At 69.4% G+C, this 56535-nt stretch carries 52 protein-coding genes and 1 tRNA gene (1 of these 53 only partly in view); 22 read left to right on the top strand and 31 right to left on the bottom strand.

Annotation, left to right across the window (positions count from 1 at the left end; all coding sequences use genetic code 11):
- From PUT80_RS03800 to PUT80_RS03770, 7 genes are all read right to left on the bottom strand, one after another.
- Positions 1-69: the 5' end (the start) of a hypothetical protein gene (locus tag PUT80_RS03800; protein ID WP_037806959.1), read on the bottom strand. The gene continues 441 nt to the left of window position 1, outside the view; 69 of the gene's 510 nt are visible here — the first part of the coding sequence; it begins with the start codon at positions 67-69; its stop codon lies beyond the left edge, outside the window.
- A 6-nt stretch (positions 70-75) separates the two neighbouring features.
- Positions 76-909, bottom strand: a complete 834-nt coding sequence (locus PUT80_RS03795) for a LytTR family DNA-binding domain-containing protein (RefSeq protein WP_037807605.1) — start codon at positions 907-909, stop codon at positions 76-78.
- Positions 910-994: 85 nt separating this feature from the next.
- A complete protein-coding gene (locus PUT80_RS03790; RefSeq protein ID WP_275291119.1) occupies positions 995-1840 on the bottom strand; it encodes a S49 family peptidase in 846 nt (281 codons plus the stop codon).
- Between the two features lie 18 nt (positions 1841-1858).
- Positions 1859-3163 (bottom strand): histidine kinase, encoded by a 1305-nt coding sequence (locus PUT80_RS03785; protein WP_275291118.1) that lies wholly within the window; start codon positions 3161-3163, stop codon positions 1859-1861.
- Between the two features lie 1051 nt (positions 3164-4214).
- Positions 4215-5075 carry a DNA-formamidopyrimidine glycosylase family protein gene (locus PUT80_RS03780; RefSeq protein ID WP_037806953.1) on the bottom strand — a complete coding sequence of 287 codons (861 nt, stop codon included), beginning with the start codon at positions 5073-5075 and terminating at the stop codon, positions 4215-4217.
- Between the two features lie 38 nt (positions 5076-5113).
- On the bottom strand, positions 5114-5554 hold the full coding sequence (locus PUT80_RS03775) for a DUF983 domain-containing protein (protein WP_009085725.1): 441 nt from the start codon (positions 5552-5554) through the stop codon (positions 5114-5116).
- A 69-nt stretch (positions 5555-5623) separates the two neighbouring features.
- Positions 5624-7297: a sigma-70 family RNA polymerase sigma factor gene (locus PUT80_RS03770; protein WP_275291117.1), complete on the bottom strand. Its 1674-nt coding sequence runs from the start codon at positions 7295-7297 to the stop codon at positions 5624-5626.
- A gap of 210 nt (positions 7298-7507) precedes the next feature.
- On the opposite strand from PUT80_RS03770, the gene PUT80_RS03765 reads away from it, so the two are divergent.
- Positions 7508-7580: transfer RNA gene (locus PUT80_RS03765), tRNA-Gly, on the top strand.
- Positions 7581-7758: 178 nt separating this feature from the next.
- On the opposite strand, the gene PUT80_RS03760 is transcribed toward PUT80_RS03765, so the two are convergent.
- The 4 genes from PUT80_RS03760 to PUT80_RS03745 all read right to left on the bottom strand — a co-directional run bounded on the left by PUT80_RS03760 (position 7759) and on the right by PUT80_RS03745 (position 10108).
- A complete protein-coding gene (locus PUT80_RS03760; RefSeq protein WP_275291116.1) occupies positions 7759-8160 on the bottom strand; it encodes an Imm7 family immunity protein in 402 nt (133 codons plus the stop codon).
- A 26-nt stretch (positions 8161-8186) separates the two neighbouring features.
- Entirely contained in the window at positions 8187-8696 is a 510-nt protein-coding gene (locus PUT80_RS03755) for a DUF2716 domain-containing protein (RefSeq protein WP_078870229.1), read from the bottom strand.
- A gap of 223 nt (positions 8697-8919) precedes the next feature.
- Entirely contained in the window at positions 8920-9540 is a 621-nt protein-coding gene (locus PUT80_RS03750; protein WP_037806945.1) for a hypothetical protein, read from the bottom strand.
- A gap of 76 nt (positions 9541-9616) precedes the next feature.
- On the bottom strand, positions 9617-10108 hold the full coding sequence (locus PUT80_RS03745; RefSeq protein WP_275291115.1) for a hypothetical protein: 492 nt from the start codon (positions 10106-10108) through the stop codon (positions 9617-9619).
- A 143-nt stretch (positions 10109-10251) separates the two neighbouring features.
- Here PUT80_RS03745 and PUT80_RS03740 point away from each other — a divergent pair, with 143 nt between their 5' ends.
- The 3 genes from PUT80_RS03740 (at position 10252) to PUT80_RS03730 (ending at position 16842) form a co-directional block, all read left to right on the top strand.
- A complete protein-coding gene (locus tag PUT80_RS03740; RefSeq protein ID WP_275291114.1) occupies positions 10252-11862 on the top strand; it encodes a hypothetical protein in 1611 nt (536 codons plus the stop codon).
- Positions 11863-11996: 134 nt separating this feature from the next.
- Positions 11997-13175 carry a hypothetical protein gene (locus PUT80_RS03735; RefSeq protein ID WP_275291113.1) on the top strand — a complete coding sequence of 393 codons (1179 nt, stop codon included), beginning with the start codon at positions 11997-11999 and terminating at the stop codon, positions 13173-13175.
- A complete protein-coding gene (locus tag PUT80_RS03730) occupies positions 13168-16842 on the top strand; it encodes an FkbM family methyltransferase (protein ID WP_275291112.1) in 3675 nt (1224 codons plus the stop codon). The genes PUT80_RS03735 and PUT80_RS03730 overlap by 8 nt, the downstream gene beginning before the upstream one ends.
- 21 nt (positions 16843-16863) lie before the next feature.
- Here the strand turns inward: PUT80_RS03730 and PUT80_RS03725 are convergent, their stop codons facing one another.
- On the bottom strand, positions 16864-18015 hold the full coding sequence (locus tag PUT80_RS03725; protein WP_037806931.1) for a hypothetical protein: 1152 nt from the start codon (positions 18013-18015) through the stop codon (positions 16864-16866).
- Between the two features lie 194 nt (positions 18016-18209).
- Here PUT80_RS03725 and PUT80_RS03720 point away from each other — a divergent pair, with 194 nt between their 5' ends.
- Positions 18210-19772: an acyltransferase gene (locus PUT80_RS03720; RefSeq protein WP_037806927.1), complete on the top strand. Its 1563-nt coding sequence runs from the start codon at positions 18210-18212 to the stop codon at positions 19770-19772.
- An 80-nt stretch (positions 19773-19852) separates the two neighbouring features.
- Here PUT80_RS03720 and PUT80_RS03715 read toward each other — a convergent pair whose 3' ends face one another.
- Positions 19853-20530, bottom strand: a complete 678-nt coding sequence (locus tag PUT80_RS03715) for a response regulator transcription factor (protein WP_037806926.1) — start codon at positions 20528-20530, stop codon at positions 19853-19855.
- On the bottom strand, positions 20527-21648 hold the full coding sequence (locus PUT80_RS03710) for a sensor histidine kinase (RefSeq protein WP_134728001.1): 1122 nt from the start codon (positions 21646-21648) through the stop codon (positions 20527-20529). The genes PUT80_RS03715 and PUT80_RS03710 overlap by 4 nt, the downstream gene beginning before the upstream one ends.
- A 135-nt stretch (positions 21649-21783) precedes the next feature.
- On the opposite strand from PUT80_RS03710, the gene PUT80_RS03705 reads away from it, so the two are divergent.
- The gene (locus PUT80_RS03705; protein WP_037806923.1) at positions 21784-22392 is read left to right on the top strand and encodes a dihydrofolate reductase family protein; all 609 of its coding nucleotides are present in this window, start codon (positions 21784-21786) and stop codon (positions 22390-22392) included.
- Here PUT80_RS03705 and PUT80_RS03700 read toward each other — a convergent pair.
- Positions 22353-23198 (bottom strand): helix-turn-helix transcriptional regulator, encoded by an 846-nt coding sequence (locus PUT80_RS03700; RefSeq protein ID WP_037806921.1) that lies wholly within the window; start codon positions 23196-23198, stop codon positions 22353-22355. The two genes, PUT80_RS03705 and PUT80_RS03700, sit on opposite strands and share 40 nt — an antisense overlap.
- Before the next feature lie 103 nt (positions 23199-23301).
- Here PUT80_RS03700 and PUT80_RS03695 point away from each other — a divergent pair, with 103 nt between their 5' ends.
- The 4 genes from PUT80_RS03695 to PUT80_RS03680 are packed head-to-tail and all read left to right on the top strand — an operon-like array spanning position 23302 to position 26636.
- Positions 23302-24744: an MFS transporter gene (locus PUT80_RS03695; protein WP_275291110.1), complete on the top strand. Its 1443-nt coding sequence runs from the start codon at positions 23302-23304 to the stop codon at positions 24742-24744.
- 45 nt (positions 24745-24789) lie between these two features.
- Complete coding sequence (locus tag PUT80_RS03690) at positions 24790-25314, top strand: sigma-70 family RNA polymerase sigma factor (protein ID WP_037806918.1); 525 nt, start codon at positions 24790-24792, stop codon at positions 25312-25314.
- Positions 25307-26200, top strand: a complete 894-nt coding sequence (locus PUT80_RS03685) for a VOC family protein (protein ID WP_275291109.1) — start codon at positions 25307-25309, stop codon at positions 26198-26200. Before PUT80_RS03690 ends, PUT80_RS03685 begins: the two co-directional genes overlap by 8 nt.
- Before the next feature lie 52 nt (positions 26201-26252).
- On the top strand, positions 26253-26636 hold the full coding sequence (locus PUT80_RS03680) for a hypothetical protein (RefSeq protein WP_037806914.1): 384 nt from the start codon (positions 26253-26255) through the stop codon (positions 26634-26636).
- 27 nt (positions 26637-26663) lie between these two features.
- On the opposite strand, the gene PUT80_RS03675 is transcribed toward PUT80_RS03680, so the two are convergent.
- Together PUT80_RS03675 and PUT80_RS03670 are read right to left on the bottom strand one after the other, a co-directional pair.
- On the bottom strand, positions 26664-27044 hold the full coding sequence (locus PUT80_RS03675; RefSeq protein ID WP_037806911.1) for a VOC family protein: 381 nt from the start codon (positions 27042-27044) through the stop codon (positions 26664-26666).
- A gap of 136 nt (positions 27045-27180) precedes the next feature.
- On the bottom strand, positions 27181-28488 hold the full coding sequence (locus PUT80_RS03670; RefSeq protein WP_238603653.1) for a UDP-glucose/GDP-mannose dehydrogenase family protein: 1308 nt from the start codon (positions 28486-28488) through the stop codon (positions 27181-27183).
- Positions 28489-28659: 171 nt separating this feature from the next.
- On the opposite strand from PUT80_RS03670, the gene PUT80_RS03665 reads away from it, so the two are divergent.
- Positions 28660-29418 (top strand): SDR family NAD(P)-dependent oxidoreductase, encoded by a 759-nt coding sequence (locus PUT80_RS03665; RefSeq protein ID WP_134664552.1) that lies wholly within the window; start codon positions 28660-28662, stop codon positions 29416-29418.
- Positions 29419-29472: 54 nt separating this feature from the next.
- Here PUT80_RS03665 and PUT80_RS03660 read toward each other — a convergent pair whose 3' ends face one another.
- Positions 29473-30153: a class I SAM-dependent methyltransferase gene (locus PUT80_RS03660; RefSeq protein WP_275291108.1), complete on the bottom strand. Its 681-nt coding sequence runs from the start codon at positions 30151-30153 to the stop codon at positions 29473-29475.
- Positions 30154-30308: 155 nt separating this feature from the next.
- On the bottom strand, positions 30309-30944 hold the full coding sequence (locus PUT80_RS03655) for a PadR family transcriptional regulator (protein ID WP_037806904.1): 636 nt from the start codon (positions 30942-30944) through the stop codon (positions 30309-30311).
- Between the two features lie 701 nt (positions 30945-31645).
- Between PUT80_RS03655 and PUT80_RS03650 the strand changes: the two genes are divergently transcribed.
- On the top strand, positions 31646-31984 hold the full coding sequence (locus PUT80_RS03650; RefSeq protein WP_037806903.1) for a MerR family transcriptional regulator: 339 nt from the start codon (positions 31646-31648) through the stop codon (positions 31982-31984).
- 185 nt (positions 31985-32169) lie between these two features.
- Here the strand turns inward: PUT80_RS03650 and PUT80_RS03645 are convergent, their stop codons facing one another.
- On the bottom strand, positions 32170-33816 hold the full coding sequence (locus tag PUT80_RS03645; protein WP_037806901.1) for a TM0106 family RecB-like putative nuclease: 1647 nt from the start codon (positions 33814-33816) through the stop codon (positions 32170-32172).
- Between the two features lie 106 nt (positions 33817-33922).
- Between PUT80_RS03645 and PUT80_RS03640 the strand changes: the two genes are divergently transcribed.
- Positions 33923-34402 (top strand): DUF6474 family protein, encoded by a 480-nt coding sequence (locus PUT80_RS03640; protein WP_037806899.1) that lies wholly within the window; start codon positions 33923-33925, stop codon positions 34400-34402.
- 58 nt (positions 34403-34460) lie between these two features.
- On the opposite strand, the gene PUT80_RS03635 is transcribed toward PUT80_RS03640, so the two are convergent.
- From PUT80_RS03635 to PUT80_RS03620, 4 genes are read right to left on the bottom strand one after another with little or no spacing between them, the layout of a single operon-like run.
- Positions 34461-35432, bottom strand: coding sequence for a glycine betaine ABC transporter substrate-binding protein (locus PUT80_RS03635; protein ID WP_051728581.1), 972 nt, complete (start codon positions 35430-35432; stop codon positions 34461-34463).
- Positions 35432-36211 carry an ABC transporter permease gene (locus PUT80_RS03630; protein WP_037806898.1) on the bottom strand — a complete coding sequence of 260 codons (780 nt, stop codon included), beginning with the start codon at positions 36209-36211 and terminating at the stop codon, positions 35432-35434. The genes PUT80_RS03635 and PUT80_RS03630 overlap by 1 nt, the downstream gene beginning before the upstream one ends.
- A complete protein-coding gene (locus tag PUT80_RS03625; RefSeq protein WP_051728580.1) occupies positions 36208-37404 on the bottom strand; it encodes an ABC transporter ATP-binding protein in 1197 nt (398 codons plus the stop codon). Before PUT80_RS03625 ends, PUT80_RS03630 begins: the two co-directional genes overlap by 4 nt.
- Entirely contained in the window at positions 37391-38038 is a 648-nt protein-coding gene (locus PUT80_RS03620) for an ABC transporter permease (RefSeq protein WP_037806896.1), read from the bottom strand. The genes PUT80_RS03625 and PUT80_RS03620 overlap by 14 nt, the downstream gene beginning before the upstream one ends.
- Before the next feature lie 280 nt (positions 38039-38318).
- Here PUT80_RS03620 and PUT80_RS03615 point away from each other — a divergent pair, with 280 nt between their 5' ends.
- The 4 genes from PUT80_RS03615 to PUT80_RS03600 all read left to right on the top strand — a co-directional run bounded on the left by PUT80_RS03615 (position 38319) and on the right by PUT80_RS03600 (position 41274).
- The gene (locus PUT80_RS03615) at positions 38319-38864 is read left to right on the top strand and encodes a hypothetical protein (RefSeq protein WP_275291107.1); all 546 of its coding nucleotides are present in this window, start codon (positions 38319-38321) and stop codon (positions 38862-38864) included.
- Between the two features lie 72 nt (positions 38865-38936).
- Positions 38937-39686 (top strand): YcnI family protein, encoded by a 750-nt coding sequence (locus tag PUT80_RS03610; protein WP_037806894.1) that lies wholly within the window; start codon positions 38937-38939, stop codon positions 39684-39686.
- Positions 39686-40249 (top strand): copper resistance CopC family protein, encoded by a 564-nt coding sequence (locus PUT80_RS03605; RefSeq protein ID WP_037806893.1) that lies wholly within the window; start codon positions 39686-39688, stop codon positions 40247-40249. Before PUT80_RS03610 ends, PUT80_RS03605 begins: the two co-directional genes overlap by 1 nt.
- A complete protein-coding gene (locus tag PUT80_RS03600; RefSeq protein ID WP_037806890.1) occupies positions 40246-41274 on the top strand; it encodes a CopD family protein in 1029 nt (342 codons plus the stop codon). Before PUT80_RS03605 ends, PUT80_RS03600 begins: the two co-directional genes overlap by 4 nt.
- Before the next feature lie 170 nt (positions 41275-41444).
- On the opposite strand, the gene PUT80_RS03595 is transcribed toward PUT80_RS03600, so the two are convergent.
- On the bottom strand, positions 41445-42335 hold the full coding sequence (locus tag PUT80_RS03595) for an aminoglycoside phosphotransferase family protein (protein WP_275291106.1): 891 nt from the start codon (positions 42333-42335) through the stop codon (positions 41445-41447).
- Between the two features lie 16 nt (positions 42336-42351).
- A complete protein-coding gene (locus PUT80_RS03590; RefSeq protein WP_051728579.1) occupies positions 42352-43752 on the bottom strand; it encodes a helix-turn-helix transcriptional regulator in 1401 nt (466 codons plus the stop codon).
- A gap of 328 nt (positions 43753-44080) precedes the next feature.
- Between PUT80_RS03590 and PUT80_RS03585 the strand changes: the two genes are divergently transcribed.
- The 3 genes from PUT80_RS03585 (at position 44081) to PUT80_RS03575 (ending at position 50568) form a co-directional block, all read left to right on the top strand.
- The gene (locus PUT80_RS03585; protein ID WP_037806886.1) at positions 44081-44437 is read left to right on the top strand and encodes a hypothetical protein; all 357 of its coding nucleotides are present in this window, start codon (positions 44081-44083) and stop codon (positions 44435-44437) included.
- Between the two features lie 14 nt (positions 44438-44451).
- Complete coding sequence (locus PUT80_RS03580; protein ID WP_037806884.1) at positions 44452-44874, top strand: hypothetical protein; 423 nt, start codon at positions 44452-44454, stop codon at positions 44872-44874.
- Between the two features lie 537 nt (positions 44875-45411).
- Entirely contained in the window at positions 45412-50568 is a 5157-nt protein-coding gene (locus tag PUT80_RS03575; protein ID WP_275291105.1) for an RHS repeat-associated core domain-containing protein, read from the top strand.
- Positions 50569-50611: 43 nt separating this feature from the next.
- Here the strand turns inward: PUT80_RS03575 and PUT80_RS03570 are convergent, their stop codons facing one another.
- The 4 genes from PUT80_RS03570 to PUT80_RS03555 are packed head-to-tail and all read right to left on the bottom strand — an operon-like array spanning position 50612 to position 54105.
- Complete coding sequence (locus PUT80_RS03570) at positions 50612-51028, bottom strand: carboxymuconolactone decarboxylase family protein (protein WP_037806880.1); 417 nt, start codon at positions 51026-51028, stop codon at positions 50612-50614.
- Positions 51025-51489, bottom strand: a complete 465-nt coding sequence (locus PUT80_RS03565; RefSeq protein WP_275291104.1) for a MerR family transcriptional regulator — start codon at positions 51487-51489, stop codon at positions 51025-51027. The genes PUT80_RS03570 and PUT80_RS03565 overlap by 4 nt, the downstream gene beginning before the upstream one ends.
- 41 nt (positions 51490-51530) lie before the next feature.
- Positions 51531-52790 (bottom strand): MFS transporter, encoded by a 1260-nt coding sequence (locus PUT80_RS03560; RefSeq protein WP_037806877.1) that lies wholly within the window; start codon positions 52788-52790, stop codon positions 51531-51533.
- Complete coding sequence (locus PUT80_RS03555; protein ID WP_275291103.1) at positions 52783-54105, bottom strand: GH1 family beta-glucosidase; 1323 nt, start codon at positions 54103-54105, stop codon at positions 52783-52785. The genes PUT80_RS03560 and PUT80_RS03555 overlap by 8 nt, the downstream gene beginning before the upstream one ends.
- A 114-nt stretch (positions 54106-54219) precedes the next feature.
- On the opposite strand from PUT80_RS03555, the gene PUT80_RS03550 reads away from it, so the two are divergent.
- Complete coding sequence (locus PUT80_RS03550) at positions 54220-54879, top strand: TetR family transcriptional regulator (RefSeq protein WP_037806876.1); 660 nt, start codon at positions 54220-54222, stop codon at positions 54877-54879.
- 4 nt (positions 54880-54883) lie between these two features.
- Here PUT80_RS03550 and PUT80_RS03545 read toward each other — a convergent pair whose 3' ends face one another.
- Entirely contained in the window at positions 54884-56071 is a 1188-nt protein-coding gene (locus PUT80_RS03545; protein WP_037806874.1) for an amino acid deaminase/aldolase, read from the bottom strand.
- A gap of 100 nt (positions 56072-56171) precedes the next feature.
- On the opposite strand from PUT80_RS03545, the gene PUT80_RS03540 reads away from it, so the two are divergent.
- Positions 56172-56535 (top strand): FAD-binding protein (locus PUT80_RS03540; protein WP_275291102.1); only part of this gene is annotated, 364 nt, incomplete at its 3' end.

Here is a 56535-nt window from a genome sequence, read left to right as displayed (position 1 = left end):
GCCCAGCGTCGGGTCCGGTTTGCGGACTCCGTTCTCGAGCCGGTGGTAGGGGTCTTCGGGCGAGGACATCGACGGCTAGCCGCCCCGGCCGGAACCGACGATGCGGTCCTTCAGCGCCCGGGTGTGCCTGCGGCTGACCGGCAGCACTTTCTCCTCGTTGCCGATCACGACCTGGTAGCCGCCCTGACCCATCCGCATTTCGGTGATCAGCGGCAGCGCGACCAGGAACGACCGGTGGATCCGCACGAATCCGGCCTTCTCCCAGCGTTCTTCCAGCTGGGCGAGCGGGATCCGGACCAGGTGGCTGCCCTCGGTGGTGAACAGCCGCGCGTAGTCGCCCTGCGCTTCCACCCAGCGGACCGACGAGCGCGGGATCAGCTTCGTAGTGCCCGCCAGTTCGACCGGGATGACCTCGTCGTCGGTCTTCACCGGCTCGGCCCCACCCTGGCCGGCGGGCGGGCCCGCGACCGTGGCCAGCTTCTCGCGCACGCGCGCGACCGACCGGTCGAGCCGGTCCTGCTGGAACGGCTTGAGGACGTAGTCGACCGCGCCGAGGTCGAACGCGTTCACCGCTTCCTCGGCGTGCCCGGTGACGAACACCAGTACCGGCGACGGGTTCATCGCCGCGATCACGCGCGACATCTCCATGCCGGACAGGCCGGGCATGTCGATGTCGGCGAACACGGCGTCGACCGTCGGCAGGCCGCTTGCCCGCCGGGCAGCCAGTTCCGGGTCGTCGTGCGAGAACAGCCGCAGCGCGTCGGAGGCGTCCGAGGCCTGGAAAACGCGGTGGATGTGCGGGTTGTTCTGGAGTCCGTGGCTGAGTTCGTCCAGCCCGGCCAGCTCGTCGTCCACGGCAAGGACGATGAGTTTCCGGGTGTCGTCGTGAGCACTCACAGTGAGACGCATCCTGCCGATTGCGAGGTGCATTGTCCAGACCCCAGCCGAGAGTACCGCTTGTGAGTGGCGTACCGGAGTCGCCGCTCACCTCGGGTCAGAGCCCGAAACGCGACCAGGCCGCCTTCGTGGTCACCGCGTCCAGCAGCGCGCTCGCCGCCGTGGGCGCCCCGATCCCGAGCCGGGCGAGCAGCGGTTTCTTCGGCTCCGCCACGGAAATCTCGGCGTCCGGGTACCGCTTGCGGACGATCTCGCGCAGCGAACCGAGCCCGTCGACGAGTCCGAGGTCGACGGCTTTTTGTCCGAGCCAGACGTCCCCGGTGAACAGATCGGTGGAATCGGTGAGCCGGTCGCCGCGCCGTTCCTTGACCCATTCGACGAACAGTTCGTGCAGCTGGCTGTGCATGTTTTTCAGCCACTCGACGTCCTCGGGCTTCTCCGGGCTGAACGGGTCGAGCCGTGATTTGTTCGCGCCCGCAGTGTGCAGCCTGCGCTCGATGCCGAAGCGTTCGAGCAGGCCGGTGAACCCGAATCCGCCGCTGATGACGCCGATCGAGCCGACCATGGACGTCCGGTGCGCGTAGATCTCGTCGGCCGCGCAGGCCAGCCAGTACCCGCCGGAGGCGGCGATGTCCTCGGCGAAGGCGAGGACGGGCACGCCTTTCTCGTCGGCCAGCTGCCGGATCCGCTCCGCGACCAGTCCGGACTGCGTCGGCGCGCCGCCGGGCGAGTTGATCTGCAACGCGACGGCCTTGAGCCGGTCGTGCGCGAACGCCCTGGTGAGCGCGGATTCGACGGCACCGAGGTTGATCGCACCGCGAGCCAGCGGCGACGGCGACGGCGTGATCACCCCGTGCAGCTTCACGACGGCGACCACGTCCTTGCGGTCGCCCCGGTCGCCGAGCACGGGAAGGCGGGAAGTCAGCTTGTCGGTCACGCTCATCTGCCCAGGCTAACCAGTTCAGTGCGCGGGCAGCATTCCCGAACGCGAGCCGTGCACTCCGTCGGGTTCCGGTTCCGGCTCGACCGGAGCCATCGGCTGCTGCGGGACGTCGGCGGAGTAGTCCGGCATGTTCGGCCGCACGCCGAGCTTGAACTTCGGCACCCGCAACGCGACCTTCATCCCCGCCCCCGGCGCGGTTTCGACGGTGAGCGCGTAATCCTCGCCGAACACCTGCCGCATGCGCTGGTTGATGTTGCCGAGCCCGACGTGCGCGCCGGTGCGGTGCGCGTTGCGCAGATCAGTGAGCTGTCGCGGGTCCATGCCGATGCCGTCGTCCTCGACCGTGATCAGCGCTTCGTGCCCGTCATCCCGCGCGATCACCGTGACGCACCCGCCGCTCGGCTTGCTGGCCAGACCGTGTTTGACGGCGTTCTCGACAAGCGGCTGAATGATCAGGAACGGCACCACGACGCTGAGCACCTCGGGCGCGATCTTCATCCGCACCTCGAGCCGGCCGCCGAACCGGGCGTTTTCGATAGTCAAGTACCGGTCGATGTTGCGCAGTTCCTCGGCGAGCGTGGTGTACATGCCGGAGGTGCGGAACGAGTAGCGCGTGAAGTCCGCGAAGTCTTGGAGGAGTTCGCGCGCTTCCTCCGGATCGGTGCGGATGAGCGCGGAGATGGTGTTGAGCGCGTTGTAGACGAAGTGCGGAGAGATCTGCGCGCGCAGTGCTTTGATTTCCGCCTGCTGCAGCTGATTGCGCGATTCTTCGAGCCGCGCGAGCTCGAACTGCGTGCAGACGAACTGACCCACCGCCTCAGCCATCTGCACCAGCTTGCCGCGCGTGCGCCCGACGACGATCAGCGTCGCCTCGGCCTCGCCCTCAACAAGAATGGGAACGATCGCGGCGGTCTTCATCTTGCAGGTGCCCCGGTGATTGCAAGGCATCTTGTTGTGATCAGCGACGGCCCGCCGGTGCTTGCGCAACGCGGTCCCGATGTCCTCGACGACGTCCAGGTAATGATCGGTGGCCTCGCCCGCCCAGGACAGCAGCGTGCCTTCACTGTCGGTGATGCCGACGGCGAGACAGTCGAGCACCTCGAGCAGCTCCGCCGTCATCCGGTTGGCGGCCTCCTCGTCGAGCCCCGCCCGCAAGTTGGGCGTGGCCTTGGACATCCGGTGGACGGCCTGGAGAACGGCGTCCTGGATGACCCCCTTGGGCTGGCGCGCCCGGAAGGCGAGGACCAGCACCACGATCACCAGGATGCCGACCAGAACCCACGGGACGACCAGCGCATAGGGGAAGTCGGACACGACGTCCATGCTCTGCGCTCGACCGACCGGGTGCAAGGTCTGCTCCCCACTTTCTGTCCAGTAGCGACGCCGAGAGTGGGCAAACCCTACCGTCACTCCCGGTGAGCGTAAGGATCTTGCGCCATTCGAGTGGTGGCGGTGGCTGTGGGTCGCCAATGGGTGGAGTGAAGGGACCCTTCATGACTACGGGCGGTTAGGGGTGAAGGGGCCCTTCATTGCTTGCTAGTGCGGATGAGGGTTCTTGGGTGGTTTCGGGATGGATTCGCGGGGCGGCGCTCCCGGCAATTTAGGCTCGGCGCTGCCCTGCTGGCAATTCGGGCCTGGGGGCGGTTGTCCTGGCAACTGGGGGCGGCCTTCGCGGCAATTCGGGCCCCGGGGCGGCTGTCCTGGCAACCGCGGGCGGACCTCCTGGCAATTCGGACCCCCGGGCTGCTCGCCTGGCGTCCCCCGGCGATTCGAACCCCGGGGCCGCTCTCCCGGCAATCGCGGGCGGCCCTCTCGGCAATTCGGGCCCGGGGCGGCCCTCCCGGCAATGCCGAGTGCTGGCTGCCTCGTCAGCGGCTTCTCGCACGCGGAGCGTGCGGCCAAGTGTCGTGAGGGGAACCCTCACGGAATCTGATTCCCTGAAGGGGCCCCTCACGACACCCGCGCTACGCCCCTCGCAACCTGCGCAGCTCCCGCACAACCCTCTGAGACCTCACGACACCGCGATGGTCTTGTCGCGAAGCACGCCGAGAAACCCTCCGGAGGAGCCCTTCACTCGCGAGACCAGGTGCCCCACCACCCGCCGCGAAGTCTCTCCGTGCCACGCCCCGCGATGCGGACGTCGAGGCATTCAGAGAACCAACCGCAGCCGATGCACCCAACGATCGGTGCACCCACACCACCCCCGCACCCCGATACGAAGCCCAAATGCGGTCTGGGGGTGCTTGTCAAGGCATCTTTCCCGCCTTGACAAGCACCCCCAGACCGTCATCACAATCAAGCTTCGGGGTGCCCCACGCAACCAAGGGGCGCAATGTCGCCGCCAGGCGACGAGCCGCCCGCAACAGACGCAGAACTACTTCAACAACCGAGACATCCGCCGATCAGCCAACGGCTTCCCGCCAGTCTGACAAGTCGCGCAATACTGAAACGACTTATCCGCAAACGAAATCTCCCGCACAGTATCCCCGCAAACCGGGCAAGGAAGCCCAGTCCGAGCATGCACCCGCAGCCCAGACCGCTTCTCCCCCTTCAACCGCGCGGCCTTCTGCCCCACCGACCGCGAGACAGCGTCCGTCTCCACCTCGCGGATCGCCTCGGCCAGGACCTCCAACGCGCCCTCGTCCAGCTTCCCCACAGTCGCATAAGGCGACAACTTCGCCCGATGCATGATCTCGTCCGAATAAGCGTTCCCGATCCCCGCGATCAACGACTGATCAGTCAACGCCCACTTCAGCCGAGTCCCCTTCCCCTGGAACAACTCCCGCAACTGCGAAGCGTCAATCGCCAGCGCGTCCGGCCCCAGCCGCGCCACGCTCGCCACCTCGGACGGGTCCGCGACGATCCACACCGCCAGACCCTTCTTCGTCCCCGCCTCGGTGAGATCGAAGCCAGGACCGGAAGCCGACTCCAGATGCACCCGCAGCGAGATCGGCCCCTTGCCCGGCTTCAGCGGAGCCGGGGACAGCCCGTCCGACCAGCGCAGCCAGCCAGCGCGCGCCAGGTGCACTACCAGGTGCAAATCGCCCAGGACGACATCCAGATGCTTGCCGTGCCGAGTCGCGTCGGTGATTTCGCGGCCGTGCAGCTCGGTGTACGGCGGCACCGCGGTCTTCAGCACGCTCAGCGACGCGACGTCGAGCCGGAAAACGGTGCTTCCCACGGCGTGTTCGCGCAGGTGGTGGGCCAGTGCTTCGACCTCGGGCAACTCGGGCATGGCACCAGTCTCGCGCGCCGGCCCGGTTCCGGCCAGGTCTATTCGACCGGGTGCAGCGGACCGTCGAAGTCCGGCAGCGAATGCCTCTGGATCGTCTTCGAGATCCGCTTCACCTCGCCGGACACGGTGAACATGCCGCGGATCGTGCCGACCCAGCGCTCCGACGGCCGGTCGCCCGCGACGTCGCCCTCGGTCTCGGCGACCACCGTCCACGGGCGGCGCAGGATCCACCGCAGCGGGAAGAACAACACCACCAGCAGCAACGCCAGCAGCACCCACGCGGGCACCTTCACGACATCCGGGGTCCAGACCACCAGCGCGATCACCAGGAACCCCATGACCACGATCATCGCGATGCCAGGTCCGTAACTGCCCGCGACGTCGTGTTCGAAATCGTCAGCGGTGGCGGGAGCCCGCCACTCCATCTGGGCACGGACCACCCAATGGCGACCGTCTTCGCCGCGCACCAGCCGGTTCATCCTGTTGCCTCCCGGGCGACGTCGAACTCGCTCAACGTTACCGTGACCGTGCCGTCCAGCGCGAGGCGCTCACTGAGAGTTACTGGCGGTTTGCCGGGTTTTGGCTGTTCGGGAGCTTGCGTCCGCTGAGGAATCGGCCGAACCGGTGACGTCGTTCCCGGACGTGGAGTCCGTCTTGGCCGACTTCGAAGACTCGGCAGACTTCGAAGACTTGGTCGACTCAACCGGCTTGGAAGACTTCGGGCAGTCGGACGACTCAGTCGAGCTGGAAGACCGCGGAGCAGCCGACGCGTCGTGCCGCGACCCGGTCGGCGTGGTCGTGACCGACGGCGGCACGTACGAATCCGGCGAAGGCACGTACGACGAGGGCGGCGGAGCGTACGACGAAGGACTCGTGTCGTCCGTCGTCGTGCTCAGCACGCCCGGGCTGGACGAGTTCGTGGACGTGTCCAGATCCGACCGCGACTCCGTGCTCGACGACCGGCTCGTCATCGGCGATTCCGTACGACTGCCGTCCTGGCTCGGAAGATCATCCCGCGGCGTCGACCCAGTCGAACCAGTCGACCCGGCCGAATCCGACGTCGACGAGGACTGCTCCCCGGACGCCGCCTGATGCACCGGCGGCAAATGCGGCACCTCGGCCACGCCCAAATGCTGCGAAACCCCCGGATGAACCCCCACGTGCGCGGGCCGCGCGCTGCCGTTCAGCTGCCCGGAGATGACCCGCGGACCCTGCTGCGCCGGCGGCGAAGGCGGCTGCGGCGGCTGCAACGCCAGCTCCGGCGCACCCCCGCCCAACCCGACGTCCTGCACCGGATGCGACCCGAACACCAGCGGACCGGCGGTCAAACTCACCGCACCCGCCGCCGCGGTCGACGCCAGCGCCAGCCCGACCTTCACCTTCGAGCCGAACACCACGCTCTTCACCGTCGCGACCGCGCCAGCGGCCTTGCCGACCCCGGCCAGCGCCGGAACCGCGAGCACCAGCACCCCGGCATGCGCCCGCAACGACGAACACACATCCCGCAACTCGTCCTGCGTCGCCCGGCACGACGGACACCCCAGCAAATGCGCCTTGATCCGCTCCGCCTCCGAGCCGGTGACACTGCCCGCGGTGAACCCGCCCAGCTTCTCCACCACCGCGCGGCACGTCTCCGGACCCCGGTTCACCGACAAATGCGCCTGCAGATACGCCGCCCGCAACCCCTGCCGCGCCCGTCGCGCCAACGCCGCCGTCGCGTTCGCCGACAAGCCGAAATGCGGAGCCACCATCGCCGGCTGCTCGCCCTCGACCTCGGTCTGCCACAGCACCGTCCGCCACCGCTCCGGCAAACTCGTGAACGCCGTCGTGATCAACGTGTGCTCAGCCGTCCGCGCGGGCGTGTCCACCCCGGCGCCCGCCCGGAACGTCAACTCGTCGTCAGTCACCGGGACATCGCGACGGGCGCCATGCCACTCCCACGACACGCGGCGCGCGACCGTCAGCAAATAAGCCCGGATGTAATCCCGCGGACCCGCGCCGCGGCGCAACGCCTGCAGCACGCGGAAGAAGGTCTCCGCGGTGATGTCTTCAGCTTCGGAACGATCCGCCGCCAGACTCTGCGCCAATCTGCGCACGGCCGCGGCATGCAGCTCGAACAACTCCCCGAACGCGGCATCCTCGCCGTCGCGCAGCCGCTTCAAAAGTGCCTGCTCGTCGGATTCCGAGGCCGCTGGTGGCGGCGCCGTGCCCAGCTCGGTCATCCGGCAAGGCACCTCCTCCCCCGAAGGACTCACCACTGAAGTCGATTGGGGACACCATACGGAGCAGAGCGCCCGTCGTCACCCCTTGTGCGCTCAACGTGACGCGCAAGCACCACATCTCAGCAGGTCCACGCCAATAACGGGGCCCCCGAAAGTGTCACCGAGGCGACGGTATAGAGTGTCTTCAACACCGAGCACCAAGCGGTTAACGCGGATGTAGCGCAGCTGGTAGCGCATCACCTTGCCAAGGTGAGGGTCGCGGGTTCGAATCCCGTCATCCGCTCAGTCCCGAAGGCCCTGTATCCACAAAAAGCGTGGATACAGGGCCTTCGCCATTTCACCCGGGGGCCCGAGCCCCCGGACCCCCGCGGTGCCACCGGCTGCGGTTGGGTGGGTGGGCGGCTTTGTAGCTTGCGGAGCAAGTGGAGAAGGTGCGTCGCGACCTTCCTGGTCCTGTCCTCTTACAGCTCGTAGGTGTCTAGGACTGTGGGGGCGATGGGGGACAGGTGTTCGTCTTTTTGTTCCGTTAGTTGGCCTCTTGCCATTCGGTACACCTGGAAGGCGTTGTCGTGTTCTGGGTGTTGGTCGTCCCAGATGTGCAGGAGGCCGTAGGAGCCTGGGGCCAGTTCTCCTACTCGGGCGAACGTTTCCAGCAGTTGCGGGGTGATCGCTCCGCCGTGTTTGTCCAGACCACCCAGATGGAGCATGGGCAGGCCCGCGCTCCAGCGGAGGTCTACCAGGTCCAGCATGGTTGTGTTGTTCAGCGAGCGGTGGACCCGTTCCACCAGGCGCTCCAGCAGAGCTGCGTCGTCGTCGCCCGTCGCGGTGGCGGCGATGGTCACCCAGCCGTGGTATTCGAACACGTGCGAGACGGTAGCAGCGGCGGCGATCAGCGGGTCAGCGCAGAGGGCTGGCCGTCCCGGCGGAGCTGGTTCGTGAGGATGCCGTCAGCGTGCTTTTCGACCGCAGGGAGCAAGTTTTCGCCGAAGACGCACAGGGTGCGCTCCCACGGGTGGCCGAGCGTGCCGTAGCTGAAATCGGCGGCGAGGAACAGGTGATAGTCGCCGCGCGGGAAGACCGAGACCGGCCACGGCGCGTTCTGCTGCATGCGATGCGGCCAGAACTTGAACGACTGGTGCTGCCAATGCAGGACCCACAGCCAGTCGTCTTCGGCGGTGACCTCCTGGAGCGCGGCCAGCACGGCGCGGGCCACGTCGTGCTCTTCCACCGCGTACGGGCCGAGGCGGAACTCGGCTGAGGCACGGTCGTACTCGCCGGTGGAGAGATCCCAGGCAGCCGACGGGCTCGGCTCATGGAAGCCGGGCCAATCGTGCGCGAAGGTGCTCGGCCAGAACCTGAGCTTGTCGTGCACCCAATACCAAGCGGGTTCGTCAGCCACTCGCGAGAGCGGCTCCCAGGCTGCAGCAGCGTTCACTTGTCGACCTCGAAGTCATCGGCCGGGCTCGAAACTGCCGAAAGCTTCGTGTCCGGGACCGGGATTGTCCAGTCCACCGGAGCCGAGCGCCAAGCTGTCACTCGACCGGGTGGCCCGCGGACCGGGAAAACAGCGCCCGGTCCGCAGGTTCCTTACCCGAGACCCGTGCCGGTCATGCACGGAGCAGTTATGCGGCGCGCCACAGCGTGACGAACGCCGACGCCTCGCTGAACGCCCACGGCCGCAGCCGCTCCCGGTCCCGCGCCGACAACGTGAACTCCTTCGCCCGGCGGACGTCCACGACCAGCGCCTCCCCGCCCGGCAGCAGATCCGGCATGCCCTCGGTGAGCAGCCACAACGCGAGCTGCGCGGCGTCCCGGGTGAGCGGCTCCTCCTTGAAGTACAGCCAGGTGGCGAACCGGCGGCCGTTCGACTTCCGCAGCCCCAGCTGCGGGCTGATGCCGATCTCCAGCTCGCCGAGCGCGAACCGCGCCCGCCCGACCTCGATCAGCTTCGGATCGCGCCTGCCGAGGTAACGCAGCCAGCCCTCGGCGATGGCGGCGTAATGCGGACGCGTGCGCTCGTCGGCGTTGTTGACCAGCGCGCGCATGGCCACCTCGTCCTGCCGCGCCGCCCGGCCGGCCCGCACCGCGTTCGCCGCGCGCCGGTAGTAGTTGAACGCCGCCCGGGCCGGATCCTCGTACAGCCGGCGCTGCCTGCGAACGAACGACGAACGCGACGGGCCCTTGCTGGCGCTGTACCCGACGAACGTGGGCAGCGTGACGTATGCCGACTGAGAACTGGTCATGGGCGGCCGCCTTCCGGTGGATGGTTTCCCCAGTACACGGCCAATTTTAGAACATATGTACGACAGTTTTTGCCGCTTAACGGGTGACCGGCGGCCACGGACCCGCCAGTACCGCGCGCGCCTGCTGCAGAACCTGGTCCTCGCAGTAGCTGACCGGGGTGACATCGGTCGGAATCCAGGTCGCGAGCATCGCCAGCCACTGCCGCAGCTCGGCGAGCGCGACCGGATGGCCGAGCCGACCGTCGAGCGCCTTGACGCTCTTCGCGGCCACGGCGAGCCGGACGTCGCCGCGCACCATCTCGCCGAGGTGTTCGCCGAGCAGCTGCCATTGGGCCGCGGTGGCGTCGGCCGGGAGTTCGATGCCCAGCTCCTCGACCACGTGCGAGAAGGCGGCGGAAACCGCCTGGTGGTTCCGGTGGTCGAGGGCGGCCAGTTCGGGAAGGGAGGGCGCTTCGAGGCCCTCGCCGACGGCCCGCGCCCCGGCCTCGACGAGTTCGGCAGCGGTGATGTCGAGACCGGCGAGCCGATCCACGGCAAGGGCGGCGAGCGCACCGCGCGCGGAGGACATGCTCCCGATCGTACGGACCCGCCGGTTTTCCTGGCGGTCTCGCGAAGCGGACGCCTGATCTGGGCTGATCTTGTGCACCTGAGCCCCACGGAGCCAGAGCGCGTGGAACACTGTCGCCCGAACCGGTGACAGGGGGTTGCGTGATGAGCTGGCAGGAAGAGCTCCGGCGCTTGGACGCGGAGTTGGCCGCCGGCCGCCTCGGACACGCCGAACACCGCCGCCAGCGCGACGAACTGCTCGCCGAGGCGTCGGGCGGCGGGGCGGCTTCGCCCGTGGCGTCGCCGTTGCGGCAGGACGCGCCGTCGGCGAGCGAGTCACCCACCTGGAGCACACCGGCCGCCCAGGCCACCGCGACGCCCGCCGGATCGGACAGCCAGGCGGCAGCGGAGCCGAGCACCTCTACCGGCAGCGCGAGCGCCCCGGCCCAGAGCGCTTCGGCCGACAACAGCGCGAGTACGACGCAGGTCGTGGCGACGATGCCGGAGCACGACCCGACGAGCACGCTCCGGCTGAGCTCCACCTCGCCGGGCACCCCGCCCGGAGGCACCTCGGCGCCCGAGCAGCTTGCCGCCAACCCGGCGGCCACCGCCAACTCAGCCGCGACGACGAGCTCAGCAGCCACGACCGACGCGGCAGCGCCCTTCTTCTCGCAGCCGCAGAGCCCGGCAGCCCAGCCGCAGACCCCGGTCACGCCGCCGCCGAGCACGCCGAGCCAAGCCGGACCGCCTCCGCCGCACCAGCCGCAGCCGCAGCTGCCCGCCCAGCCGGGAACCTGGCCGGGCGTCGCCCCCGTGCAGTGGCACACCCCCGGCCAGCAGCAACAGCCGAGCCAGCAGCAACCGGGTCAGCAGCAACAGCCGGTCGTCGGCTGGGCCAGCACCAACCCGGCGATGCCCGCGCCGGAACCGCCCGCGGTCGAATCGTTCCTGAATTCCGGGGCCGCGGTCCCGTCGGCCGAGAAGCCGCAGCCCGCCTTCTCGCACACCCCGGGCACCCCGTTCTCCACCGACCGGCCGACCACCGCGCCGAGCCCCGCCGACGACCGGCCCACCGCGGTCTTCGGCGCGATCCCGGCGAACGGCCAGCCGGAGCCGCGCCGGCTCTGGGAGGACGACGCCAAACCGCGCCGCGGCAAGCCGACCTGGCTGTTCCTGTCGCTGGCCGTGCTCGTGGTGCTGGCGCTGGTCGTCGGCGGCATCTGGTTCCTCGGCAACAAGAACGACTCGAACGACACGGCCGCGCAGCCGCCCGCCGCGTCGTCCGCGCCGAACACCCAGCCGGCGTCGCTCGAGGACAAGCTGCCCACGCTGCCGGGCACGCCGAACCCGGAGAACTCGACCATGGCGCTGGACAAGGCGGTCCAGGCCAAAGCCGTTTCCGACGCCGACGCGAACCTCATGCGCGCGGCGGGCGCGGACCAGCTCGTCTACCACGCTTACGCAGGCACCGACGGCGGCACGACGCTCATCGCGGTCCCGGCGCCGTCCAAGGCGCAGGCCGGTCAGCTCGTCCAGGGGCTGCGGCAGAACCTCGTCACCGGCGGGTTCGACAGCAGCCCGCTCGGCCCGGCGGCCACCGATCTGCTCTACACCGGGAGCAGCCCGGCCGGACGCGTGATGGCCTTCTGGTACACCTCGGGCGGCGTGTCGGTCGGCATCGGCGTGTCGGGCCCGGTCGGCCAGGATCCGGCGGTGCTGCGCTCGCGGATGGAAGAGATCCGCGCGAAGGTCGCGGCCGCGCTGCCCGCCGGCTGAACACACCCCGGCGCACAAGGCCACCCGCCAGGTCACGCGGGGTCGGACCCGTGCACAATGTCCACGTCGTCACACACAATCGGGTAGCGACGACGCATTGACCGTCGCCATGCCGACAGATAAGGGGGGCCCTGGTGTCCTGGCAGGAGGAGCTGCGCCGGCTGGACGAGGAGCTCGCGTCAGGGCGACTGTCCGCGGACGACTATCGCATCCGGCGTGATCAGGTGCTGTCCTCGGCCGTCGGCCAGCAGGACCAGCCCGCCCCGCCGCAGAACCAGAGCGCGGACTCGACCCAGGTGATCGCGCCGGTCAGCCCGCCTGGAGGCGTCCCGCAGCAGCAGCCGCAGGCTCCGCAGCAGCCGCCCGCCGACGGCGGCGCCGAGCGCACTCAGGTCGTCCAGTCGTGGCAGACCCAGCAGCCGCCCGCGGACGCCGGTCCCGAGCGCACCCAGGTGGTGCAGCCGCAGCAGCACCAGCCGCAGGCGCACTACTCCCCGCCCGGCGGGTTCCCGCAGGGCACGCCGTCCTCGCCGCCCGGGGGCTTCCCGCAGCAGCAGCCGTGGAACGCCGCCGAGAGCGACCAGACCCCGCCGTGGGGCGGCGGCGATCTCCCGCCGCTCGGCCCGTCCGGTGGCGACTCCGAATGGGTCCGCCAGGGTCCGGAGTACTTCAGCGACAAGCCGAAGAAGAGCAACGGCAAGAAGATCGGCGCGATCGTCGGCGCCGTCATCGTGCTGGCCGGCATCGCGTTCGGCGCGTACTGGCTGTGGGGCCGCGACAGCGGAGGCGGCGGCACCGAGCAGACCACCGCGCAGCACCAGCCCGGTCCGTCTTCGGCCCCCAAGCCGCCGGACCCGCTCGGCGTCGCGACCATGCCGGGCAAGGCCGAGACGCACGACGACATCACGTCGTTCTCGCAGGTCGACACGCTGAAGTACCTCAACCCGCAGGAACTGAGCGCCTACCAGGCGGCGGGCGTCTCCAAGGTCAAGTTCGTCGTGTACCACCTCGAAGACGGCAACCTGATCACGCTGTTCCTCGCCCAGGCCAGCAGCCCGACCGCGGCGAAGACCGCGGCCGAGAAGCTGATGGAGGTCCAGGTCACGAACGGGGCCAAGCGCGACACCACCGCTCCCAACGGCGTGTACGCGACCTCGATCGACGCGAAGGACGGCCAGTCGGCCCAGTCGCGCGGGCACTACGCGCACGGGAACGTGATCGTCCGCGTCGAGGTGTCCGGCAAGAGCCAGACCTCCACCGACTTCACCACCGCGCTGAACCAGCAGCTCACGGTGCTGACCGCCGATGCCTGAGCCCGGGACCACCGCCTGCACGATCGTCGCCCGCAACTACGTGCCCGCGGCGCGCGTGCTGGCCCGCTCCTACCTCGAGCACCATCCGGGCGGCCGCTTCGTCATCGCGGTCATCGACGCCCCGCGCGATCAGTCGGACCGGGCCGGCGACGGACTCACCGTCGTCGGCCCGGCCGCGTTCGGCATCGACGAGGACGACTACCTGCGGATGGCGACCGCGTACTCGGTCACCGAACTCGCCACGTCGGTCAAGCCGTACCTGCTGCGCGAGCTGCTGAAAGAGTCCGAGGCGGCGATCTACCTCGACCCGGACATCGAGCTGTTCGCGCCGATCCCCGAGGTCGCCGAACTCGCCAAAACGCACGACATCGTGCTCGCGCCGCACTTCCTGACCCCGTTGCCGCAGGACGGCATGGAGCCGGACGACGCGGTGATCATGGGCACCGGCATGTTCAACCTCGGCTTCATCGGCGTCGGCCGCGGCGCCGGGCCGTTCCTCGACTTCTGGGCGGGCAGGCTGCGCCACGACGCGATCGTCGCGCCCGAGCAGCAGCTGTTCACCGACCAGCGCTGGGTCGACCAGGTGCCGTCGCTGTTCCGGCACCACGTCGTCACCGACCCCGGATTCGACGTCGCGTACTGGAACCTCCACGAGCGGCCGATCGGCCGTGACAAGGACGGCGCACTGACCGCGGGCGGCGCGAAGCTGCGGTTCTTCCACTTCAGCGGCTACCGGCCAGAGAAGCCGTGGCTGCTCAGCTTCCACTGCGCGCGCAAGCCGCGGGTGCTGCTGTCGCACAACGACGACCTTCGCGCCATCTGCGATTCGTACGGCACGAAGCTGCGCGAAGCGGGGTACGCCGAGTCGCTCGACTCGATTCCGTACGGCTTCAAGGACTTCCAGGACGGCACGCCGGTGCCGAAGCTCGCGCGGCGCGTTTTCCGCGAGGGCTGGATCAAGGCCGAGCGCAAGAAGAAGCCCGCGCCGCCGCACGCGTACGCCGAGGACGGCGGGCTCGCGCTACGCGAATGGCTCGCCACGCCGGAGGACCAGGGCCAGGCAGCGGCCGGGCTGAACCGGCTGACGCACGCGATCTGGGCGTCGCGGATCGACCTGCAGATGGCGTTCCCGCACCCCTACGGCGACGACGCGGACGGCTTCCGGCACTGGTGCGCCGGGTCCGGCGTCTCCGAGGCCGGGCTGCCGGAGTGGGCGTTGCCTTCCGAACCGGTCGCGACCCGTCCGCCGCACGACGAGTTCGGCGTGAACCTGCTCGGCTACCTGACCGCGGAGCTGGGGCTCGGCGAGATGGGCCGGATCGTGCTCGAGGCGATCGAGACCGGCGGCGTGCCGGTGGCCACGGTGCTGGAGGAGAAGGCGGTCTCGAACCGCACCGGCATCGAGCGGCCCGCGACGGTCGGCGATCCGCGGTTCCCGGTCAGCGTGTTCGCGGTGAACGCGGACCAGACGCGCACGATCCTGACCAACCACCCCGAGGTCGGCGCCGGGCGCTACCGGATCGGGCTGTGGGCGTGGGAACTCGAAGACTTCCCGCAGTGGCAGCACGAAGCGTTCGGGATGCTCGACGAGGTCTGGACGGTCAGCGACTTCTGCCGCCGCGCGTTCGCCGCGCATTCGACGATCCCGGTCAAGACGATCCCGGTGCCGGTGCGCGATCCGGGCGAGCCGTCGCCGCCCGCGCGCGACAAGGGCGAGCCGGTGCGGTTCCTGTTCGCGTTCGACTTCAACAGCGTCGCGGAGCGCAAAAACCCTTGGGGCGCGGTAGAAGCGTTCCAGCGGGCGTTCCCGGGGCGCGAGGACGTCCGGCTCACCGTCAAGGCAATCAACGCGAAGCTGCACCCGCAGGCCGCCGAAAGGCTGCGCGCGGTCGTTCGCGGCGACGACCGGATCGAACTGGTCGAGCGCTACCTCAGCGTCGCCGAACTGCACGAGCTGTACGAGACCAGCACCGCGTACGTTTCGCTGCACCGCAGCGAGGGTTTCGGGCTCACCGTCGCCGAGGCGATGGCCCGTGCGATGCCGGTGATTTCGACGGATTACTCCAGCACCACGGAATTCCTCGACGAGTCCACCGGCTGGCCGATCCCGTACCGGCTGGTCCCGGTCGGCGAGGGCAACTACCCGTACCACGCCGACGCGGTCTGGGCGGAGCCCGATCTGAACGCCGCCGCGGCCGCGATGGTGCAGATCGCCGACGATCCGGACGAGGCGACTGCTCGCGGCCGGCGCGCGCGGGAGGTCGTCCTGCGCGAACGGTCGATGGCGACCGCGGCCGAGTGGATGCGGCGTGAGCTGGAGCAGGCGCACGAGACGTGGCAGGAGCGGCAGCGCGCCGCGACCCCGCCACCGGAGCACCCGCTCAGCCCGCTGCAGCAGGCGACCGAGGCGTTGCGCTGGCGTCCGGAAGCGAGCGCGCCGTCGCGGCTGCCGCTCGCACCCGCGCTGCGCAAGGCGGTGCTGCGCGCGATCGACCACTACGACGTGCACCAGCGCCAGGTGATGGGTGCGCTGCTCGCGGCGACCGAGGACAGCAACCGGCGGTTGCTGGACCGGATCGAAGGCCTGGAACGCAACATCGACGAATCGCGCCGCGCCGCGCTGTCCACGCGCACGCTCGGCGAACGGCTCGAAGCGTTGCGCGGCACGGTCAACGAGCTGCGCCGGCAGGCTCCGGAAACGGACCTTGCGCTGCGCAATCTCGAAGCGGACGTGGCGAAGCTCGCCGAGGGCTACGACGGCGTCGGCGCGGAGGTCGAAGCCGCCGCGGGAACCGTGCACAAGATGTTCGCGCGGCGCGACGAACGGCTCGACGCCGACGAGAAGGCCATCCAGCGGGTGACCCTCGACGTCAGCGCGATGCGGGACGCGGCGCGGCTCCGGCACGCTCCGGTGCCGCGCGGCGCGGACGTCGTCCAGTGCGATGTCGGCGCGCTGCTGATGCCGGTCGACGAGGTCATGCTGCCGTGGATCCTGTTCCACCGGTCCTGGGAGGACAGCGAGGCCGAGCTGATGGCTTCGCTGGCGGACGGCGCGTTCCTCGACATCGGCGCGCACGTCGGCTACCACACGCTGCGGCTGCTGCGGGCCACGCCGGAAGTGACCAGGGTGATCGCGGTGGAGGCCGACCCGGTCAACGCCGCGTACCTGCGCCGCAACGTCGAGGTCAACCTGCCCGCGGCGGCGGGCGAGCTGGTCACCGTGGTCGAGTCGGCCGCGTGGGACGAGCCCGGCACCGTGCACCTGGCGCAGGCGACCCCCGGCAACAGCGGCGACAACCGGGTCACCGTGGACGGTTCCGGCGTCGAGGTCCCCGCGGTGCGGCTGGATTCCGTGCCCGAGGTGACCGAACAGCGGATCAGCCTGGTAAAGGTCGATCTGCAGGGCCGCGACCACCGTGCGCTGGCGGGGCTGGCCGAGGTGCTGCGCCGCGACCGGCCGCACGTGGTGTGCGAGTTCGACCCGGGCGCGATCGCCGAACTGGGCGACGACCCGGCCACCGTGCTCGCCGGGTACCGCTCGTTCGGCTACACGCTGAAGGTGGTCACCGACGACGGCCCGTCCGACCAGGTGCTCGAAGATTCGGCGATCATCGCCGCCGCTCAAGCGGACGAGAAGGAATTCGTCACGCTGTGGCTGGCGCCCTGACCTGATCGCGCACGTGGTGCCTCACGGTGCCACGTGCGCGATGGTCAGCAGGAACGCGCCGTACCAGGCACTTCCGACGGTGATCACCGGCAGCAGCACCGCCAGCACCCGGTTCGGCAGCTTCGCCAGCATGAGCGCGACCGGCACGGTCAGCACGAACGCCGGCAGCAGGAAACGCGCGCGGGACTGGAAGAAGTTCGAGGAGCACAGCGCGATCACCACGGTGAGCGTGCCGTAGATCTGCCACGGCAACGGCAGCTTCGTCGCCCAGGTCCAGAACTGCAGCACCACCGCGGTGAGCACGACGAGCGCGGTCACGGTGATCCAGCTCGCGTTGTCCGAGGTGAGGCCTTCGCGGACCTGCGTCCAGGTGAAAACGCCGAAATCGAAGTGCATCTGCCAGGCGTTCTGCAGCCAGAACCAGCCGTCCGGGCGGCCGGTCTGGATCCAGACGTAGCCGAGGTAGCCCAGCAGGCCGAGCGGTGCGATTAGCCCGCCTGCCCACGGCCGCCAGCCGTCGCGCCGCTGGAAGACCGCGATGAGCGCGGCGATGCCGACCGCGGCGATCAACGCACCGGAACTCGCCCGCGTCAACCCGGCCAGCACCGCGAATCCGCCCGCGACCAGCCATTCGCGGCGGGCGAGCATCACGAACGTCCAGGACACGAGCGCCATCAGCAGCGATTCCGAATACGCCAGATGCAGTGCCGTCGAACCGGGCCCGATCGACCACAGCACCGCCACCAGCAGGCCCACCCGCGGTCCGGCCAGGTCGCGGCCCAGCACGAACAGGCCCCACGCCGCCGCGCACCCGGCCAGCAGCGAGATCGTCATCCCGGCCGCCAGCGGCGGGATCCCGACCAGGGTCAGCAGCGCCACCGTCGCCGGGTACAGCGGGAAGAACACCAGGCTGTTCTCGACCGGCAGCCCGTCGGCGCCGTGCACGACCGGCTGGTCGTAGCCGTGCTGGGCGACCGAGAGGAACCAGTTGGCGTCGAAGTTGTCGATGAACCGGCCCGGCGACACGTCGGCCTTCCAGCTCATCAACCACAGCACGCCGAACGCGACGATCTGGAACAGCAGGTAGAGGCTGATCGCGGGGGCGGCTTGGCGGAAAGCGGCGCGCAGGGTCGGCGAAGGCTCGACGGGACCGTCGAGACTGGACTGCTGCACGCTCCCCGAACTCCTGAACTACCTAGCGTGAAACCGGACGAATTCCTGCCTGATCGTACCTGGCGACCGCATAATCCGAGGCCAGAACGGGTGTTGTGACTAATCCCCTGCTTACCGCCAATTGCGGGGAGTACGTCCGGGGCGGGTGTGCGAGGCGGTAACCTTCACGAGGTTGTCGGTAGCGGAAGACGGGGGTGAGCACGCTGGCCGAGCCGAATTCCGCTGCCCTGGCCGACCCTGCGTCCGCGCCCGCGAAGAAAACCCGGATCGTCTTCATCGACATCGGCCGCGGCCTCGGCGCGCTACTGGTCTTCTACAGCCACATCGCCCATCCGTGGGTGATCGCGAAGAACGACAAAGCCCCGTACGTCGACTTCATCGAGGCGCTCACGAGCGATCCGATGCACATGTCGAAGCAGGGCATCGGGCAGATCGCGGTGCCGTTCTTCTTCCTGGTCAGCGGTTTCGTCGTGACGCCGATCGCGCTGCGCCAGGGCACCGGCCGGTTCGCGCTCAACCGGTTCATCCGGGTCTACGCGCCGATGCTGTTCGTGGTGCTGCTGACCGCGTTCCTGCTGCTGGTGAATCTGCACCCGCCGTCAACCGGCCAAGCACAGACGCTGAACCCGCTCACCGTCTTCACCAACACCACGCTGGTCAACTACCTGATCTACCCGCAGATCGTGCTGGTGCCGGTGGCCTGGACGATGATCGTCGAGGTCATCTTCTACCTGCTGCTCATGGCGGTGCTGCCGCTGCTGCGCCGATGGGTGTGGCTCGCGATCGCGGTCGAACTGACCTTCATCTTCGTGGTGATGATGAGCCGGTCCCAGCTCGGACCGTCGTGGTCGCTGTTCGCGGTGAACGTCTCGTACCTGCCCGCGATGGTCATCGGCCAGGTCGTCTGGGCGACGACCAAGAAGCAGATCCCGCTCTGGACGGGCGCGCTGTACGGCGGCTGCGCCTGGTCGCTGTACGTGCTGGCGGACGTCATCAACGTCGGCCGCGTGGACAGCTCGTACAACCTCGCGCTGGCGTTCGCCGTCGCCTGCTTCCTGATGGGCATGTTCGCCGAGGACCGGCTGAAGCAGCGCAAGATCTGGACCATGCTGTCCGAGCGCAGCTATTCGATCTACCTGCTGCACATGCTGGTCACGTTCGTGCTGCTGCAACTGCTGCGCCCGGCGGTGCCGCTGCCGATCGCGCTGCTGATCGTGATCCCGGCGGTGTTCGGGGTGGTCGAACTGAGCTACCGGTTCGTGGAACGGCCGAGCCACTCGCTGGCGCGACGGTTGTCGCACAAGCCGAAGCCGCCTCCGCCCGCGCCGGAAATGCCTGAGCCCCCGGTGGAACCGCCGGTCGAAACTCCGGGCGAAACGACTCAGCTCGTCGAGGACGCCGAAGTGACCGCTGAGATCCCGAAGATTCCCGCCGAACCGCTGCCGCCGCGTCGTCCGGCGCCCCGGCCGCGTCCGGTGCAGAACGGGCGGATGCCGAGGAACGGAGCTCCGCCGCCGAACGACGCGCCGCGCGCGATGCCGCCGCGTGCGAACGGGGGCGCGCACCGGGCGCGTCCTGTCGAATCAGCCGTCGACCGCACCGCCGAGCCGCCGGTGCGCCGGCCGATGCCGCCGCGCCGGCGTCCGTCAGCTCCGCCGGAGCTGCGCTACCAGCCGGACCAGGAAAACCAGGGCCAGCGCGGCGACCACGACGATCTCCCACGCCACGGGAACTCCTTCCGCCACACCCCTCGCTGAGCAGTGATGCTCTTCCGGTAAGGCGTGCGACGGTGGGACGACGTTCACCGACACGGCGTAACTCACACTCCCGGCTTAGCTCATTCGTGCGAGCCGCGGCGCGGGGTGACGAGGCCCGATTCGTACGCGAGCACCACCAGCTGCGCCCGGTCGCGCGCGCCGATCTTGGTCATGATGCGGCTGACGTGCGTGCGCGCGGTCGCCGTGGAGATCACCAGGTGGGCGGCGATTTCGTCGTTCGACAGCCCGCCCGCGACCAGCGCCAGCACCTCGCGTTCGCGTTCGGTCACCTCCTGCACGGCTGAGGTGTCGATCCGCCGGTGCTCCGGCCGTCCGACGATCTCGGCGATCAACCGGCGCGTGACGGTCGGCGCGAGCAGCGCCTCCCCCGCCGCGACGACGCGCAGCGCGTGCAGGAGTTCGACCGGTTCGGTGTCCTTCAGCAGGAACCCGCTGGCCCCGGCGCGGAGTGCCTCGTAGACGTATTCGTCGACGTCGAACGTGGTCAGGACCAGCACTTTCACCCCGCCGAGGTCGGGGTGCGAGGTGATCCGGCGGGTCGCTTCGAGACCGTCGGTGCCGGGCATCCGGATGTCCATCACCACGATGTCGGGCCGGTGCTCGACCGCCTGCGCGACGGCCTGCTCGCCGTCGCTCGCCTCGCCGGCCACCTCGAAGCCGTCCTCGGTGTCCAGCAGCAGCCGGAATCCGGCGCGGACCAGGGCCTGGTCGTCGGCCAGTACGACGCGGATGGTCATTTCTCCCCCTCCACGGGCAGTTCCGCCCGCACCTGGAAACCCTGCCCGGTGACGCTCGCCTCGACGCTGCCGCCGAGCGCCGTCGCGCGTTCCCGCATGCCGCGCAGACCGTGCCCGGGCGTCGGCTGGACGGTGCCGCGGCCGTCGTCGCGCACGATCAGGACCAGCGTGCCCGGCTTCCGCTCGAAGCGGACCTCGACGCGCTGTGCCCCGTCGGCATGCCGGACGACGTTGGTGAGCGACTCCTGAAGGATCCGGTACGCCGCGCCGTCCACCGGCGCGGGCAGCTCGCCGGCTTCGCCGTGCAGTTCGACTGCCAATCCGGCGGCGCGCGCGTGGTCGAGCAGCTCGTCGACCTGCGCGAGGCTCGGCGCGGGCGCGCGGTTCTCGCCGGAACGGAGCACGGCGAGCGTCGCGCGGAGGTCGTTGAGCGCGGACGCGCTGGCGGCCTTGATGTTGAGCAGCGCCTCCTTCGCCTCCTCCGGCCGCCGGTCCGCGACGTGCGCGGCGACGCCCGCCTGGACGTTGATCATCGCGAGACTGTGTGCGACGACGTCGTGCACCTCGCGGGCGATCCGGAGCCGTTCCTGCTCGGCCATCCGGTGGCGGTGCTCGTCGGCCTGCTCGCGCCGGGCGGCGACGGCGGCGAACTGGAACCGGACCGCGGTCGCGATGCCGATCACGGCGGCCATCCAGACCACGGCGAACAGCGCCCAGGCGCTGACCGCAAACGTTTGCGCGGTGATGATGTGGACCACGTACGCCCCCACCAGCACCGCCGCACCGGTGCTTCCAGCAACCACCGGACCCTTTCGCCGCGTAAGCACGAACAACGCGATCGTGGGGACGATGATCACCGGACCGCCGGGCTCCGGCGACAGGTAGTACGCGTACGCCGAGGCCGCGGTGAGCACGAAGAGCGGCAGCGGGTACCGGTGGACGAGCAGCAAGGTAAGCACGGTCGCGGCCAGCCAGGCGGCGCCGAGCGGGCTCAGCGGATGCGGGGCGTGCTGCCAGCGGCCGGACGCACTGGAGCCGCCGAGCACGAAGGCGAGCACCACGAAGGTCCGGAACACCCGCCCGAACCACGGGTTCTGCGCCCGCCACCAGTAGTGCATGGTGCGAAAGCTACCGGGGAAGCCGGGCGGGCGCGTCCGTCGTGAAGCGCGGGATCGGACTACGCGCGGCGCGGTATGTCGAGAACTCTCATCCGGCTCCGTTCACCAGGCAAACGGCGAAAAAAGGAGACGGTGATGGGCGAGGTAGTGGCCGGGGCGAGCATGTCGCTGGACGGGTTCGTGGCGGGGCCGGGCGAATCCGGGTTCGATCTGCTCTTCGGCTGGCTGGGCAGCGGCACCGAGGAGGTGCCGACCGCGCAGCCGGGACGTTCGCTGCGCATGTCCCCGGCGAGCGCGAAGGTCATGCGTGCGCAACTGGAGTCGACCGGAGCGCTGCTGGTCGGCCGGCGGCTGTTCGACCTGACCTCGGGCTGGGGCGGGACGCATCCGTTCGGCGGGCCGGTGGTCGTGGTGACGCACGAGGCGCCTGCTGGCTGGGAAGGCTCGCCATTCACCTTCGTCACCGAAGGCATCGAGGTCGCGGTGGCGCGGGCGAAAGAACTGGCCGACGGCCGAGACGTCGGCGTGAACGCGGGCGAGATGGCGCGGCAGTGCTTGGCGGCCGGGCTGCTCGACGCGGTGCGGATCGACCTCGTGCCGGTCCTGCTCGGCGGCGGGGTGCCGTTCTTCGGCGAATTCGGCTTCGGTCCGGTGCGACTCGGCACGCCCGAGGTCACGCCTGGCGAGGGCGTGACCCACCTGCACTACCGCGTCTTGGGCACGAACTCCAGCAGCTTGGCGTGAGTCTCGTCGTTCGCCGGGGTGTAGACCGACATCCGGATCTCCGAGCGGCGGCCGGCGTAGAGGTAGGTGAAGTCGAAGGTGAGCAGGCCCGCGTCCGGGTGCAGGTAGCGCTTGCTCTTGGCCAGCTCGGTGTTCACGTCGTGCTGGCTCCACAGTTCCTCGAAGCACGGAGACTCCGCCCGAAGCCGTTTGACCAGCGACTTCCAGCCGGGCTCGCCCACGTGCTCGGCCATCGCCGCGCGGAAGGACGAGACCATCCGCGGCACGTTCTGCTCCCAGTCGACCATCCGCTCTTTCCACTGCGGATTGAGCAGGCATTGGACGAGCGTGTTGCGTTCCTCGTACGGGATCGCGTCGACGCCGCCCATCAGCCAGTCGTAGCCGGCGTTGTGGCCGAGCACGTCGAAGCGCGCGTTGCGGACCGCGACCGGGAACGGTTCCAGCTGGACCATCATGTCCTGCATCGACGGCGTGATCGCGGAGCAGTGCTTCTTCTCCGTCACCGGCTCCGGCGCGCCGGCGAGGGTGAACAGGTGCACGTGCTCGTGCGGGTCGAGCCGGAGCGTGCGGGAGATCGCGCTGAGCACCTGCTCGGACGCGTTGATGTCGCGGCCCTGTTCGAGCCACGTGTACCAGGTGACCCCCACCCCGGCGAGCTGCGCGACTTCCTCGCGGCGCAGCCCCGGCGTGCGCCTGCGGCCGCCGAGCGGCAGGCCGACCTGCTCGGGCGTGATGCGTCCGCGCCGGTTGCGGAGGAACTCCCCCAGCTCGGTCCGGCGCAGGCGGTCTTCGATGCCACTGGTCACGAGTACCAGGTAAGCACAGTGCCGAGCCTGTTACCAGGTAGTCCCAGTACCAGGATAGAAGCACACCTGGTACCAGGGTTTGCGGCGGCGGAACGTAGTACTCATGACGACTACCACCACTGCCCCGGCGACGGCCACCGCCGCTGTCGGGACGTCGGAGAGGACGGGCCTCTCGTCCGCCGGCTTGATCACCGTGCTGCTGGGGGCGGCACTGCCGATCATCGACTTCTTCATCGTCAACGTCGCCCTGCCCACCATCGATACCGACCTCCACGCGTCCACCGCGACGCTCGAACTGGTCGTCGCGGGCTACGGCATCGCGTACGCGGTGCTGCTGGTGCTCGGCGGACGGCTCGGCGACACCTTCGGCCGTCGCAGGCTCTTCCTGCTCGGCCTCACGCTGTTCACGCTCACCTCGCTGGCCTGCGGCGTCGCCCCGGACGCCGCCACGCTGGTCATCGCCCGCGTCGCACAGGGCGCGGCTTCGGCGCTGTTGCTGCCGCAGGTGCTGTCGATCATCCAGGCCGGGACCTCCGGCGAACGCCGCTCGCGCGCGATCGGCATGTACGGCGCGACCGGCGGCATCGCCACCGTGGTCGGCCAGCTGCTCGGCGGCGCGCTGGTCGCCGCCAACGTGTGGGACCTGAGCTGGCGGCCGATCTTCCTGGTCAACGTGCCGATCGGGATCGTCGGGCTGCTGCTCGCGCGCCGCACGGTGCCGGACAGCCGGGCGAGCAACCCGCTCGGCGTCGACCGCTGGGGCACCGTGCTGCTGGCCGTTTCGCTGCTGTCGCTGCTGATCCCGATCATGGAGGGCCGCGCGCTCGGCTGGCCGTGGTGGAGCATCGCGCTGCTGGTGATCTTCCCGTTCGCGGCGTTCGGCTTCGCCCGCACGGAACGAAACCTCGAGGCCGCGGGCGGCACCCCGCTGCTGCCGCCTGCCCTGCTGCGCACCGCGAGCGTGCGGCACGGCCTGACCGTCGCGGTGCCGTTCTTCTGCACCTTCGGCTCGTTCATGTTCGTCTACGCGGTGACCCTGCAAAACGGCCTGCACCTCGGCCCGCTCGGCGCCGGGCTGGCGTTGACCCCGATGGCCGTCGCGTATTTCACGACCTCGCTGGTCAGCAGCCGCCTCGTCGCCCGCTTCGGCCGCAAGATCGTGCCGATCGGCGGGGTGATCCTCGCCGTCGGGCTGCTCGCGCTCGCCGGAACCGCGCTGCTCGACTGGCCCGACCTGTCGATCTGGCAGCTGGCCCCGGCGATGGTGCTGATCGGCGTCGGCAACGGGCTCGCGATGAGCACGCTGTTCCGGGTCGTGCTGTCCCGGGTGCCCGCCGACCTGGCGGGGGTCGGCGGCGGCGTGCTGACCACGACCCAGCAGACGTCGCTGGCACTGGGAGTCGCGGTGCTGGGGAGCCTGTTCGCCAGCCTGAGCGTGCCGGGCGCGATGGGCTACCAGGGTGCGTTCGTGCTGGTCATCGGGATTCTGGCGGTGCTGGCGCTGCTCGTGAGCGGGCTGGCTCGCAAACTTCCCGATCCTCGCTGAGAATTCGACCGACGGAAAACCCCGCTCCCGGACGACGATGGAGATGTGACGGAACCTCGGGTGCAGCCAGACCCGGCCTTCGCGCTGCTCGGCCTCTACGAGAAGGCCCTGCCGGAGGTCTATGGCTACCTGCTCGCGAGGTGCGGCGACCGCGTGCTGGCGGAGGAACTGACGTCGGAGACGTTCCTCGGCGCGGTCGCCGCCTGCCGCAAGGAGCACGCGCCGCCGGTGAGCACGCCCTGGCTGATCGGGGTGGCCCGGCACAAGCTGGCCGACCACTGGCGGCGCGCCGAACGGGAACAGCGCGGGCTGCGGCTCGTGCACGACGCCGGATGCGACGTCGAGGATCCCTGGGACGAGCAGCTCGACGCCCTGCGTGCGCGGCAGGTGCTCGAAACGCTGACCGTCTCGCATCGGGCAGTGCTCACCTTGCGGTACGTCGACGGCCTTCCGGTGCGCGACGTCGCGGCGCATCTCGGCCGGACCATCCACGCGACGGAGGCGTTGCTGACGCGGGCCAAAACCGCGTTCCGCCGCGGCTACCAGGAGAAGGAGGGACGCGATGCCTGAACCGTTCGACGCGCTCGCACTGCCTTCGACTCCGGCCGACCCCGATCCGGCCTTCGCCGAGCAGCTGCGGGACGACCTCCGCCGACTGATCCTGAACGGAGCGGAGATGACCACCACCGAAACCACGCCGCAGCAGGCCCGAGCGGGTGCGCTGACGCCGTACCTGGTCGTGACCGACGCGCGCGCCGCGCTCGACTTCTACGTCGAGGTCTTCGGCGCACGACGCCGAGCCGAGCCGATCGTGATGGACGACGGCCGGGTCGGGCACGCCGAACTGGACATCGGCGACAGCGTGCTGATGCTGGCCGAGGAGTTCCCCGAGCTGGGCAATGTCGTCGCGCCGGAGGGCGGCGCGCTGGTGCGCGTCGAGGTGCCCGATCCGCAGGACGCGGCGCGGCGGGCCGTGGAACTGGGCGCGGAACTGCTGCGTCCGGTCGAGGACCGCGGCTACGGGCTGAACGGGGTGATCCGCGACCCCTACGGCCAGCGCTGGCTGGTCGGAAAGGCCGCGCCACAAGCGAAAACGCCCGGGGAGCGCACGTACCGGCACGGCGAGGCCGGGTACTTCACCTTCCAGGTGCCTGACGACAGCCGGGCCAAGGCGTTCTACGGTGCGGTGCTCGGCTGGCAGTTCAACCAGGGCAGCCTGCCGACCGCGTGGCGCATCGAGGGCGACGGCCTGCCCGGCGGGCTGTGGGGCGGACCGGAACTGCAGTCCGGCTGGAAGCTGATGTTCGCCGTCGACGACCTCGAGGCCGCGCTCGGCCGGGTGCGCGAGGGGGGCGGCCGGGCGGGAGAGGTGGAGAACCAGCCGTACGGCCGAACGGCGGATTGTGCCGACGACCAGGGGATCGAGTTCTGGTTGTGGGAACAGCCACGCACGTGACCTCGGCCAAAACCCCGGCGGCAAACCGGCCGGCGGGGCGCACACTCAAGGGATGGCCGCGCACTGGACGCCCCGCGACGAAGCCGAGCTGACCGCCGGCTGGCAGCTGTGGCTCGCGCTGGGCTCGTGCGCCTGGCCGGGACCGGACTGGGACGGCACACCCGCCGAAGCTGTCCGCGGCCTGGAACGGTGTTTCACCACCTGCGACGAAATCCTCGCCGCGTACGACCGGCCGGATTCCGCGGTCGCCGGGCTGGTGCGCTCGATGATCCTGGCCGCCAACTGGACGCTCGAACTGTGGCGCGACGACGCGGACCCGCTCGATTCCGAGCGGGCCGCGCTGTTGCACGCCGATCTGGCCGCGTTCTCCGACCACGCGGAGAGCGTCCGGACTTTGCTTGCCACGGGCGGCGGGTGGGCCTCGCTTCCGCTGTGACCCGCCCGCCGTCCGTCTACAAAGGACTTACCAGCTCGCGGGCCGTTTCCGCTCCGGCTCGTACGGCTGCGTGATGACCTCGATCCCGTTTCCGCCCGGGTCGAGGAAATACACGCCGCGTCCGCCGTGGTTGTGGTTGATCTCGCCGGGGCCCTGCCCGCCCGGCCCGGCGTGGTAGTCGACCCCGGTTTCCTTCAACCGCAGGAAAAACGCGTCGAAGTCGTCCTCCGGAATGAGGAAACAGTAGTGCTGCAGCTTGCGATCGGCGTCCGGCACCGTCGCGAAGTCGAGCCGCACGCCGTTGCTGGTTTCGACCGGGATGAACGGGCCCCATTCCTCGCCGATCTCGAACCCGAGCAGGTGCGCGAAGAATTCGGCGGATTCCCGGTTGTTCCGGGACGGGACCATCAGGTGATTCAGTTCAAGAGAAAGTGACACGAAGCAATGCCTCCACAAGGCATCCCAGCACCTCCATGCCTCACCCAGCCGGTGACCGACACGCGATGCCGCCGAGGAGCATAGCGCAACCGAAGCGAATCTCCAATCAGAAAACCGGAACTCGCCGCCGGGCCGCGCGCGGGCGCCCGACTCCCTGCCAGGACAACCCGGCGTCGAGAATCATCCGCGGGTCGAGCAGATTGCGGGTGTCGACGACGTCGTCGCCTTCCATCGCGTCGGCGATCGCAACCCAGTCGAGGTTGCGGAACTCGGCCCATTCGGTAAGCACCACAACGACATCCGCGTCCTTGGCGACCTGATACGGGTCGTCCACGACGGTCATCCCGGCAATGCCGCCGGAGACCGCCGGGTCGTACGCGGTGATCTCCGCGCCGAGCGCGCCCAGCACCGAAGACACTGCCAGCGCGGGAGAATCGCGCAGATCGTTCGTGCCCGCCTTGAACGCCAGGCCCAGCACGCCGATCCGCGCGCCGGCCAGTGTTCCGCCGCAGGCTCCTGCGATCTTCGCCACGATCCGGTCGCGCTGGGCGATGTTCTCGTCGATCGCCGAGGTCAGCATCCGGAAGTCGTAGTCGACCGATTCGGCGACCTTGACCAGCGCGCTGGTGTCCTTGGGCAGGCACGAACCGCCCCAGCCCGGGCCGGGTTTGAGGAAGGTGCGGCCGATCCGCCGGTCGTAGCCCATGCCTTCGGTGACCAGGTCGATGTCCGCGCCGAGCCGTTCGCACAGTTCGGCGATCGAGTTCACATAGGACAGTTTGAGCGCGAGAAAGCAATTCGCCGCGTACTTGACCAGTTCCGCGCTCGCCGCGTCCGCGACCACGACGGGTGCGGCGAGGTCGCCGTACAACTGCCCGACCCACGCGGCGGCCGCGTGCGAATCCGATCCGACCACGATCCGGTCCGGGTGCAGGAAGTCTTGCACCGCAGTGCCTTCGCGCAGGAACTCCGGGTTGGAGACCACCGGCACGTCGGCGCGGCCGACCATCGCCTGGATCCGTTTCGCGGTGCCGACCGGCACCGTCGACTTGGTGATCAGCGCGCAGCCGGCCGGCAGCACGTCGCCGATCTCGGCGGTCACCGATTCCACCGCGCGCAAATCCGCGGACCCGCCCGCGCCCATCGGCGTCGGCACGCAGAGGAACACGCCCTCCGCGCCGCGAACGGCTTCCCGCGCGCCGACGACGAACGAAAGCCGTCCGTTCGCCAGTCCGCGGGAGACCAGTTCGGCCAGTCCTGGTTCGAGGATGTCCACGCGCCCGGCCGACAGCCGGTTCACTTTCGCCACGTCCACGTCAACGCAGGTGACGCGGTGCCCGAGGCTCGCGAGACAAGCCCCCGTGGTCAATCCGACGTATCCCGTCCCTACCACCACGATCCGAGCTGAGCTCATGACGCTGAAGGTGACAGCCGGAGTTGACCTCAGTGCTAACGGAAGCGGTCGCGGCCGAATACTCCTCGCGACGACAGCGGGTGAGGCGACACACTCCGACGGGCATGCGAACGAGCGTTAACCTGGGCGCGGAGGTGCACCGCGGCACCGAGAGCAGGAGGAAGGCTGAAGATGCAGATCACCGACACCGCAGCGCTCGTCACGGGTGGCGCGTCCGGACTCGGCGGCGCGACCGCCAAGGCGCTGGCCGCGAAAGGCGCGCGGGTGTTCGCCCTCGACCTCGCGCCTTCGATCGAGAAGGCCGAGCAGATCGACGGCATCACCTACGTCGAGGCCGACGTGACCGACCCGGACCAGGTGCAGGCCGCCGTCGACACCGCGGCGGGCTCGGGCGTACCGCTGCGCACGGTGGTCAACTGCGCCGGCATCGGACCGTCCGCGCGCATCCTGTCCCGCAAGGGCAGGCACGACCTCGCGCTGTACGCGAAGGTCATCCAGATCAACCTGATCGGCACGTTCAACGTGGTCACCATCGCCTCCGAGGCGATCGCGAAGACCGAACCGCTGGCCGACGACGCCCGCGGTGTCATCATCAACACCGCGTCCGTCGCCGCGTACGACGGCCAGATCGGGCAGGTGGCGTACGCGTCGTCCAAGGGCGGCGTGGTCGGGATGACCCTGCCCGCCGCGCGTGACCTCGCCTCGCACGGCATCCGCGTGCTGACGATCGCCCCCGGCATCGTCGACACCCCGATGCTCGCCACCGTCAGCGACGAATTCCGCGCCGGACTCGCCGCCGGGGTGCCGTTCCCGAAGCGGCTGGCGCGGCCGGACGAGTACGCGCAGCTCGCCCTGTCGCTGATCGACCACGACTACCTGAACGGCGAGGTCGTCCGCATGGACGGCTCGCTGCGGATGGCCCCGCGCTGACCCCGCCTCGCGAGTGGCTGTGCCGCCCCCTCAGCGGCACAGCCACTCGCCCGGTCACTCCTTGCGCATCCGCACCTCGAGGCCGATCCCGTCCGGGGTCACCTCGCAGGTACGGAACTTGCTCTCCGCGACCGTCGCGCGGAACTGCTCCGGCGTGTACGCCCGCCGCCGCAGCCCGCGAAGCGTGCGAACGGTGGTGAACGTGGCCACCGGCCCGAGCTTCATCCGCGCGACCTCAGCGTCCAGTTCCGCGTCGGTCGTGCTCTTGCTCAAGTCCTGCACCAGCGCGACCCCGCCCGGCCGCAGCACCCGGTGCATCTCGTCGAGCGCGTCCACCGGGTCGGCGAAGTTCTTGAACGCCGCCTGGCAGATCAGGAAGTCGAACGAGCCGTCCACGAAGGGCATCGCCGCCACGTCACCGCGACGGAAATCCACCGAGACGCCCTGCTCATGCGCGTACTCCCTGGCCAGCTGAACAAACGTCCGGCTGACATCCAGCCCCGTCACCGTGCACCGGCCGGTGCGGGCCAGCTCCACCGCGAAGAAGCCCGGCCCAGGCGCGACCTCGAGCACGTCCGCGCCCTCGGCCAGCTCCGAAGCCAGCATCTCGGCCGTTTCGCGATACTGAATTCGCTGCGGTTCGGTACCGCGTCCCCGCGCGTACGCCCGGGCGACCGGCCCCTCCATCTCCGGCAGCAGTTTCGTACGGTGGCGTTTGACCTGGGTATTCCCCATTGTGTTTCTCCCTGTTCGGTTGAGTCCGAACCGGTTCGCCGCGGGGCCGTATCCTTGTCAGCGCAGCCTGAAGACAGGTTCCCGCACCTCGCGGTTTCCAGTTCGACGGTTCCCGGTCCCGGCGGCGGTGTGCCAGCACCTCCTCCGGGACCTCTTTATTCGCCCTCGTTCTCGACGAAGGCGGCCATGTCAGGCAGCTCCCCGGTCTCCCGGTAACGCCGCCACTCCTCGACCCCCGGGATCGCGCCGGTGGTCAGCTCCTCGTGCAGCCCGCGAACCCATTCGGCTTCCGCGCGCCACATCGCCAGTTGGTACTCCGCCTCGACGAGAACCAGCCGAGGCAGCTCAGCCCGCATCTTCGCCAACGCCTCGACACGGTCGCCGATCAGCCGGTCCAGCTCGCCGACCCGATGCCGCAACTGCTGATCGACAACGTCCGGCCCGAGCGCGAGCATCACCGACAGCCCCGTGTGAAACCGCGTGGCCTCCAAATCCGGCACCGCGAGCAACTCGGCGACCCAATCCTCCAGCTCAGCCTGGCCCGCGTCGGTAATCCGGTAAACGGTCCGCTCCGGCCGAGCCCCGTCCCGCACGTTCTCGACGGCCTCGATGAACCCGTGCTTTTCGAGGTTGCCGACGACTGTGTAGAGGGAGCCCCACTTGATCTTCAGGTCGCCCTCTTTGCCGCGTTCCCGCAGGAGAGAGGCCACTTCGTACGGATGCATCGGCCGCTCGAACACGGTGGCCAGCACGGCGAGGCCCAGCAAGTTGGAGACCTTTCGCCGCTTCACGCTTTCGACCTCCTCGTGGACGATTATTCGTCTACGAGTATAGCGGAAACGCGGTCGCGCGCCTAGCTTGGAGAAAATCTATGGCGACTGGGGTAGACATTCGGTTTCGATCATGGGTAGCATCCTTCTTGTACAAGAGAGACAACGTCAATCAGGCACGGGAGATGACGAACTGCCCGTGGAGTGAGACGAGACGGTCAGGCAGGGCGAAGCCGCTGAACGAACGGGTTTCGGCCGGGACCGTGCAGTGAACGCAGGTGCAGTAACCGCACTGGCAGGCCAGGCAGTGCGGGAGCGGTCAGGTGGCCGGAGCCGATTTCCGACGGGGCTCCGGCCAGTGACCAGCGGCGTTACGCGTGCTGGGGCCGATCAGCGGAAGGGTTCCAGCCGGTGACGTTCGAAGCAGTAAACGCAGTACCGGAAGTGCAACACCGCAAGAGGAAAACACCGGAAAGAAGGGAACGGGCACATCATTGGATCGCCCGCGGCGGCGGAGCAGCAATGCCGCGCGGGTACCGCAGTCCCATCAGATTGGCAGGTGGTTCTCGGTTACGAATCAGCGATCTCCGCGCGGCATGTCCGGTGAACGGACCCCGCGGATACCAGAAGCCGGCTTCACGGCCGGTTGACAATGATGAAACCCAACCCTGGGACCCCGGGTGCCGCGTGGCACCCGGGGTCCCTTGTGATGTGGAGGTGGAATGATCCCTGACCCACGCGATACCCCGTCCGCCGGTTCCGGCGGAGCGGACAAGTTCGACGACGACGAGTACCCCGCTTACACGATGGGCCGGGCCGCCGAGATGCTCGGCACCAGCCAGAACTTCCTGCGCAGCCTGGACGAGACCGGGTTGATCGAGCCCCAGCGCTCGTCCGGCGGGCATCGCCGTTACTCCCGCCAGCAGTTGCGCCTCGCCGCACGCGTGCGCGAACTGGTCGACCAGGGCACGGCTGTCGACGCCGCCTGCCGCATCGTCTCTCTCGAGGACCAGCTCCACGAGGCCCAGCGGGAGAACAAGAAACTGCGCGCGGGCGAATAACCTTCTGCGGGGTCAAGTGTGCTGTCCGAACACCGCAGCACACCCCCCGGCGCCTTTCGCACCTCTCCTCGCGGCGGTCGGACTCCTGCCCCTGCCGCGAGGATCCGCGCGACCCCCTTCGGATCCGCCAGGACTCGTGCCGTTTCCGCGCCGAAATTCCGGGGCCGCCGCGGCTTCCGGAGGACTCAGAGGTCCAGCATGTACGGAACCTCAACCTGAGCCCGCCCGCTCATCCACTCCCGCAGCGCCTTAGTCGCGAGCACGTCATCCTCGTTGTACCGCAACAATCGTTCCCGCTGCTCGTCATCAGGGACCGCGCCGTCCATGCCGACCGCATCCCGGTACCACCGCATCGAGGCTTCGCCCCCAGCCTCCGGATCCCGCCAAGCAAACCCGGCCACCGGGGCGATCACTTTCAAGCCCTTGCCCCGCGAGCACAGGAACTGATCCGTCACACTGCGGAAAAGATCAACCCACTCATCTGAGTCCACAAAGGACTGAACAGTCCGCTTCTCCGGGATCCCGGAATACTCCCCGAACCGCTCGACCGACCCGAACAGCCACCGGTTCTCCGCGAGCGCGTTGTAGCAATACGCCCGGAAAGTCAGCCCCGCGGCCAGCGTCCGCTCGCGAACATCCGTGAACCACGCCCAAAACTCAGCGAACGACCGCGCCTCGTCCACAGTCGGCAGCGGCTCCCAGGTCGCGAATGCCCGGTACCCCTGCGGCACTCCGATGTCCACTCCGGACAACAGCGTCCCCCACAGGTAAGCCCCGGAATCGCCGAAGCTTTCCATGTCCACGTCGACCTCGACGTCCGCGCGCGGCACCTCGATCTTCGGCGTGCGACGCACCACCGTGAGGTCTGCCAGCCACGCCCGGGCCAGCATGATCGCGTCCGAGAACGTGCCGCCCGTCCAGTTCATCGGCGGCATCTCGGCGGCCGGGTCCAGCGCGGCCAGCTTGTCTACAGTGGACACTCCGACGCGGCGCAGCTCGCCCGCGTCCTCGCCGCGCACGACCAGGCTCACGTCACGCGTTTCGGTGAGCACGACCTCGCACGTGGCCCAAAACGGGCACCGCCGGCACTCCAGCACCCGCGAAGGCGCGGCCAGCGCTTCGGCACCGGTGGCGGCAGCGGTCGCGACGGCGAGCCGGTCCGCGAAGCGTGCGTCGTATTCGTCCAGTGCGCTGCGGCCGCCCGGCCAGGTGCCCGCGGTGAGGTCGTGCCAGACGACGACGTCCGCGTCCAGACCGATCACGCCGCCGAGCGCGCGTCCGCCGGCCGCCAAGCCGCGGGTCTCCAGCATTCGCCGCAGGTGGGCGAGCCGCAGCTGGTCTCGCGGCTGCGAGCGCACCTTGCGCAGCTCGTCCGGCGAACGGCGCGCCGGGTCCAGCTCCGTCATCGCGGTGGTGGGCGCGCCCTGGCCGCGGTCGGTGATCCGGTGCCGGACCACCAGCACCGGCACATACCCGTCGTCGACGCGCACGAGCAGGTCGATGCCGCCGCGCCGGTGCCCGACCGGGTCGGCTGGCAGCAGCGCGCCCCAGATGTACTGCGTGCCGTCCGCGAACGCCTGCTCGGTGAGCCGCACCCGCTCGCCAGCGGACGCGGTGCGCGGCACCCTGGCCCAGGTTGCCTCCGGCCCCGACGCCGCGACCAGCTGTTCGAGGATTTCCTCGCGGTGCGCGGTCGCGTCGTCGATGCGCTGTTGTGCGGTCGGATCCGGCGGCGGCAGCGGCACGTCGCGCATCGCCGGGTCGTGTTCCAGGTGCACCCGGCGGCGGCAACGACTCACTGCTCCCGCGTCGAGCAACACCTCGTCTCCCATAGCGATCACAATAGATCGTGGGTACGACATTCCCCGCGCGAGCCGACATGCCCGTCAGGTCGGGGACCAGTAAGTTCATCCGGAGAAGGCGTGGGAGGTAACGGCCATGGCGCGCAAGGCCAAGCAAGACAAGGCCAAAAAGGACGAGGGTGAAGCCCGGATCACCCCGAAGAAGGCGAAGAACGCGGTCGCGGTGGCCAAGGTGCTCGGACCGGCGGTGCTGCCGGTGCTCGCGCCGTACGCGGTCCGCGCGGCGGGTGCGGCGCGGGAGGCGTACGACCGCTACCAGGCCCGCAAGCTGGGTGTCGCCGTCGACCAGCTCGGCGAGTACACCGGCCGCGGCGCGGCGCTGCACGCCCGGATCGCGGGTCTCGTGCAGGGGCTCGGCGAGCTGAAGAAGTCGGCGAAGGCGACCGAGCAGGACCAGAAGTTCGCCGCCGAAACGCAGTCGACGCTGGAGCAGCTGTCGGCCACGGTGCGCGCCGCCGAGCGCATGCCCGCGGGCCGGCGCAAGGCCGCGCACCGTGCGGTCACCGGCGAGCTCGAACGGCTGGAAGAGCAGCTGCTGCACCGCTTGGGCATCTGAACCCGGCGAAAGGGCCCCTTGAGCGAACTCAAGGGGCCCTTTGCGCTGCCGGGAAGCGCTACTTGATGAAGCCCTTTTGCAGCATCCAGTCGTGCGCGACGGTGCCCGCGTCCTTGCCGTCGACGTCGACCTTCTTGCACAGCTCGACCATCTGCTTGTTGTCGAGCGCCGCCGCCACCGTCTCCAGCGGGCCGCGGATTTCCGGGTGCTGGTTCAGGAACTCCGTGCGCAGCGTCGCCGCCGCGTTGTACTGCGGGAACGCCTTCTTGTCGTCCTCGAGCACGCGCAGGTTCAGCCCGGAGATCCGGCCGTCGGTGGTGAAGACCTCGCCGACCGGGCAGGTGCCGTTGGCCACCGCCGAATAGATGGTGCCGATCCCGAAGTTCTCGATCTTCGGGTTCTTGAACCCGTACGCCTTGACCGCCGCCGGGAACCCGTCCTGGCGGCTGGTGAACTCCGTCTCCAGGCAGAACCGGTTCTGGTCCGGATGCGTGGTGAGGAACTTCGCCAGGTCCGACGTGGTCTTGAGGTTGTTCTTCGCCGCGTACGCCTCAGTGGTGGCGAAGGCGTACTGGTCGTTGAGCGGCGAGTAGTTCAGCCAGGTGACGCCGTACTTCTCCGCGTCGGCCTTCTTCGTGGCCTCGTACTGCGCCTTCTCCCCGCCCGGGACCGGCAGTTCGTTGCCCTGGTAGTTGATCCAGCCGGTGCCGGTGTACTCCCAGGTCACGTCGGTCTGCCCGTTGAGCAGCGCCTGCCGCGACGAGTTCGACCCCTTGATGTCGGTGAGGTCGATGACGTCCGCGCCCGCCGCGCTCAGCGCCATTTCGGCCATGTAGCCGAGGATGATGTTCTCGGTGAAGTCCTTCGATCCGACGACCACGCGCTGGCCTTCGAGCGACGGGATCGGCCGGATGGACCCGGGTTCGATCTTGAACGGGATCGAGGTGTTGACGTCGAGCCCGCACGCCGAGAGCGTCCCGGCGAGCAGGGCGGCGCCGACCAGCGCGCCCGCCTTTTTCAGGACGTTCATCAGCGCAGTCCCTTCGGTCCGAAGTACTGCTCGGCGACCGCGCCCAGCCAGTCCACCAGCAGTGCCAGCGCGACGGCCAGCACCGAACCGGTGATCAGCACCTTGGTCAGGTTGAGCTTGTAGCCGGTGTCGATCAGGAGGCCGAACCCGCCCGCGTTGACGAACATGCCGAACGTCGCGGTGCCGACCGCCAGCACGAGCGACGTGCGCAGGCCGGCCAGGATCAGCGGAACCGCGAGCGGGAATTCCACCCGCCACAAGACCTTCTGCGCGGACATCCCGATGCCGCGGCCGGCGTCGATGAGCGACGGGTCGACCTGCTGGATGCCGACCATCGTGTTGCGCAGCACCGGGAGCAGCGAATAGAACGCCAGCGGCAGCGCGGCGACCCACAGCCCGCCGACCGCGCCGGTGAAGATGAACCACAGCACCAGCACGCCCAATGCGGGCGCGGCCTGTCCGATGTTCGCGATGGCCAGGAAGATCGGCGCGAGCCATTTCGCCCACGGCCGGGTGACGATGATGCCGAGCGGCACCGCCACCAGCACCACGATCGCGGTGACCACGACGGTCATCGCAACGTGGTCGCGCAGCGCGGTGAGCAGCGACTCCGCGTTCAGCGTTTCCTTCTCGGTCGCGGTGAGCCCGCTGGCGAACACCCAGATCAGCGTCACCGCGACGATCAGGACGACCACGGCTGGCTGGGCGAACAGGCGGACGCGTTCCGCGCGGCGGGAGCCTGACTCGGTGCTGAATCCGGTATCGACGGCAGCGGTCATGCCGTGGCCCCGTCCTCGTCGACGTGGTCGTCGGCGTGCTCGTCGCGCAGCTGCTGGATGGTCGCGATGACGGTGTCCAGCTTGATCGTGCCCGCGTACTCGCCGCGTGCGCCGGTGACCGGCACCGAACCGCCTTCGGCGAGCATCGCCTCGAGCGCGTCCTGCAGCGTCGACTGGAGGCTGACGATGTCGCGCAGCGGCTTGCCGACCGAACCCAGCGACGTGGCGTTGGTCAGCTCGCGCACGTGCACCCAGCGGATCGGCCGTCGCCGCTGGTCGAGCACCAGCGCGAACGGCTTGCGCGATTTGCTCAGCTTCTCGCGCAGGTCGGCGGGCGCTTCGTCGATCGTGGTGGTGAGCGCGTCCTGCTGGAGTTCGACGTCGCGCACGCGCAGCAGGGTCAGCTGCTTGAGCGAAGCGCCGGCGCCCACGAAACCGGCGACGGTGTCGTCGGCCGGGTTCGCCAGGATCGACTCCGGGGTGTCGTACTGCAGGATCTTCGACTGGTTGCCGAGCACCGCGATCCGGTCGCCCAGCTTGACCGCCTCGTCGAAGTCGTGCGTGACGAAGACGATGGTCTTCTTCAGGTCGGTCTGCAGCCGCAGCAGTTCGTCCTGCAGGTTGCCGCGGGTGATCGGGTCGACCGCGCCGAACGGCTCGTCCATCAGCAGCACCGGCGGGTCGGCGGCGAGCGCGCGGGCCACGCCGACGCGCTGCTGCTGGCCGCCGGACAGCTGGCGCGGGTAACGGTCGCGGAAATCGGCCGGGTCGAGCCCGACCAGGTCCATCATCTCCTCGACCCGCGCGGTCACCTTCTTCTTGTCCCAGCCCAGCAGGCCGGGCACGACGGCGATGTTCTGCGAGACGGTGAAGTGCGGGAACAGCCCGGCCTGCTGGATCGCGTAGCCGATCTGGCGACGCAGGGTGTCCACGTCGAGCTTCAGCGCGTCCTGCCCGCCGATGGTGATCCGGCCGGACGTCGGCTCGATCAAGCGGTTGATCATCCGCATCGTGGTGGTCTTGCCGCAGCCCGACGGGCCGACGAACACCACGATCTTGCCCGCGGGCACGACCATCGAGAAGTCGTCGACGGCCGGGGCGCGGGTGCCGGAGTAGCGCTTGGTGACGTGGTCGAGTTCGATCTCGACGCCGGAGACGTTTTCTTCGGTCGCAGTGTGCTCAGCCACGGACACCCCTAGAAATGGTGAATCGCTTGATCAGGACGTAGATGCCGTCGAGCACCAGCGCGAGGATGACCACGCCGACGGTGCCGGTGAGGGCCTGGTTGAGGGAGTTCGTGCTCCCGGCGTTGGTGAGGCCGGAGAAAACCTCCGCGCCGAGGCCGGGGCCCTTGGCGTAGGCCGCGATCACCGCGATGCCCATGAGCATCTGCGTGGCGACCCGCATCCCGGTGAGGATCGCCGGCCAGGCCAGCCGCAGTTCGACCCGGGTGAGCACGGAGAGCCTGCTCATCCCGATGCCGCGGGCGGCGTCGGTGATCGCCGGGTCGACCGCGTCGAGGCCGACGATCGTGTTGCGGACGATGGGCAGCAGGCCGTACAGCACGAGCGCGATCACCGCGGTCGTCGAGCCGAGGCCCGAAAGCGGGATCAGCAGACCCAGCAGAGCGAACGACGGGACGGTGAGGATCGTGCTGGCCAGCGCCGTGGCGACGGCGGAGCCGATGGGGCTGCGATAGACGGCGATGCCGATCAGCACGCCAAGGATCGCGGCGAGGATCGTGCACTGCACGACCATGCTGGTGTGCAGCCACGCCTGGAGCAGCAGCCTTCCCCACCGGTCCGAGATGTACTCGAAGAGGTTCATCCGTATTCGTTCTCCCGCCAGCTTGCGAGCCCCGGACGTCACCCGTTCGGAGTAGCCCATCAGTCGGCAGGGTGACTACCCGGAACGGATACGGTCGAAACCCCCACTTCTCGGTTGTGATTACCCACCGTTTCGCATCAGCGAGGGGTCGGCAACCGAAGCACAGCGCTCCACCGAGCGGTTTTTACCGGATCGAGACCCGCCTACCTGTGCGTTTTCCGCAGGTGCTCACCATTCGAGACGCTTCAGTCACCCACCGGAGTGCCGTTAAGCTGCCCGAATGAGCACTCCAGCCCGGCATCGCGGCGCACTCGCCGCTGTCCGCGGCGGACTGCTCGCACTGAGTTCGACGTCACTCGCCGTCACCGCGCACGCGGCTGCCGACGGCGGGCTGCCGGATCCCGCGCTCACTCTCCTGCTCACCGGACTGCTCGGCTGGACCGCCACCGCGCTCGCCGGGCGCGCCCGAGGACCGCTCGGCACGATCGCCGTGCTCGGCGGCGGGCAGCTCGTGATGCACCTGGTGCTGACGACGCTCGGCGGGCACGATCCGTCCGGTGCGCCCGCCGCGCCGGACGGCTGGGCGATGACCGCCGCGCACGCTGTCGCGACGCTGCTCACCGCGCTGGTGCTGGCGCGGGCGGACGCGATGCTGCTCGCGGTGCTGCACGTCCTGCGGGTCATTCTTCCGCTGCTGGTCCGGCCGTTGCCGGTTCCGGTGGCGGCTGCCGGGATCGCGCGGTCGCGTGCGGCTGGGGCGATGCCGTTGCTGACCGTGGAACTTCGCCGCGTCCGGGGCCGACGCGGACCTCCTTGGCTCTCCTGAACCCGCACCTTCTTTCCCCTTTTCCGGCGCAGGCCTCGTCCTCCGCCGGCCCTTCCCTGTTCAGGAGAACTTGTGTCCCACCATGTCTTCCGTCGTGCCGGCGTGCTCGCCGCGACCGTCGCCGCCACCGGTCTGCTCGGCGCCGGCATCGCGTCCGCGCACGTGACCGCCAACGTCTACGGCGACCAGCCGGCCAAGGGCGGCTACGGCACGATCTTCTTCCGCGTCCCGAACGAGGACGCGAAGCTCGGCACGATCAAGGTCGAGATCGACGTCAAACCGGACTACGGCATCGGCAACATCCGCACCAAGCCGATCCCCGGCTGGACCGCCGAGGTCACCAAGTCGAAGCTGCCGCAGCCGGTGACCACCGCCTCCGGCACGAAGATCACCGAGGCGGTCACGAAGGTCGTCTGGACCGCGCAGCCGGGCACCAAGATCGGCTCGACCGAATTCCAGGAGTTCGAGATCAGCGGCGGCCCGCTGCCGTCCAACGTCGACCAGCTGGAGTTCCCGGCGATCCAGACGTACGAGGGTGGCAAAGTGGTGGACTGGAACCAGCCCACCCCGCCCAGCGGCGAGGAGCCAGAGCACCCGGCCCCGACCATCAAGCTCGCCGCCGCCGAATCCTCGGAGCACGGCGGCCACACGCAGACCACAGCTGCCGGAGAGAACGCTGAGGCCGCGTCGTCGTCGGACAACACGGCGCGCTGGCTCGGCGGGGCCGGCCTCGTGGTCGGCGCGCTCGGGCTCGGCGTCGGTGCGGGCGCGGTGCTGCGTTCCCGCCGTCCCGCCGCAGGAAAGACCGAAGGAACCAAGTAATGCGTAAAGCGCTTCTCGCGCTGGCGATCTCCGGGGTGGCCCTGCTCGGCACGGCCACCCCGGCGCTGGCGCACAACGTGCTGATCAACTCCGACCCGGCGAACGGCGCGTCGCTCGCCAAGGGCCCGGCGAAGGTCACGCTCACGTTCGACCAGTACGTGCAGAACGCCGACGTCAACCAGATCGCGGTGACCGGCCCGGACGGCAGCCAGTGGGCCGAGGGTCCGGTGACGGTGGAGAACAACGTGCTCAGCGCGCCGCTGCGGCCGCTCGGCCCGGCGGGCAAGTACACCGTCGGCTACCGGGTCCTCTCCGCCGACGGGCACCCGGTGTCCGGCGAGATCCCGTTCACCCTCACCACCGCGGGCAACGGCACCCCGGCGAAGGGCGACGCGGCCAAGGCGGCCGGTGCTCCGGCCCAGTCGGCCCCGGCGGCGTCCTCGTCGTCGAGCGGCGTGCCGATCTGGGTGTGGATCGCCGGTGCGGTGGTGCTGCTCGCGATCGGCCTCACCGTCGCGCTGCGCACCGGCCGCGACCCCGGATCGGACAAGGCGGACCAGTGACGCGAGCCGAGACCACCTCCGCGGTCCGCTGGGCCACGCTCGCCTGCGTGGTCGTCGCGGGACTGCTGGGCGCGCTGATCGGCATCGCGCTCACCGCGTCCTCGCCCATTCCGGGCGTGGTGGAACCCAGCGAGGTGGTCTCGGCGGCCATCCCGATCGTGCGCGTGCTGCTGGACCTGGCGGCGGTCGCGACGATCGGGCTGGCCCTGCTGTCCGTGCTGGTCGGGTACGACCGGCCGAAACTCACCGAACCGGTCATGCGCCGGGCCCGTCCCGCCGCCGTCGCCGCCGCGCTGGTCTGGGCGGCGACCGCGGTGGTCGCGCTGATCCTGCAGACCGCGGAGTACAAGCCGGGCAAGCGGATGCTGACCGGCGGCGACATCGGCAACTACATCGCCGAGGTCGGCGCGGGCAAGGCGCTGGTGATCGTGGCCGTGCTCGCGCTGCTGCACGCCGTGCTCGGGTTTGTCGCGCTGCGCAAGGGCGAGAAGGTGCCCGCCGAGGTGCGGGTGGGTCTCGGCATGTTCGCGCTGCTGCCGTTGCCGGTCACCGGCCACGCGTCGAACTGGGCCTATCACGACTACACGATGATCTCGATGGAGCTGCACGTGATGAGCGCGGTCGCCTGGTGCGGCGGCCTCGGCGCGATGATCGTGCTGCTGGCGGCCAACCGGACGCTGCTCGCGCACGCGCTGCCGCGGTTCTCGAAACTGGCGACGCTGTGCCTGGCGCTCTCCGCGGTGACCGGCCTGTTCAACGGCATCGTGGAAATCCTGGCCAACCCGACGATCGGCTTCTGGGCAGGCGTGTTCACCACGCCGTACGGCCAGCTGATGGTGCTGAAGGTGCTGTGCACCGGCGCGATCGCGCTGCTGGCCGCCAACTTGCGGTGGCGGCTGATGCCGCGCATCGTGCGACACCAGCGGACGGCGCTCGCCTCGTGGGCCACGCTGGAATTGACCGTCATGGGGCTCGCCTTCGGGTTCGCCGTGGTGCTCACCCGGGCCCCGGTCGCGGTGTCCTGACCGGCCGAGGTGACGGCGGGTAGCCGCAACTTGCACAATGGGACTAGCAGTACGCTATCCGGGGCGATCTGCCGGACCGAATTATCGCTGCGCAGCGATACCTCGTCAGCCATCGACGGAAAGCGGCGAACGGTCATCTGCAGTCGGCGAATGCACGTGCAGAATGCCGTTCAGCGGTATCTCGTCCACGCGGTGGCCGTCCGGCCGGCGCGAAGGTCCGCCAGCCGACGGCGGAGTTCAGCCCGCACCGGCGGATGACTGCGCAGGATCGGCAGCACGCTCGTCGTCAGCTTCAGCTCCCGCACCGCCCTGAGCACCGAAAACCCCGGCCAGACCGTCACGTCGAACCCGTAGGCCGCGGCGAACTCCGCGTACCGGGCCGGAGGGTCGCCGAACCGTTCGCGGCCGACGGCGAGCGGCGTCAGATCCCATTCCGGCGGGCCGACGCAGGAGGAATCGAAATCGCACAGCACCGGGCCGTCCGGGCCGGGCAGGACATTTCCCGGATGCGCGTCGCCGTGCACGAATCCCCTGGCCAGCGGGAAATCCAGGGTGTCGAGCCGGTCCTGCACCTCGGCGCAGCGCTCCAGGAGGAACCGCCGGTCGGCCGGGGAGAGTTCCTCGGCGTCGGCGACCCTGGCCTCGATCGAACGCAGCGGCTCCCATGCGGGAAGGCCGTCCGGCGGGGGCAGCGCGTGCACCCGCCGCAGCAGTCCGGCCAGGTCGGCCGGGGCAGGCGGCGGGCCGGCGAACGGCACCAGATCCCAGACGGTGACCAGATGTCCGTGCACGTCAAGCGGTTGCTCGACGCCGGACAGCAGCCGGACCGCGGGCACGTCGTGCCGGGCGAAATGCTCGGCCACGCGCACGACCGTGCCGACCCGGTGGCGCAGATTGGTGGAGCCGACGATCCGGACGACGACCGGTGCCCCGTGCAGCGCGAACACCGCGTTGTTGGTGAACCGCAGCAGCCGCGCGCCCGCCGGGTCGAAGCCGAGCCGAGCGCAGACATCCGCCAGCACCCGGCGCAGTTTCGCAGGGGTGAACCTGCCTTCGGGCAAGGCGAATCCGGTCGGCTCAGGCCGCGTAGAAGATCTTGAGCCGGTCGGCGAGGTCGCGGGCGTCGGGGTTGTTGCGCCGCCGTTCGGCTTCGGCCAGCAGCGGCCGCATCCGGTCCTTGACCCGCGCGGATTTGATGCTCTCCGCGCATTCGATGGCCTTGCCGCCGATCTTCACGCCGTGGTCGATATCGCCCTCGAGCAGGTGGTTCGTGGCGAGCGCGCTGAGCATGAACGCCTTGCTGCGCGCCATGTCGTCGGTGTAGGTGTCGACCGCCCGGCTCAGCGCCGGGATCGCGTACTTCGTGTGCTCGGGGTTCTTCATCGCCAGCACGGTGTGCACGGTGCCGGTCATCGCGTAGACGTCGGTCTCGTTGAAGAACTTGACCCACGATTCGGCCGTGGCCAGGTCGGCGCGCGCGAATTCGTCCTTGCACCGGCCGAGCAGCTTCACCGACTGCTCCTCGTTGCCCATCATCGCGTAGGCCCACGCCTCGTTGGCGCAGAGCACGGCGACGGCCAGCTCGGAGCCGGATTCCTGCGCGGCGATCTGGCCGAGCTGGAACAGTTTGAGCGCGTCGTTCGCGGCGTCCTGGTGCAGGTAGACGCGGCCCATCCGGTACAGCACGTTCGCCACCAGGTGGTGGTCGCCGCCCTGTTTGGCCAGGTCGAGCGCCTGCGCGAAATGGCCGCGCGCGGAGTCCATCAGGCCGGTGTCGAACGACGTCCATCCGGCGAGGCTGTGCAGGTCGGCGATCGCGGTGTACAGCCGGTTCTTCACCTGCTCGGCCGCGCTGGAGTCGAGCATCTGCTGTCCCCAGGACAGCTGCGCGACGACGGCGTCGCGGCAGAACCCGCCGCCGTACTGGTAATCGAGCGCGCGCAACGCTCTGGTCGCCGCCTCGACCTGGCGCACGTCGGTCGTCCCGATGCGCCCGGGGGCGGGAGTGCGCGCGGGCGCCTCCGACCACGTGCCGGATTCCGGACCGAACACCGCCGCACCCATCGTGACCTGGGCGGCGTGCGCGAGGAACCTCCGTCGCTTCACGGACTCGTCCTCCTCAGCCTGCCGGCCGTCGGACGCGCCGACGACCCGTATCGCCGTGGTCTCGTCATAGGCGAGACCCATGTATCCACGAGGGACACCCAGGCCGTCGGCGATTCTCGTGAGCACGTCGTAGGCCATGACCTGGCGACCCTTGAGGATCTCCGACACCTCGGACTGCGACTGGCCGGTCATCGCGGCGATCTGGCGCTGCGATACCCCGTGTTTGCGCAACAGCCGGTACACGGCGCTGACCTCGCGGGCGGCGAGCGCCTCCCGCATCTCGGGCTGTTCCCAGGCGTCGGCCGGAACCGGATTGCCTGACCGGGCGTCGGTGTTAGCGACTCCGGAACCACTGCCAGCACTGGCATCCATTGCCATTGCGCCCCCTCACCGTCTCCTGGGCGTCTGATCAGCACCCTAAGCACACGCGAGAACCTTGTGAAACGCGCGGACGCACGCGTTGATCGGCAGGGCCGAACTCCGCTGACCGCTTACCGTGGAACGCGGTCCGGTCACCGCTATGACGCGGTTTCGACCTTCTCTCGCACCCGGTTTCACTTCACTGTAGTTGCCAGATCTCCGTCAGCGCCCGGTCACCCGCGGCGATCACGGAGAGCGATGGACCCGACGACACAGATCTGCCGGCGCTGATGCATCCCGCAAGGTGCAGCGGCCCGGGACGAGAAAGCGTGGAGGGACAGTGGAGTTCGTGGATTCGCTCGGTGGAGGACAAGCCGGGACCGCGGTGCGGTCCGTTCGGCCCGCACCGGGAATCGCCACGGCACGTCCGGTGCCGCCTACTGTCGCTTCCGCCGTCGCCGCCTCGGTGTCCGCTGACCCGCGTACCGCGGGCGTGCGGCATTTCGAGGGCGGCCAGGTCGTGTGGCGCGTGCAGTGCGGAGATCTCATCAGCCGCGAGCGCGCTGTCACGGTGTTCGTCGAGGACGACGAGGTCGTAGTGGTTTCTCCGCCTGGGGAGACCGCCCGCCTCACGTCCGGCCAGCTCGGCCAGCTCCGGGCCGCGCTCAACGAAGCCGCCACTATGGCGGAAAGGTGACGGTGAGTTTCCCCATGGATCAGGTTCTCGGTCAGGTTCTCCGCAACGCCGTGTGGGAGCGCCTCGACATGCTGTCCGACCTGGCGGAACGCGCCGACGCCCCGTCGCTGGTCTCGGTCGCCCGCTCCGAACTTCCCCGGCTCGCCGAGGGCTGGCGCGCGATGCTGCAGGCGCACGAGCCCGACGAGCGCGGCGACTGCCCCACCTGCTCGACGCGCTGGCACCGCTGCAAGGCCCCGTGCTCGGTGTGGCAGGTAGCGCACGAGCACCTGGTCGCGGGCGGGCTGGCCCCGCAGGCGCTGTCGGCTGCCGGACACCGTCCGGCCCGCCGCCGCGCCGCGGTCCCGGCGGTTCCCGGACAGAACCGGCGAGCCGAATCGCCGGCGGAGACCACCGGCAGGCACGCACTGGTGAAGCCGCGCCCGGTCAGCGCCTGACCTCTCGGGTGGGGTGCTTCCGGGCGGATCACCCCACCTGGGTTCGACTGGCGAGCGCGCGATCGTCCGGCTTCCCCGACCGGTCAGGTCGCCCGGCATCCTCGCCCGGCCGAGGGTGGTCCGTCCGTCCCCCCGAGCGCGACGGACCGCCCTCGGCCACCCCCCAGTCTTAACGCGATTAATCGAAAAATGTCCGGCAGAACACCTAGCGGACGCAGTAATCGGACGCTAGGTTGAAGATCATCGCACCGGCCGCCCCGCGCCGGTCGCGACCCAGAACTCCGCGGGCCGGTGCCGTTGCACTCCCCTCCCCCGACCGGCACCGGCCCGCGGTTCCACTTCCCAGACCCGCCGTCGGCTCCTCGGAGCTCGCGGCGGGTTTGTCGTGTTCGCGGCGGCGCGCACGGGTACCGGCGCGGTAATTCCGCGCAACACCACGGCAAACGTTCTCCGGCCGTCGGTAATCTGCTGCGGGGCGCGTCCGTTCGCATTCGGCCGCGCGCCCGAGATCGTGGTGCGCAGGGAGAAAGGCCGGGCATGTCGAATCCTTTGGTTGCCGAGAAGAAGGACTCGACCTCGGCGATCTCCGGCATCTCGATCCTCGAGGCCGGAAAGGGCCTGAAGGACGGCATCGAGTCCGGCGACTGGGCGGCGACCGTGATGGGCGCGGTCGGGGTCGGCATGGAAGCGCTCGCCGCGGTGATGGACCCGTTCGGCGCGATCCTCGCCGCGGGCGTCGGCTGGCTGATCGAGCACGTCGGTCCGCTCAAGGAAGCACTGGACAAGCTGGCCGGGGACCCGGACCAGGTCCACGCGTACTCCGAGACCTGGAAGAACGTCTCCAAAGAGGTCAGTTCCGTCGCGCAGGATCTGGCCGCACAGGTCAAAAAGGACATCGAGTCCTGGGAGGGCGGCAGCGCCGACGCCTATCGCAAACAGGCCGAGGAGGTCGCCAAAACGCTCGAAGGCGCCGCGCAGGCGTGCGAGGGCGCGGGCAGCGGGGTGAAGACCGCGGGCGACGTCGTCGGCGCGGTGCGGATGCTGGTGCGCGACATCATCGCCCAGGTCGTGGCGCACCTGATCTCGTGGGCGCTGCAGGTGCTGTTCACCCTCGGCATCGGGATGGCTTGGGTGGTGCCGCAGGTGGTCAACCTGGTGGCCAAGACCGCCAAGCAGATCGCCGAACTGGTCAAGAACCTCACCAAGGCGCTCAAGGAACTCGGCAAGCTGCTCACCAAGGCGCGCGGTCTGTTCGACGATGTCGCCAAGTCGATGAAGAGCATCAAGTCCGGGGGCAAGGACGCCACGCACACGCCGAAGGACATCAAGACTTCCGGCGCGAAGGACACGCCGAACGAGAAACCGCCGCCTGGCAAGGACGAATCCACCCACGCTTCCGGCGCGCACGACGGTCCGGGCGAACACAAGGGCGGCGCGAACCACGAGCCGCCGCCGCGCGAACCGGGGAAAGACGAGGGCGGATCCGGTGGCGGAGCGGGCACGAACGACCGCGGCGGGAACGAGCGTTCCGATCCGGCGAAGGACAAAGACAAGACCGAAGCGTCCAACGCGAAAAACGAGGGCGACGGCGATCCGCCCTGTCTGACCGACCCGGTCGTCATCTCCAGCGGCGAGGTGCTCGTCGAGGACTTCGACCTCGAACTGGCGCACCTGCTGGTGCGGCGGACGCATCGCTCGTCCTACCGCTCCGGGCGCTGGTTCGGCCCGACGTGGGCGTCCACTGTGGACCAGCGGCTGGAGTACGGCGAGGAATACCTCCGGTACTACGGACCGGAAGGCGTCATCCTCTACTACCCGATGCCCGCCGGGGACGAACCGGTGCTGCCGCTCGAGGGCGCGCGCTGGCCGTTGACCAAACATGCTGACGGCAGTTGCACCATCGAGCAGGTGCGGCCGGACCGGACGATGCGGTTTTCCGGCGAGGGCAAGGCGTTGCCGCTGCGTTCGATCGAGGACGCCGACGGCTCGCGGACCGAGTTGTCCTATTCGGACACTGGCGCGCCCGTGCTGCTCACGCATTCGAGCGGGATCCAGGTCGGCTTCCGCACCAACGGGCACCGGATCACCGAACTGCGGATGATCGGCGCCGGCCCGGCTCCGGACGTCGTCGTGCGCGGCTACCGCTACAACTACCAGGGCCATCTCTCCGAGGTCGTCAACTCCTCGGGAACCGCGAAGCGCTACACCTACGACCCCGACGGCCGGGTCACGAGCTGGGAAGACCGCAACGGCGTCGGCTACCGCTACGTCTACGACGCCGAAGGCCGCTGCGTGCGCACCGAAGGCGCGCAAGGCTTCTACAACGGCGCGTTCGAGTACAACACCGCCGCCCGCATCACCCGGTTCACTGACTCGCTCGGCCACGTTTCGGAGTACGAGTACAACCTCGAAGGCCGTCCGGTCCGGGAGACCGATCCGCTGGGCAACGTGACGCTGTCGGAATGGGACCGCTACGGCAATCTCCTCCGCCGGGTCGACCCGCTCGGCCGGGTCACCGAGTACACCTACGCCGACGACGGCACGCCGCTCACCATCGCCCGTCCCGACGGCAGCCTCGCCGAACTGGAGCACGACGGCACCGAACTGGCCGCGATCACGGTGTACGGCAACGGAAGAAGCTGGCAGCGCCGGTACGACCAGCCCGGGTCCGCGCTCGAGTTGCCGGAGTTCTTCGCGACCGAGCCCGAGGCGGACGACCCTGCTGCGGAACTGGACCAATTCGGCAGGCCGCGTTCGGCACCCGAGGTCGGCGGCGGGCGGACGCAGCTGGGCTGGACGGTCGACGGCAAACCCGCGTCGCGGATCGGGGTGCACCGCGAGCGCGCGCTGTGGCGGTATGACCGCGAGGGCAATGAGATCGAGCACGTCGACGAGCTCGGCCGCGTGACCCGGCGCGAGTACGGCCCGTTCGACGTGGTCACCGCGGTCGTGGACCCCTCCGGCGCGCGCACCAGCTACACCTACGACACCGAACTCCGGCTGACCTCGGTCACCGATCCGCTGAACCGCACCTGGACCTACACCTACGACCCGCTCGGCAGGCTGGTCGCGCAGACCGATTTCGACGGCCGGACCCGCACCTACGCCTACGACGCGGCCGGGCAGCCGATCCGGGTGACCGAGCCGGACGGTTCGGTCACCGAGAACGAGTACGACCTGCTCGGCAACCGGGTCGAGGTCCGCGGCCCGCACCGCACCGTGCGCTATGCCTACGACCCGGTCGGCAACGTCGTGCGGGTCGAGTCCGCGGATTCGGTGGTGGAGTTCGACCGCGATCTGTACGGCCGGGTCGTGCGCGAGGCGATCGACGGCGTCGAGGTGCGTTTCGCCTACGACGAGCAGGGTCAGACGATCCGCCGCCGCACGCCGTCCGGCGCGGAGAGCGTGTGGACCTTCGACGAGGAAGACCGGCCGGTTTCGCTGACCACGGCGGGACACACCGTGCGCTACCGGCTGGACGACGAGGGCCGCGTACTCGCCCGCGACACCGACGGGATCAGCACCCTGCAGCAGGCGTTCGGCCCGCGCGGGCTGGTCACCGCGCAGCAGGTTTCCCGTGGAACAACGCCGGTGCAGCGGCGCGGTCTCGAGTACTACGCGGACGGCAGCCTCGCCGCGGTGCAGGACAGTCTCGCCGGGAAGACGGCCTTCACCCGGGATCCGGCGGGCCGTGTGGTCACGGTGTCCTCCGCGACAGGCCGGGAGGAACTGCGCTACAACCCGGCCGGGGAACTGACCGCCTGGTCGGGCAGCCCCGGCCTGTCCGCCGACTACGACTCCCTCGGCCGCCGGATCCGGCACCGCGAGGTGCACCCGGGCGGCGTGCGGGTGTGGGAGTACGCCTGGACCGGCGATCTGCTCACCGGCCTGCGCACGCCGGACGGCGCGCAGTGGCGCTACCGGTACGACCCGCTCGGCCGCCGGATCGCCAAGGAACGGCTGCTGGCCGACGGTTCGGTCGCCGAATCGACGCGGTTCGTGTGGGACGGCTTCGTGCTCATCGAGCAGGTGCACACCGATCCGGCCGGAGTGCGCCGGACGACCACCTGGGAACGCAGGCCGGGCAGCGACGAACCGGTCACCCAGCTCGAACGCGGCCCCGGCGGCGACCGGTTCGCGTCCGTCGTCACCGACGCCATCGGCACGCCGACCGAACTGATCGACGAGCACGGCGGCCTCGCCTGGACCGCGCGCCGTTCGCTGTGGGGCCGGGTCCAGCCCGGCGGCATCCCGCTGCAGTTCCCCGGCCAGTACGCCGACGCGGAATCCGGCCTGCACTACAACGTGTTCCGCTACTACGACCCGGCCGCCGCGCGCTACCTCAGCCAGGACCCGCTCGGGCTGGAGGGCGGGCCGAACCCGGTCGCCTACGTCCCCGACCCGTTCGCCGCCTACGACCCGCTCGGCCTCGAAGGCTGCGGCAAGGGCAAAGGCAAGGCGACGGACCCGCCGCCCGCGGATTCCACGGCCAAGCACAACGCCGACAACGGCGGCGGCAGCACCAGTTCCGCGTCGACCGGCAAGGGCAAAGGCAAGCGCAAGCGCGACGCCGACGACGACGGCTCCAGCGGCTCTGGCAGCAAGCCGAACGCGAAGAAAAAGAAGGACGACGTCTGGGACCGGATGGCGTGGAACTCAGACGCCAAGAACGCGCGCAAGAACCAGACCGGCGACAAAAACGACCCGTTCCACAAGGCCGGCAGCGACGTGGCGCAACGGCACATCATCTCGTTCCAGAAAATGCGGGACGGGCTGAAGAACTGGGTGCACGAACAGCCGGTCGAAAAGCAGAGCGCGCTGACGAAGAAATACGGCGAGGAAGAACTGCCGAAGCTGCACAACCAGCCGAAGAACCTGCCGCTCGGCCCGCAGCACACCAATGCCGGGATCGGCGGCGTCTCGACCCGGATCGGCAACATCGAGGACGGGATCGCGGGCAAGCTCAAGGTCGGCAAGAACGACGAAATCAAGAGCGAGAACCCGATGTGGCCGAGCGATTCGCTGGACAAGAGCGGCGGCTACAAGCACAAGGACCACCCGGATCTCGACAAGAACTGGCGTCCGATCGGGCAGCAGGCGGACCGCATCACCGATCCGAAGGAAATGAACCGGGCCACCCGCGACATCGGCGACAGCGCGGACTTCGACTGGCCCGGCGGCAAGAAGGAAGAATTCGAGAAGTGGCACAAGTCCTTCCTCGACTTCACCGATCTTAAGGAAAACCCGAAGAACTACACCGAAAAAGACGTGGACGACATGATCAAGCGGTTCCACGATCTGCCCTCGCCGTCCGGGCGGCATCCGACGATCGACGAGTACAACAAGGCCCCGGACGGCAACCCGTACCGGTTCGACGACAAGGGCAACCCGGTCAAGGACATCGACAAGGACTCGGATCCGGACTGGAAGCGCCCGGACAAGCCGCTCGACGGCAACCAGTCGCGCACCGAATGGGGCAACCGGAACGAGCAGGGCATCGGGCCGACCAAGAAGGACTGGAACGACCTCGAAAACGGGAAGTACGACCCGGAGGGGTGGAACGACCCGGACAAGAAGAAGTACCTGGACGAGGTCGGCGAGCCCAGCAAACAGGACGTCAAGGACGCCGCCGCGGAGGCGAAAGCCAAGTCCGACAAGCTGGCGGAGGACGCGCGGAAGAACCGCGGCTGGTGATCTCCGGAGCCCGGCACGAGAACCGGGCCGGGCTCCGCGGACGTCAGGCGGTTTCCTCCGCGTCGCGGGCGGCGAACACCTCGCGCGCGGCGAAGGTGGCGTTCAGCGCTCGCGGGAATCCCGCGTAGACCGCCGAGTGCGTGAGCGCCTCGGTGATCTCCTCGCGGCTGAGCCCGACGTTCAGCGCCGCGCCGATGTGCACCTTCAGCTGCGCTTCGCAGCCGCCGAGCGCGGTCAGCACGCCGAGGGTGACCAGCTGGCGGCTGCGCGGGTCGAGGCCCGGCCGGTCGTAGATGTCGCCGAACGCGAACGCGGCCACGTGGTGCCCGAGCGCGGGGTTGATGTCGGCGAGGGAATCGATGACGGCTTCGCCCTGGTGACCGTCTATGCGGGACAGCACCTCGATGCCGTGCTTGCGGCGGGCGAGGTTTTCCGGGCTGTCGATGTCGTACTGGGTCACGGCAGGGGGCCTTCCTGGTAAGTGGCGATCTTGTATTCGGTGGCGGCGAGGGAGAGCTGCAGCTGAGCGATCTGCGCGCGCAAGGTGTCGCGGTGCTCCAGGAGCATTTCGCGCCGTTCGGGCACGGTGTCCGCGCCGGACTCGATCAGCTCGACGTAGCGGCGCAGGTCGCTGATCGACATGCCGGACACGCGCATCCGCGTCAGGAACACCAGCCGGCGCACCGACGCGGCGTCGTAAACGCGGTGCCCGGCGCTGTCCCGGGCGACCTGGACGAGCCCGATCCGCTCGTAGTACCGCAGCGTGTGCGGGTTCAGCCCGAGGTGCTCCGCCGTGGTCGCGATGTCCCACTCGTTCGCGTCGTCGTCCCGGGCCAGTTCCCGCAGCGCTTCGATCGACACCGTGCCCGGCGGGTCGATCGCCAGCCGCAGCGCTTCGGTCAGCGCGTCTTCCTTCTCCATGCCGAAGACGCTAAGCCTGTGAGCGCGCTCAAACGCAAGCGCTAACCCACCGACCGCACGCGAGTCACCAAAACCCCGGCCAGCAAGGTCGCCGCCGCGGACGCCGCGAACAGTCCCGGATACCCGCCCAGCCACTGCAGGATCAACGTCGTGAGCAGCGGCGCGACCACCTGCGGCAGCGAGTTCGCGATGTTGACCACGCCGAGGTCCTTCGCCCGGTTCTGCGCCGCGGGCAGCACCTGGGTGAGCATCGCCAGCGCCACCGCCATGTACGTGCCGAAGCCGACTCCCAGCAGCGGCGACGCCACCAGCGCCACCGGCCAGCTCTGCCAGATCACCAGCAGCAGGGCGGCCAGCGCCATGATCGCCGCCGAGCCGAGGACGTACGGCTTGCGTTTGCCGGACTTGTCCGAGAAATGCCCGGCCAGCACCGCGCCGATCACCAAAGCCACGCCGTACAGGCCCATCATGATCAGCAGGCCGCTGTCCGGATCCGGGTAGTGCACCGCGTCCTTGAGGAAGAACAGCAGGTAGAGCGTGCCGAACGCGTTGCCGAGGTTGATCATGAAGTGGCAGGCCCACGCCCACGCGAAGTCCGGATGCCGCCGCGGCGAGACCCACAGGTCGGCGAGGATTTCGCGGATCCGCCCGCTCGGCCGGAACTCCACCGGCAGCCGGGCGTCCGGCGTGCGCAGCACGAACGCCGCCGCGCCGGCGAGCACGATCGCGGCGCAGGCCGCGTAGCCGAGCGGCAGTCCGGCGAGGTCGAGCATCACCACGACCACCACCGCGCCGAGCACGGTGCCGAGCATCTGCGCGATGCCGACCAGTCCGCCGACCTGCGCGCGCTGCCCGACCGGGACCCGGTCGGCGATGCCGGACATCAGCGTCGCGAGCATGCCGTTGAGCCCGGCCTGCACGAGACACCAGCCGATCGTCATCACGACGACGTTCGGGGCCTCGGCCAGCACCAGCAGCCCGGCCGCGCCGAGCGCGCCGCCCGCGATCGTCCACGGATGCCGCCTGCCGAACCGCGAGCAGGTGCGGTCCGAGAGCAGGCCGATCGCCGGGTTCGCCACGAGCGCGACGGCCGCGCCGATGCCGGTCACGATGCCGAAGACGGCTTCCTTGTGCGCGGCATCGAGCAGTTCGGCCTGCTGCGGCAGCAGAACCTGGATCGGTGCGTAGACCCCCAGCCACAGCGCGATGTTCGCGAGGAACAGCAGGGTCATCCACCCGGCGCGGACGCGTTTGACCGGCTCGGCGAAGACCTCCGGGACAGCGGCGGCGGTGTCACTCATGGCGGACCAGCTTCCGGTACCAGGCGAAGGAATCCTTGGGGGTGCGGCGTTGCGTCTCGTAGTCCACGTGCACGAGCCCGAAGCGGGGCGCGTAGCCCTTGGACCATTCGAAGTTGTCGAGCAGCGACCAGACGAAGTATCCGCGCACGTCGACGCCGGCATCCATCGCTTCGCGCAGGGCTTGCAGGTGGCTGGCGAGGAATTCGATGCGTTCGGGGTCGGGGACGCTGCCGTCGGCGGCGGGTTCGTCGGCGAAGCTGCAGCCGTTTTCGGTGATCTGGACCGGCGGCAGGTGCTCGCGGTAGCGCTCGTGGAAGGACACCAGCAGTTCGCGCAGCGCCTGCGGGACGATCGGCGAGTCGTTGGTGGTCATCGGATAACCCTCGATCGGGCGCAGTTCGAACGGCAGCGGGTTGCCCTCGCCGGGAGCCGTCACGCCTTGGGGTTCGTAGTAGTTGACGCCGTAGAAGTCGAGCGGCTGCGCGATCGTGGCGAGGTCGTCGGCGAAGTTGTCCGGCAGGTGCGGGTGGACCTGTTCGGGGTAGCTGCCGAGCAGCATCGGGTCGGCGAAGGTGCGGTTGATCAGCGCGTCGAGCCAGTCCGCGGCTTCGCGGTCGGCGGGGGTGTCGTGCTCGGGCCAGATCGGCGAGTGGTTGTTCGCGGAGCCGATGCCGGTCGCGCCGGCCGCGCGCAGTGCCTGCACAGCCAGTCCGTGGGCGAGGTTTTGGTGATGCGCGGTGGGGAGCGCGTCGAGCAGCAGGAACTCGCCGGGCGCGTACTCGCCGATGCCGTAGCCGTAGATCGACATGACCATCGGCTCGTTGAGCGGGATCCAGAGTTTCGCCCGATCGGCGAAATGCTCCCCCACGATCGTGGCGTATTCGGCGAAGCGGAAGGCGGTGTCGCGGGAGCGCCAGCCGCCTTTGTCCTCGATCGCCTGCGGCGTGTCCCAGTGGTACAGCGTGATCGCGGGGGCGATTCCGGCGGCGCAGACCTCGTCGATCAGCTTGTCGTAGAAGGCAAGTCCCTCCGCGTTGGGCTTGCCGGTGCCGTCCGGCTGGATGCGCGGCCAGGCGATCGACATCCGGTAGGCGCCGACGCCGAGTTCCGCCATCAGGGCGATGTCCTCGGAGTAGCGGTGGTAGTGGTCGGCCGCTACCTTGGCGTCCTCGCCCCGGGCGATCTTGCCTTCGGCGGCGGTGAACGTGTCCCAGATGGACGGTCCGCGACCGCCCTCGGCCGTCGCCCCCTCGATCTGGAACGCCGAGGTCGAGACACCCCACAGGAAGTCGGGCGGGAAGGTCGGATGGTCCACGCTGAGCACCCCTTGCCTTCGGACACCCTCGCGGGTGAACGTGAAAAGTTCTCATATGTTAGGTCGTCACTCGTCTCGGGGGAAGCCCCGCGGGGCGCTAAAGTCCCAGATCAGATGAGTGAATCGCGAGAGACTCCGAGGAACGACGTGGCCGAGACCCAGGCTGAACCCACACCGCTGCGGCGAAAGCCGGTTCAGCAACGCAGCGCCCGGCGGGTGGAACAGATGCTGGACGCGAGCGCCGTGCTCATCGACGAGCTGGGCTACGACGCGCTCACCACCACGCTGATCGCCAAACGCGCGGGCGTCGCGGTCGGGTCGCTGTACCAGTTCTTCCCGGACAAACGCGCGGTCGTGCAGGCGCTGACGCAACGGAACCTGGAACGCTTCGTGGCCGCGGTGAACGAGCGGCTGCAGCAGCTGAGCCCCGAGCACTGGTGGAACATCGTCGACTCGGTGCTCGACATCTACCTGCAGATGCACCGCGAGGTGCCGGGATTCTCGAAGGTCCACTTCGGAGACGTCATCGACGTCCGGCTGCTGGCTGACGACCGCGACAACAACTCGGTCATCGCGGATTCGCTGGTCGAAATCCTGCGCGGGCACGTCGACCGCCCCGCCGACGAACTCCGGTTCGCCATCGCGATCGCCAACGAAACGGCGGACGCGCTGCTGAAACTCGCCTTCCGCCGCGACCCGAACGGGGACGAGCGGATCGTCGCCGAGGCCAAGCACGTGGTGAAGGGTTACCTGGCAAGCAAATTCGGCGACTGAACGCTTAACCGAAGTTCTGGCCCTCGCCGCGGTAAGTCGGGACGGTTCGCTCCACCTGGCTGCCGCGGACGAGGTGATACGCCAGGAACCGTTCGGCCAGTTCCCCGGCTTTCGCGTGGCGCAGCCAGACCCGGTCGCCGAGGCGCAGCGTGCGCGCGGCCTCGCCGGTCACCGGGGTCTGCACCTCGCCGGCGCCCTCGAAACCCAGCAGGCGCAAGCCTTCCGGCAGGTACGGCGACGGTTCGCGCGACGGGCCGGTCGGTCCGGAGGCGATGTATCCGCCGGAGTACAGCGTCGCGACGTTCTTCGCCGGGCGGCGCACCACCGGCAGCGCGAACAACGCGGCCGGGCGCGGCTGGAAGTGCGAATAGCCGTCGAACAGCGTCGGGGCGAGGAAGCCGGAACCGGCGGCGATCTCGGTGACCACGTCCTCCGCGCCGGTGGTCTCGATGCTTCCGGTGCCGCCGCCGTTGACGAACTCCAGGTCAGCGACCTCGCGCACGGCCCGCACCGCCGCCCCTCGGCGCCGGGCGAGTTCAGCCGCGGACCGGCGCTGCATCCAGCCGATCACCCGGTTTTGCAGGCCTTTTCCGGCGGCGTCGCCGAGTCCGGCGATCTGGCCTTCGTACGCCATCATCCCGACCAGCCGGAAACCCGGACGCGCGACGATCTTCCGCGCCACCGCGGCGGCTTGCGCCGGTTTGAACACTGGCGAACGCCGAGTGCCGACGTGCACGCCGGGCAGCGGACGCCAGGACGCGTCGAGTTCGAGGCACACGCGGATGTCCGGGTGGCCGTGGCCGAGCGCGGCGTCGACGAGGTCGAGGTGTTCGGTCGAATCGACCATGATTGTGATCGCCGCGCGGGCGCGTTCGCTCGCGGCCAGCCGGCGGAGCGCTTCGTGGTCGGCAGTCGGGTACGCGACCACGATGTCGTCGGAAGTGCCCAGCTCAGCGTGCCAAACGGCCTCGGCGAGCGAGTAGCACATCAGGCCTTCGAAGCCGTCTCGCGCGAGCGCTCGTTCCAGCAGCGCACGGCAGCGCACAGACTTGCTGACCACCCGGATCGGCTTGCCCGCGGCCCGGCGCAGCAGGTCGTCGGCGTTGGCGTCGAAGGCGTCCAGGTCGACGATCGCGAGCGGCGGATCCAGGTCCTTCGTCGCGAGGTCGTACCCGTGCGCTGAGGTGGTCACGCCACTTACGGTACGACAACAACGCTTGAAACGCGAATACTATTCACTTACGGTTCCGGCATCTATCGTGGGAACCTTCCAGCGAAGAACAGGTGCCGCAATGACGTGGAGCAACTGGGCCGGAACGGCCAAGGCCACCCCGCAGCGGGTGCACCGGCCGCGCAGCACGGTCGAGATCGCCGAGGTCGTGGCCGGGGTCGCCGACGCCGGGCGCCGAGTCCGCGCGTGGGGCAGCGGGCATTCGTTCACCGCGATCGCCGCCGCTGATTCCGACGCGCTCGACCTGACCGCGTGGACCGGCATCGAACGCGCCGACCTGGAAAACCAGCAGGTCACTGTCCGTTCCGGCACTACTTTGCGCACCCTGAACGCCGCTCTCGACGCGCTCGGGCTGGCCATGACGAACCTCGGCGACATCGACGCGCAGACCATCGCGGGCGCGATTTCCACCGGCACGCACGGCA

Source organism: Amycolatopsis sp. La24 (assembly GCF_029087445.1).
Lineage (GTDB): Bacteria > Actinomycetota > Actinomycetes > Mycobacteriales > Pseudonocardiaceae > Amycolatopsis > Amycolatopsis nivea.
This window is presented reverse-complemented; position numbering and strand designations above follow the sequence as displayed.

What these genes read in the sequence shown, in the direction of transcription:
- PUT80_RS03795 (WP_037807605.1), bottom strand. Translation starts at nt 909, where the DNA reads ATGCGTCTCACTGTGAGTGCTCACGACGACACCCGGAAACTCATCGTC.
- PUT80_RS03790 (WP_275291119.1), bottom strand. Translation starts at nt 1,840, where the DNA reads ATGAGCGTGACCGACAAGCTGACTTCCCGCCTTCCCGTGCTCGGCGAC.
- PUT80_RS03785 (WP_275291118.1), bottom strand. Translation starts at nt 3,163, where the DNA reads ATGGACGTCGTGTCCGACTTCCCCTATGCGCTGGTCGTCCCGTGGGTT.
- PUT80_RS03780 (WP_037806953.1), bottom strand. Translation starts at nt 5,075, where the DNA reads ATGCCCGAGTTGCCCGAGGTCGAAGCACTGGCCCACCACCTGCGCGAA.
- PUT80_RS03775 (WP_009085725.1), bottom strand. Translation starts at nt 5,554, where the DNA reads ATGAACCGGCTGGTGCGCGGCGAAGACGGTCGCCATTGGGTGGTCCGT.
- PUT80_RS03770 (WP_275291117.1), bottom strand. Translation starts at nt 7,297, where the DNA reads ATGACCGAGCTGGGCACGGCGCCGCCACCAGCGGCCTCGGAATCCGAC.
- PUT80_RS03750 (WP_037806945.1), bottom strand. Translation starts at nt 9,540, where the DNA reads ATGACCAGTTCTCAGTCGGCATACGTCACGCTGCCCACGTTCGTCGGG.
- PUT80_RS03745 (WP_275291115.1), bottom strand. Translation starts at nt 10,108, where the DNA reads ATGTCCTCCGCGCGCGGTGCGCTCGCCGCCCTTGCCGTGGATCGGCTC.
- PUT80_RS03740 (WP_275291114.1), top strand. Translation starts at nt 10,252, where the DNA reads ATGAGCTGGCAGGAAGAGCTCCGGCGCTTGGACGCGGAGTTGGCCGCC.
- PUT80_RS03730 (WP_275291112.1), top strand. Translation starts at nt 13,168, where the DNA reads ATGCCTGAGCCCGGGACCACCGCCTGCACGATCGTCGCCCGCAACTAC.
- PUT80_RS03715 (WP_037806926.1), bottom strand. Translation starts at nt 20,530, where the DNA reads ATGACCATCCGCGTCGTACTGGCCGACGACCAGGCCCTGGTCCGCGCC.
- PUT80_RS03710 (WP_134728001.1), bottom strand. Translation starts at nt 21,648, where the DNA reads ATGCACTACTGGTGGCGGGCGCAGAACCCGTGGTTCGGGCGGGTGTTC.
- PUT80_RS03705 (WP_037806923.1), top strand. Translation starts at nt 21,784, where the DNA reads ATGGGCGAGGTAGTGGCCGGGGCGAGCATGTCGCTGGACGGGTTCGTG.
- PUT80_RS03695 (WP_275291110.1), top strand. Translation starts at nt 23,302, where the DNA reads ATGACGACTACCACCACTGCCCCGGCGACGGCCACCGCCGCTGTCGGG.
- PUT80_RS03685 (WP_275291109.1), top strand. Translation starts at nt 25,307, where the DNA reads ATGCCTGAACCGTTCGACGCGCTCGCACTGCCTTCGACTCCGGCCGAC.
- PUT80_RS03680 (WP_037806914.1), top strand. Translation starts at nt 26,253, where the DNA reads ATGGCCGCGCACTGGACGCCCCGCGACGAAGCCGAGCTGACCGCCGGC.
- PUT80_RS03675 (WP_037806911.1), bottom strand. Translation starts at nt 27,044, where the DNA reads ATGGTCCCGTCCCGGAACAACCGGGAATCCGCCGAATTCTTCGCGCAC.
- PUT80_RS03670 (WP_238603653.1), bottom strand. Translation starts at nt 28,488, where the DNA reads ATGAGCTCAGCTCGGATCGTGGTGGTAGGGACGGGATACGTCGGATTG.
- PUT80_RS03665 (WP_134664552.1), top strand. Translation starts at nt 28,660, where the DNA reads ATGCAGATCACCGACACCGCAGCGCTCGTCACGGGTGGCGCGTCCGGA.
- PUT80_RS03660 (WP_275291108.1), bottom strand. Translation starts at nt 30,153, where the DNA reads ATGGGGAATACCCAGGTCAAACGCCACCGTACGAAACTGCTGCCGGAG.
- PUT80_RS03650 (WP_037806903.1), top strand. Translation starts at nt 31,646, where the DNA reads ATGATCCCTGACCCACGCGATACCCCGTCCGCCGGTTCCGGCGGAGCG.
- PUT80_RS03645 (WP_037806901.1), bottom strand. Translation starts at nt 33,816, where the DNA reads ATGGGAGACGAGGTGTTGCTCGACGCGGGAGCAGTGAGTCGTTGCCGC.
- PUT80_RS03640 (WP_037806899.1), top strand. Translation starts at nt 33,923, where the DNA reads ATGGCGCGCAAGGCCAAGCAAGACAAGGCCAAAAAGGACGAGGGTGAA.
- PUT80_RS03635 (WP_051728581.1), bottom strand. Translation starts at nt 35,432, where the DNA reads ATGAACGTCCTGAAAAAGGCGGGCGCGCTGGTCGGCGCCGCCCTGCTC.
- PUT80_RS03630 (WP_037806898.1), bottom strand. Translation starts at nt 36,211, where the DNA reads ATGACCGCTGCCGTCGATACCGGATTCAGCACCGAGTCAGGCTCCCGC.
- PUT80_RS03620 (WP_037806896.1), bottom strand. Translation starts at nt 38,038, where the DNA reads ATGAACCTCTTCGAGTACATCTCGGACCGGTGGGGAAGGCTGCTGCTC.
- PUT80_RS03615 (WP_275291107.1), top strand. Translation starts at nt 38,319, where the DNA reads ATGAGCACTCCAGCCCGGCATCGCGGCGCACTCGCCGCTGTCCGCGGC.
- PUT80_RS03605 (WP_037806893.1), top strand. Translation starts at nt 39,686, where the DNA reads ATGCGTAAAGCGCTTCTCGCGCTGGCGATCTCCGGGGTGGCCCTGCTC.
- PUT80_RS03590 (WP_051728579.1), bottom strand. Translation starts at nt 43,752, where the DNA reads ATGGATGCCAGTGCTGGCAGTGGTTCCGGAGTCGCTAACACCGACGCC.
- PUT80_RS03580 (WP_037806884.1), top strand. Translation starts at nt 44,452, where the DNA reads ATGGATCAGGTTCTCGGTCAGGTTCTCCGCAACGCCGTGTGGGAGCGC.
- PUT80_RS03575 (WP_275291105.1), top strand. Translation starts at nt 45,412, where the DNA reads ATGTCGAATCCTTTGGTTGCCGAGAAGAAGGACTCGACCTCGGCGATC.
- PUT80_RS03565 (WP_275291104.1), bottom strand. Translation starts at nt 51,489, where the DNA reads ATGGAGAAGGAAGACGCGCTGACCGAAGCGCTGCGGCTGGCGATCGAC.
- PUT80_RS03560 (WP_037806877.1), bottom strand. Translation starts at nt 52,790, where the DNA reads ATGAGTGACACCGCCGCCGCTGTCCCGGAGGTCTTCGCCGAGCCGGTC.
- PUT80_RS03550 (WP_037806876.1), top strand. Translation starts at nt 54,220, where the DNA reads ATGAGTGAATCGCGAGAGACTCCGAGGAACGACGTGGCCGAGACCCAG.